Annotated in this window: 50 protein-coding genes and 1 tRNA gene (2 of these 51 cut by a window edge); 24 read left to right on the forward strand and 27 right to left on the reverse strand. The window is 69.0% G+C overall.

Annotation, left to right across the window (positions count from 1 at the left end; translation table 11 throughout):
* The 5 genes in view from glgB to treY are tightly spaced (at most 2 nt apart) and all read left to right on the forward strand, a layout consistent with a single transcriptional unit that may run on beyond the window.
* Positions 1-1,088, forward strand: the 3' portion of a protein-coding gene (gene glgB, locus D5S08_RS11690) for a 1,4-alpha-glucan branching protein GlgB (RefSeq protein ID WP_206610335.1). The gene continues 1,078 nt to the left of window position 1, outside the view; only the last 1,088 of its 2,166 coding nucleotides appear in the window; its start codon lies beyond the left edge, outside the window; it ends in the stop codon at positions 1,086-1,088.
* The gene (gene glgX, locus D5S08_RS11695) at positions 1,085-3,211 is read left to right on the forward strand and encodes a glycogen debranching protein GlgX (RefSeq protein WP_121118746.1); all 2,127 of its coding nucleotides are present in this window, start codon (positions 1,085-1,087) and stop codon (positions 3,209-3,211) included. Before glgB ends, glgX begins: the two co-directional genes overlap by 4 nt.
* Before the next feature lie 2 nt (positions 3,212-3,213).
* Positions 3,214-4,914 carry a malto-oligosyltrehalose trehalohydrolase gene (gene treZ / locus D5S08_RS11700; RefSeq protein WP_121118748.1) on the forward strand — a complete coding sequence of 567 codons (1,701 nt, stop codon included), beginning with the start codon at positions 3,214-3,216 and terminating at the stop codon, positions 4,912-4,914.
* Positions 4,911-6,923 carry a 4-alpha-glucanotransferase gene (malQ, locus tag D5S08_RS11705; protein WP_121118750.1) on the forward strand — a complete coding sequence of 671 codons (2,013 nt, stop codon included), beginning with the start codon at positions 4,911-4,913 and terminating at the stop codon, positions 6,921-6,923. Before treZ ends, malQ begins: the two co-directional genes overlap by 4 nt.
* The gene (gene treY, locus D5S08_RS11710) at positions 6,920-9,334 is read left to right on the forward strand and encodes a malto-oligosyltrehalose synthase (RefSeq protein WP_241557372.1); all 2,415 of its coding nucleotides are present in this window, start codon (positions 6,920-6,922) and stop codon (positions 9,332-9,334) included. The genes malQ and treY overlap by 4 nt, the downstream gene beginning before the upstream one ends.
* 61 nt (positions 9,335-9,395) lie before the next feature.
* Here the strand turns inward: treY and D5S08_RS11715 are convergent, their stop codons facing one another.
* The 7 genes from D5S08_RS11715 to D5S08_RS11745 all read right to left on the reverse strand — a co-directional run bounded on the left by D5S08_RS11715 (position 9,396) and on the right by D5S08_RS11745 (position 20,587).
* Positions 9,396-11,225: a glycoside hydrolase family 15 protein gene (locus D5S08_RS11715; protein WP_121118752.1), complete on the reverse strand. Its 1,830-nt coding sequence runs from the start codon at positions 11,223-11,225 to the stop codon at positions 9,396-9,398.
* Positions 11,222-12,229 carry an SDR family oxidoreductase gene (locus D5S08_RS11720; RefSeq protein ID WP_121118754.1) on the reverse strand — a complete coding sequence of 336 codons (1,008 nt, stop codon included), beginning with the start codon at positions 12,227-12,229 and terminating at the stop codon, positions 11,222-11,224. Before D5S08_RS11720 ends, D5S08_RS11715 begins: the two co-directional genes overlap by 4 nt.
* Positions 12,226-13,119 carry an SDR family oxidoreductase gene (locus tag D5S08_RS11725; protein WP_121118756.1) on the reverse strand — a complete coding sequence of 298 codons (894 nt, stop codon included), beginning with the start codon at positions 13,117-13,119 and terminating at the stop codon, positions 12,226-12,228. The genes D5S08_RS11720 and D5S08_RS11725 overlap by 4 nt, the downstream gene beginning before the upstream one ends.
* Positions 13,120-13,217: 98 nt before the next feature.
* Positions 13,218-13,610, reverse strand: a complete 393-nt coding sequence (locus tag D5S08_RS11730; RefSeq protein WP_121118758.1) for a response regulator — start codon at positions 13,608-13,610, stop codon at positions 13,218-13,220.
* A gap of 64 nt (positions 13,611-13,674) precedes the next feature.
* Positions 13,675-16,095, reverse strand: coding sequence for an ATP-binding protein (locus D5S08_RS11735; protein ID WP_121118760.1), 2,421 nt, complete (start codon positions 16,093-16,095; stop codon positions 13,675-13,677).
* 61 nt (positions 16,096-16,156) lie between these two features.
* Entirely contained in the window at positions 16,157-19,168 is a 3,012-nt protein-coding gene (locus tag D5S08_RS11740; protein ID WP_121118762.1) for a S8 family peptidase, read from the reverse strand.
* Between the two features lie 99 nt (positions 19,169-19,267).
* A complete protein-coding gene (locus D5S08_RS11745) occupies positions 19,268-20,587 on the reverse strand; it encodes an EAL domain-containing protein (protein ID WP_162301970.1) in 1,320 nt (439 codons plus the stop codon).
* 91 nt (positions 20,588-20,678) lie between these two features.
* On the opposite strand from D5S08_RS11745, the gene D5S08_RS11750 reads away from it, so the two are divergent.
* Positions 20,679-21,620: an AEC family transporter gene (locus tag D5S08_RS11750; protein ID WP_121118764.1), complete on the forward strand. Its 942-nt coding sequence runs from the start codon at positions 20,679-20,681 to the stop codon at positions 21,618-21,620.
* A gap of 3 nt (positions 21,621-21,623) precedes the next feature.
* Here the strand turns inward: D5S08_RS11750 and D5S08_RS11755 are convergent, their stop codons facing one another.
* Genes D5S08_RS11755 through D5S08_RS11765 form a run of 3 tightly spaced genes read right to left on the reverse strand, consistent with a single transcriptional unit; the run spans position 21,624 to position 24,550 of the window.
* A complete protein-coding gene (locus D5S08_RS11755; RefSeq protein ID WP_121118766.1) occupies positions 21,624-22,247 on the reverse strand; it encodes an exopolysaccharide biosynthesis protein in 624 nt (207 codons plus the stop codon).
* A gap of 33 nt (positions 22,248-22,280) precedes the next feature.
* Positions 22,281-22,466, reverse strand: coding sequence for a YbdD/YjiX family protein (locus tag D5S08_RS11760; protein WP_121118768.1), 186 nt, complete (start codon positions 22,464-22,466; stop codon positions 22,281-22,283).
* Positions 22,463-24,550 carry a carbon starvation CstA family protein gene (locus tag D5S08_RS11765; RefSeq protein ID WP_121118770.1) on the reverse strand — a complete coding sequence of 696 codons (2,088 nt, stop codon included), beginning with the start codon at positions 24,548-24,550 and terminating at the stop codon, positions 22,463-22,465. Before D5S08_RS11765 ends, D5S08_RS11760 begins: the two co-directional genes overlap by 4 nt.
* A 131-nt stretch (positions 24,551-24,681) precedes the next feature.
* Between D5S08_RS11765 and D5S08_RS11770 the strand changes: the two genes are divergently transcribed.
* From D5S08_RS11770 to D5S08_RS11780, 3 genes are read left to right on the forward strand one after another with little or no spacing between them, the layout of a single operon-like run.
* Positions 24,682-25,728 (forward strand): type III polyketide synthase, encoded by a 1,047-nt coding sequence (locus D5S08_RS11770; protein WP_121118772.1) that lies wholly within the window; start codon positions 24,682-24,684, stop codon positions 25,726-25,728.
* Complete coding sequence (locus tag D5S08_RS11775; RefSeq protein WP_121119018.1) at positions 25,728-26,417, forward strand: methyltransferase domain-containing protein; 690 nt, start codon at positions 25,728-25,730, stop codon at positions 26,415-26,417. Before D5S08_RS11770 ends, D5S08_RS11775 begins: the two co-directional genes overlap by 1 nt.
* Complete coding sequence (locus D5S08_RS11780; protein ID WP_121118774.1) at positions 26,396-27,481, forward strand: NAD(P)/FAD-dependent oxidoreductase; 1,086 nt, start codon at positions 26,396-26,398, stop codon at positions 27,479-27,481. The genes D5S08_RS11775 and D5S08_RS11780 overlap by 22 nt, the downstream gene beginning before the upstream one ends.
* Before the next feature lie 38 nt (positions 27,482-27,519).
* Here D5S08_RS11780 and D5S08_RS11785 read toward each other — a convergent pair.
* Together D5S08_RS11785 and D5S08_RS11790 are read right to left on the reverse strand one after the other, a co-directional pair.
* Positions 27,520-27,606 (reverse strand) — tRNA-Leu (locus tag D5S08_RS11785).
* A 96-nt stretch (positions 27,607-27,702) separates the two neighbouring features.
* On the reverse strand, positions 27,703-28,377 hold the full coding sequence (locus tag D5S08_RS11790) for a zinc-ribbon domain-containing protein (RefSeq protein ID WP_121119020.1): 675 nt from the start codon (positions 28,375-28,377) through the stop codon (positions 27,703-27,705).
* A gap of 115 nt (positions 28,378-28,492) precedes the next feature.
* On the opposite strand from D5S08_RS11790, the gene D5S08_RS11795 reads away from it, so the two are divergent.
* From D5S08_RS11795 to D5S08_RS11810, 4 genes are all read left to right on the forward strand, one after another.
* Positions 28,493-29,065 (forward strand): YdcF family protein, encoded by a 573-nt coding sequence (locus tag D5S08_RS11795; RefSeq protein WP_175578929.1) that lies wholly within the window; start codon positions 28,493-28,495, stop codon positions 29,063-29,065.
* Between the two features lie 4 nt (positions 29,066-29,069).
* Positions 29,070-29,762 carry a lysophospholipid acyltransferase family protein gene (locus D5S08_RS11800; RefSeq protein WP_121118778.1) on the forward strand — a complete coding sequence of 231 codons (693 nt, stop codon included), beginning with the start codon at positions 29,070-29,072 and terminating at the stop codon, positions 29,760-29,762.
* Positions 29,763-29,848: 86 nt separating this feature from the next.
* On the forward strand, positions 29,849-30,424 hold the full coding sequence (locus D5S08_RS11805) for a hypothetical protein (RefSeq protein WP_126665548.1): 576 nt from the start codon (positions 29,849-29,851) through the stop codon (positions 30,422-30,424).
* Between the two features lie 5 nt (positions 30,425-30,429).
* Entirely contained in the window at positions 30,430-31,755 is a 1,326-nt protein-coding gene (locus D5S08_RS11810) for a PepSY-associated TM helix domain-containing protein (protein WP_121118782.1), read from the forward strand.
* Here D5S08_RS11810 and D5S08_RS11815 read toward each other — a convergent pair.
* Positions 31,752-32,672: a prephenate/arogenate dehydrogenase family protein gene (locus tag D5S08_RS11815; RefSeq protein ID WP_121118784.1), complete on the reverse strand. Its 921-nt coding sequence runs from the start codon at positions 32,670-32,672 to the stop codon at positions 31,752-31,754. The two genes, D5S08_RS11810 and D5S08_RS11815, sit on opposite strands and share 4 nt — an antisense overlap.
* Positions 32,669-33,751 (reverse strand): pyridoxal phosphate-dependent aminotransferase, encoded by a 1,083-nt coding sequence (locus tag D5S08_RS11820; RefSeq protein ID WP_121119022.1) that lies wholly within the window; start codon positions 33,749-33,751, stop codon positions 32,669-32,671. Before D5S08_RS11820 ends, D5S08_RS11815 begins: the two co-directional genes overlap by 4 nt.
* 108 nt (positions 33,752-33,859) lie before the next feature.
* Here D5S08_RS11820 and metX point away from each other — a divergent pair, with 108 nt between their 5' ends.
* Genes metX through metW form a run of 3 tightly spaced genes read left to right on the forward strand, consistent with a single transcriptional unit; the run spans position 33,860 to position 35,990 of the window.
* A complete protein-coding gene (gene metX / locus D5S08_RS11825) occupies positions 33,860-34,978 on the forward strand; it encodes a homoserine O-acetyltransferase MetX (RefSeq protein WP_121118786.1) in 1,119 nt (372 codons plus the stop codon).
* The gene (locus tag D5S08_RS11830; RefSeq protein ID WP_121118788.1) at positions 34,975-35,406 is read left to right on the forward strand and encodes a GNAT family N-acetyltransferase; all 432 of its coding nucleotides are present in this window, start codon (positions 34,975-34,977) and stop codon (positions 35,404-35,406) included. The genes metX and D5S08_RS11830 overlap by 4 nt, the downstream gene beginning before the upstream one ends.
* A complete protein-coding gene (gene metW / locus D5S08_RS11835) occupies positions 35,403-35,990 on the forward strand; it encodes a methionine biosynthesis protein MetW (RefSeq protein ID WP_121118790.1) in 588 nt (195 codons plus the stop codon). The genes D5S08_RS11830 and metW overlap by 4 nt, the downstream gene beginning before the upstream one ends.
* A gap of 2 nt (positions 35,991-35,992) precedes the next feature.
* Here the strand turns inward: metW and fdhD are convergent, their stop codons facing one another.
* From fdhD to D5S08_RS11855, 4 genes are all read right to left on the reverse strand, one after another.
* Positions 35,993-36,769, reverse strand: coding sequence for a formate dehydrogenase accessory sulfurtransferase FdhD (gene fdhD, locus D5S08_RS11840; protein ID WP_175578930.1), 777 nt, complete (start codon positions 36,767-36,769; stop codon positions 35,993-35,995).
* A complete protein-coding gene (gene mobA, locus D5S08_RS11845) occupies positions 36,759-37,301 on the reverse strand; it encodes a molybdenum cofactor guanylyltransferase (protein WP_241557373.1) in 543 nt (180 codons plus the stop codon). The genes fdhD and mobA overlap by 11 nt, the downstream gene beginning before the upstream one ends.
* Positions 37,298-38,137 (reverse strand): S-formylglutathione hydrolase, encoded by an 840-nt coding sequence (gene fghA, locus D5S08_RS11850; protein WP_121118792.1) that lies wholly within the window; start codon positions 38,135-38,137, stop codon positions 37,298-37,300. The genes mobA and fghA overlap by 4 nt, the downstream gene beginning before the upstream one ends.
* 82 nt (positions 38,138-38,219) lie before the next feature.
* The gene (locus D5S08_RS11855; protein WP_206610331.1) at positions 38,220-39,692 is read right to left on the reverse strand and encodes an NAD-dependent succinate-semialdehyde dehydrogenase; all 1,473 of its coding nucleotides are present in this window, start codon (positions 39,690-39,692) and stop codon (positions 38,220-38,222) included.
* Between the two features lie 123 nt (positions 39,693-39,815).
* Between D5S08_RS11855 and D5S08_RS11860 the strand changes: the two genes are divergently transcribed.
* Together D5S08_RS11860 and D5S08_RS11865 are read left to right on the forward strand one after the other, a co-directional pair.
* Positions 39,816-40,373 (forward strand): superoxide dismutase family protein, encoded by a 558-nt coding sequence (locus D5S08_RS11860; protein ID WP_121118796.1) that lies wholly within the window; start codon positions 39,816-39,818, stop codon positions 40,371-40,373.
* Between the two features lie 107 nt (positions 40,374-40,480).
* Positions 40,481-40,843, forward strand: coding sequence for a hypothetical protein (locus D5S08_RS11865; RefSeq protein ID WP_121118798.1), 363 nt, complete (start codon positions 40,481-40,483; stop codon positions 40,841-40,843).
* Between the two features lie 12 nt (positions 40,844-40,855).
* On the opposite strand, the gene ctrA is transcribed toward D5S08_RS11865, so the two are convergent.
* The 5 genes from ctrA to D5S08_RS11890 all read right to left on the reverse strand — a co-directional run bounded on the left by ctrA (position 40,856) and on the right by D5S08_RS11890 (position 46,752).
* On the reverse strand, positions 40,856-41,551 hold the full coding sequence (gene ctrA / locus D5S08_RS11870; RefSeq protein ID WP_121118800.1) for a response regulator transcription factor CtrA: 696 nt from the start codon (positions 41,549-41,551) through the stop codon (positions 40,856-40,858).
* Positions 41,552-41,665: 114 nt separating this feature from the next.
* On the reverse strand, positions 41,666-43,138 hold the full coding sequence (rpoN, locus tag D5S08_RS11875) for an RNA polymerase factor sigma-54 (protein ID WP_121118802.1): 1,473 nt from the start codon (positions 43,136-43,138) through the stop codon (positions 41,666-41,668).
* Positions 43,139-43,161: 23 nt separating this feature from the next.
* Positions 43,162-43,923 (reverse strand): LPS export ABC transporter ATP-binding protein, encoded by a 762-nt coding sequence (lptB, locus tag D5S08_RS11880; RefSeq protein WP_421757464.1) that lies wholly within the window; start codon positions 43,921-43,923, stop codon positions 43,162-43,164.
* 143 nt (positions 43,924-44,066) lie between these two features.
* The gene (ppa, locus tag D5S08_RS11885; protein ID WP_121118806.1) at positions 44,067-44,651 is read right to left on the reverse strand and encodes an inorganic diphosphatase; all 585 of its coding nucleotides are present in this window, start codon (positions 44,649-44,651) and stop codon (positions 44,067-44,069) included.
* A gap of 136 nt (positions 44,652-44,787) precedes the next feature.
* A complete protein-coding gene (locus D5S08_RS11890) occupies positions 44,788-46,752 on the reverse strand; it encodes a M61 family metallopeptidase (protein ID WP_175578931.1) in 1,965 nt (654 codons plus the stop codon).
* An 89-nt stretch (positions 46,753-46,841) separates the two neighbouring features.
* Here D5S08_RS11890 and hisS point away from each other — a divergent pair, with 89 nt between their 5' ends.
* The 6 genes from hisS (at position 46,842) to metK (ending at position 54,096) form a co-directional block, all read left to right on the forward strand.
* Positions 46,842-48,071: a histidine--tRNA ligase gene (hisS, locus tag D5S08_RS11895; protein ID WP_121118808.1), complete on the forward strand. Its 1,230-nt coding sequence runs from the start codon at positions 46,842-46,844 to the stop codon at positions 48,069-48,071.
* A gap of 130 nt (positions 48,072-48,201) precedes the next feature.
* Entirely contained in the window at positions 48,202-49,269 is a 1,068-nt protein-coding gene (prfA, locus tag D5S08_RS11900; RefSeq protein ID WP_121119031.1) for a peptide chain release factor 1, read from the forward strand.
* Entirely contained in the window at positions 49,266-50,120 is an 855-nt protein-coding gene (gene prmC, locus D5S08_RS11905) for a peptide chain release factor N(5)-glutamine methyltransferase (RefSeq protein WP_121118810.1), read from the forward strand. Before prfA ends, prmC begins: the two co-directional genes overlap by 4 nt.
* 206 nt (positions 50,121-50,326) lie before the next feature.
* The gene (locus D5S08_RS11910; RefSeq protein ID WP_241557374.1) at positions 50,327-51,247 is read left to right on the forward strand and encodes a DUF4167 domain-containing protein; all 921 of its coding nucleotides are present in this window, start codon (positions 50,327-50,329) and stop codon (positions 51,245-51,247) included.
* A 31-nt stretch (positions 51,248-51,278) separates the two neighbouring features.
* Positions 51,279-52,841, forward strand: a complete 1,563-nt coding sequence (lnt, locus tag D5S08_RS11915) for an apolipoprotein N-acyltransferase (protein ID WP_121118812.1) — start codon at positions 51,279-51,281, stop codon at positions 52,839-52,841.
* 37 nt (positions 52,842-52,878) lie between these two features.
* A complete protein-coding gene (metK, locus tag D5S08_RS11920; RefSeq protein ID WP_121118814.1) occupies positions 52,879-54,096 on the forward strand; it encodes a methionine adenosyltransferase in 1,218 nt (405 codons plus the stop codon).
* A gap of 86 nt (positions 54,097-54,182) precedes the next feature.
* On the opposite strand, the gene D5S08_RS11925 is transcribed toward metK, so the two are convergent.
* From D5S08_RS11925 to D5S08_RS11940, 4 genes are all read right to left on the reverse strand, one after another.
* The gene (locus D5S08_RS11925) at positions 54,183-54,884 is read right to left on the reverse strand and encodes a M23 family metallopeptidase (RefSeq protein WP_121118816.1); all 702 of its coding nucleotides are present in this window, start codon (positions 54,882-54,884) and stop codon (positions 54,183-54,185) included.
* A gap of 168 nt (positions 54,885-55,052) precedes the next feature.
* The gene (locus D5S08_RS11930) at positions 55,053-55,841 is read right to left on the reverse strand and encodes a ferritin-like domain-containing protein (RefSeq protein WP_121118818.1); all 789 of its coding nucleotides are present in this window, start codon (positions 55,839-55,841) and stop codon (positions 55,053-55,055) included.
* On the reverse strand, positions 55,838-56,302 hold the full coding sequence (locus D5S08_RS11935) for a peroxiredoxin (RefSeq protein WP_121118820.1): 465 nt from the start codon (positions 56,300-56,302) through the stop codon (positions 55,838-55,840). The genes D5S08_RS11930 and D5S08_RS11935 overlap by 4 nt, the downstream gene beginning before the upstream one ends.
* 1 nt (position 56,303) lies before the next feature.
* A protein-coding gene (locus D5S08_RS11940) for a [protein-PII] uridylyltransferase family protein (protein WP_121118822.1) crosses the window boundary here: on the reverse strand, positions 56,304-57,056 show its final stretch. Its footprint extends 1,902 nt past the window's final position; the window shows 753 of its 2,655 coding nt (coding positions 1,903-2,655); its start codon lies beyond the right edge, outside the window; its stop codon occupies positions 56,304-56,306.

Raw genomic sequence — 57,056 nt, forward strand, 5'->3', positions numbered from 1 at the left:
GATTTCATCAGGACTGGAACACCCTGATCTACAATCTGGGCCGCAACGAGGTGTCGGGCTTCCTGCTGGCGAGCGCCATCTGGTGGCTGGAAACCTTCCATGTGGACGGGCTGCGCGTCGATGCGGTCGCATCCATGCTGTATCGCGACTACAGCCGCAATCACGGCGAATGGGTGCCCAACGTGCATGGCGGGCGGGAGAACCTGGAATCGGTCGCCTTCCTGAAGACCATGAACACGCTGGTGGCGGAGCGCTGCCCCGGCGCGATCACCGTGGCGGAGGAAAGCACCGCATGGCCGGGCGTGTCGGCGCCGGTTGCCCATGGCGGGCTGGGCTTCAACTACAAGTGGAACATGGGCTGGATGCACGACACGCTCCAGTACATCGAGCGGGATCCCATGTACCGCAAGTGGCATCATGGGGAGCTGAGCTTCCCGATGGTCTATGCCTATGCCGAAAAGTACGTCCTGCCGATCAGCCATGACGAGGTGGTCCACGGCAAGGGCTCGCTGTGGGACAAGATGCCCGGCGATCCATGGCGCAAGAGCGCGAACCTGCGCGCCTATCTTGCCTTCATGTGGATGCATCCGGGCAAGAAGCTGCTGTTCATGGGCTGCGAACTGGGTGCGCCGAAGGAGTGGAACCACGACGCCACGCTGCCTTGGCACCTGCTGGACGAGCCCGATCATGCAGGCATCCAGACCTTGGTGCGCGACCTGAACCGGCTTTATGCAGCCGAGCCGGCTTTGCATAAGTTGGATACGGAACCCGGCGGCTTCTTCTGGCTTGTGCCTGATGATGCACACAACAGCGTGTACGCCTTCGTGAGGGCAGATGGCGGCGGGGCGCAGATGGCGGTGATCGTCAACATGACGCCCCAGCCGCAACAATCCTATCGCGTGGGCCTGCCGCAGGGGGGCCGTTGGATGGAAGTTCTGAACACCGATGCCGCGATCTATGGCGGCAGCAACTGGGGCAATGACGGGCAGGTGGTGGCCGACGAAGGCCATGGCTGCCACGGCCAGCCGCATTCGGCCTGCGTCAACCTGCCCCCACTGGGCGTCGTCATCCTGAAGGCAGGCGCTTGAGCCCGCTGCCGGACCGGCTGCAGCCGGGTTCGCCTTATCCGCTGGGCGCCACCTTCGACGGTCTCGGCGTCAACTTCGCGGTGTTCTCCGCCAATGCGGACGGAATGGACCTGTGCCTGTTCGATCCGCAGGGCGGCAAGGAGATCGCCCGCCTGTCGCTGAACGAGTGCACGGACGAGGTGTGGCACGGCTACCTGCCTTATGCCAAGCCGGGCCTGCTGTACGGCTTCCGCGCGCATGGCCGGTACGAGCCGGAGGCCGGACACCGCTTCAACCCCAACAAGCTGCTGCTCGACCCCTATGCCAAGATGCTGCACGGCGACATCCGTTGGAATGAATCGCTGCACGGCTATCGCCTGCGCTCCCCCCGCAAGGATCTGAGCTTCGACAAGCGCGACAGCGCGTCCGCGATGCCCAAGGCGGTGGTGACCGCCGACGGGTTCGACTGGACGGTCGACACCAGGCCCAATGTGCCCTGGTCCGAAACGGTGATCTACGAAGCGCATGTGAAAGGCATGACCCGCCTGCTGGAGGACGTGCCCCGGCGTGAACGTGGCACCTATGGCGCGCTGGCCCATCCCACCGTGATCGATCACCTGAAGCGGATCGGCGTCACCACGCTGGAACTGCTGCCGATCCATGCCTTCGCGCAGGACCAGCGGCTGCAGGAGGCGGGCCTCGCCAATTACTGGGGCTACAACACGCTGGGCTTCTTCGCGCCGGAGCGCCGCTACATGGCGGGCGGCAGCGGCGACGAGCTGCGCATCGCCATCCGCCGGCTGCATGCCGCCGGGATCGAGGTGATCCTGGACGTGGTGTACAACCACACGGCCGAAGGCAGCGAGCTGGGACCGACCCTGTCCTTCCGCGGGCTGGACAATGCCACCTATTACCGGCTGGTGCAGGATCAGCCGCGGTATTGCGTCAACGATACCGGCACCGGCAACACGCTGGACCTCAGCCACCCGCGCGTGATCCAGATGGTGGCGGATTCGCTGCGCTACTGGGCGCAGAGCTATCATGTGGACGGCTTCCGCTTCGACCTGGGCGTGACGCTGGGGCGCGACGGCAACAATGGCTTCGACCCGCGCAGCGGGTTCTTCGACGTGTTGCGGCAGGATCCGGTGCTGAGCCAGCTGAAGCTGATCAGCGAGCCGTGGGACATCGGGCCGGGCGGCTACCAGCTGGGCAACCACCCGGCAGGGTTCGCTGAATGGAACGACAAGTTCCGCGATGTGACGCGCAGCTACTGGAACGGCGCGCCCGGCACCCGGCCCGAATTCGCCAACCGCATCGCCGGCAGCGCCGACCTGTTCGACCGCCGCGCACGGCGCCCGTGGGCCAGTGTCAACTTCGTGTCCGCGCATGACGGTTTCACGCTGGCCGATCTCGTCAGCTACAACGACAAGCACAACGAGGCGAACAACGAGGACAACCGCGACGGCCATTCCAACAACCATTCTCGCAACTGGGGCGCGGAAGGGCCGACAGACGATCCGGCGATCATCGAACAGCGGGACCGGGTGGCGCGGTCCATGCTGACCACCCTGTTTGCTTCGCTCGGCACGCCCATGCTGCTGGGCGGTGACGAGTTCGGCCGCACGCAGCATGGCAACAACAACGCCTACTGCCAGGATAACGAGCTGAGCTGGTTCGACTGGGACCATCTGCGCAGCGATCGCGGGCAGGCGCTCAGCGATTTCGTCCGCCGGCTGACCGCCGTTCGCCAGCAATATCCTCTGCTGCGCGCCAGCCACTTCCTGCACGGGGAGGAGGAGATCGCCCCCGGCATGCTCGACATCGACTGGTTCGACGAGCGGGGCGAACACCTGACGGAAGAGGACTGGCACAATGCCGAAGGGCGCGCGCTGCTGATGCGGCGGGTGCGCCGGCGCGAGGATGGCGTACTGGAAGTCGTGTCCATGCTGATGAACGGATCGGACGACGCGCTGACCTTCAACCTGCCGGCGCCATCGCGGGAGCGGCGGCTGGTGATCGACAGCGCCGATCCCACCGCACCGGAGCGGGTGATCGAGGACACGGTCGAGGTGCAGGCCCATGCGGTGGTGCTGATCGTAGGCACCGAGAAGCAGGATGGCACCGATCCGGACGGCGGAGAGTGACGATGCGCTGGGGCCCGGAACTGCTGGGCGGCGGACGTGCCCGCTTCAACCTGTGGGCGCCTGACCGCGAGGGGGTGTCGCTGGAACTGGATGGCGGCACCGCATTGGCGATGTCGCCGGCGGGCGAAGGCTGGTTCAGCGTGGAGGCGGATGCTGCCCCCGGTGCGCGATACCGCTTTCGTCTGGACGCCGATCTTGCCGTTCCCGACCCGGCGTCGCGCCAGCAGGCCGACGGTGTCCATGGCTGGAGCGTGCTGACCGACCCGGAGGAGTACCAGTGGCAGGTTGCCGGCTGGCAGGGCCGGCCGTGGGCGGAGACGGTGATCCTGGAGGTGCATGCCGGCGTGCTGGGCGGCTTCGCCGGCGTGGCCGCCACCCTGCCGCAGCTGGCGCAGCAGGGCATCACCGCGGTGCAGCTGATGCCGGTCGCCGCCTTCGCCGGCACGCGCAACTGGGGTTATGACGGCGTGCTGCCCTATGCCATCGCCGGGGCTTACGGCACGCCGGACGAGCTGAAGGCGCTGGTGGATGCCGCGCACGAGCTGGGGCTGATGGTGTTCCTGGACGTGGTGTACAATCACTTCGGGCCGGACGGGAACTACCTGGGCGCCTATGCCGGCGGCTTCTTCGACGAACACGCGCATACCCCCTGGGGCGGCGCGGTGGCGGTCAGCCGGGATCCGGTGCGCGGCTTCTTCATCGACAATGCGCTGATGTGGCTGGGCGAATACCGGATCGATGGGCTGCGTTTCGATGCGGTCCACGCCATTGCCGACAATGGCTTCCTGGACGACATGGCGCGCGAGATCAGGGCGGCGCTGCCGGACCGGCATACCCATCTGGTGCTGGAAAACGAGAACAACGATCCCGACCGCCTCGCCCCCGGCCTGTATGACGCGCAGTGGAATGACGACTTCCACAATGTGCTGCATGTCATCCTGACGGGTGAAAGCGAAGGCTATTACCAGAGCTTCGCCGACATGCCGACGGAGCGGCTGGCACGATGCCTGGCCGAAGGCTTCATCTATCAGGGCGAGGTGTGCGGCGAACATGCGCGCGGGGCGCCCAGCGGCCATCTGCCGGCGGGGCGCTTCGTCACCTTCCTGCAGAACCACGACCAGGTGGGCAATCGCGCACTGGGCGAACGGCTGCTGAGCCTGGCGGACCCGGCCCGCCTGCGCGCCGCGACCGCGCTGCAGCTGCTGTGCCCGCAGGTGCCGCTGCTGTTCATGGGGGAGACGGAGGGCAGCACCACGCCCTTCCTGTTCTTCACCGACTTCCATGACGAACTGGCCGATGCCGTGCGGGATGGGCGCCGCAAGGAATTCGCCCATTTTGCCGCCTTCTCCGACCCGGCGGCGCGCGCAGCCATTCCCGATCCCAACGATCCCGCCACCTTTACCCGCTCCGTGCCCGAACCCGGCCCGGATGCCGCCGAGTGGCGCGGCTTCTATGCCGACCTGCTCGCGCTGCGCGCTGCCTATGTGGTGCCGGGGATCGAAGGCGCGCGTTCGGCCGGTACCGAGGTGCTGGGGGAGGGTGCCATCACCGCCCGCTGGCTGCTGGGCAATGGCTGCACGCTGGGGCTGGCTTTCAATCTGGGTGACGCGACGGTGGCTTTCCCGGAGATGGAGGGCCGCATCCTGTTCGAACTGGGCGAGGCCGGCGCACCCGCCAGCTTTGCCGCATGGATAGCGCTATGACCGGGATTTCCGAACTCGCCAGAGCGGCCGGCCTCCAGCCCGAATGGGATGATGCGCAGGCCAGGCCGCAGGTCACGGCGGAGGAGGATCTTGCCCGCGTGCTGGCGGCGCTCGGCTACCCCGCCGGCAGCGCGGCGGAGATTGCCGCCTCCCATGAAAAGCTGGCGACCGACCGAGCGGCCCGCAATTTCCTGTCGGTCGATCTGGGCGACGACCTGCTGATCAATGATGTCGGCCTGTCCCGCGCGGAGGTGATGCTGGAGGATGGCGGGGAAGTGACCCTGCCCTTGTCGTCGCACGGCAATGGCCAGTTGCGCCTGCCCACCTCGCGGATCGGCACGCCCGGCTACCACCGGCTGCAGGTCGGCGGGCGGGAGTATACGCTGGCGGTGGCGCCACGGCGCTGCTTCAGCTTTGCCGATGCGGCGCCCGGTCGCAAATTGTGGGGCAGCGCGGCGCAGCTTGCCTCGCTGGTCGATGACCGCCCTTCTGCATTTGGCGATTTCGGCACGCTGGCCGGGGCGGCCACGGCGCTGGGGCAGGCGGGGGCGGATGCGCTGGCGATCAGCCCGGCCCATGCGCTGTTCCCGGCCGATCCCTCGCGCTTTTCGCCCTATGCGCCGTCCAGCCGGCTGTTCCTCAACATCCTGTATGCCGATCCCCGGCTGGTTGGCGGCACGTTGCCCGGCGGGGCCGGCGATGATCTGATCGACTGGGAAGCCGCGATCCCGTCGCGCATCGCCGCGTTGCGCGCCGCTTACGATATGCGCAGCGACGCGGTGAAACGGCAGGTTGCCGCCTTTGTGGCGAAGGGCGGGCGGGAACTGCGGCTGCATGCCACCTTCGATGCCCTGCATGCCCACTTCTTCCACACGGGCGCGGGCGGGTGGCAGGGCTGGCCGGCAGAGTTCCACGATGCCGATGGCGCCGCCGTGCGCCGATTCGCGGAAGAGCATGCGGACGAGATCGGCTTCTACCTGTTCGCGCAATGGCTGGCTGAGGGCAGCCTGGCCGCCGCGCAAGGTGCCGCGAAGCAGGCCGGCATGGCGATCGGCCTGATCTCCGACCTGGCGGTCGGCATGGACAGCGGCGGCAGCCATGCGTGGAGCCGGCCGGACGATCTGCTGACCGGCCTCAGCATCGGCGCACCGCCTGATCTGCTGGGGCCGCAAGGGCAGGACTGGGGCATCACCAGCTTCGCCCCGTTGGCCTTGCAGCGCACGGGCTTTGCCGGCTTCATCGGCACGGTCCGGTCCGCCATCACCCATGCGGGCGGCATCCGGATCGATCACATCCTGGGCCTCAACCGCCTGTGGGTGGTGCCGCATGGCCAGCCATCGAAGCAGGGCGCCTATCTCACCTATCCGCTGGACGATTATCTGCGCATCCTGGCGATCGAGAGCCACCGCGCCAGCGCCGTCGTCATTGGCGAGGATCTAGGCACCGTGCCGGAAGGCTTGCGGCCCAAGCTGGCGGAGCGCGCGGTGCATGGCATGAACGTGCTGTGGTTCGAACGCGACGGCGACGGCACGTTCCAGCCACCGGCCGATTACCGCCCGTCCTCCGTCGCCATGACCGGCACGCACGATCTCGCCACGGTGGCCGGCTGGTGGAAGGGGCGCGATGTCGAATGGGCCTGGCGGCTGGGCCGTTCGGGCGCGGACAGCAAGGATGAAGATCTGCAGGGGCGGCAGCGCGACCGCCAGCAGCTGTGGCAGGCGATGCGGCAGACCGGCGCCGCCGAAGGTCCATGCCCGGCGGACTGGGACCGTGACCCGGTGGTGGATGCCGCCGCCGCGCATATCGGCACCGCCTCCGGCGAGCTGGTGATCCTGCCGCTGGAGGATCTGATCGGGCTGGAGGAACAGCCCAACCTGCCCGGCACCACGGACGAACACCCCAACTGGCGCCGCCGCCTGCCCGCATCCGTCCCCGAACTGCTGGCCCGCCCGCAGATCGCCACCCGCGCCCGCCGCATCGGTGAAGCGCGTAAAGGAAACCTCGCTTGACCATCCCGCGCGCCACATACCGCCTGCAACTGCACCGCGACTTCCCGTTCAGCGCGGCGGAGGCGATCGTGCCCTACCTGCACGATCTGGGCATCAGCCACGTCTATGCCAGCCCGATCACCACCGCGGTGTCCGGGTCGAACCATGGCTATGACGTGACCGACCCAACGCGGGTGAACCCGGAACTGGGCGGGGAAGATGGCTTGCGCTCGCTGATCGCCGCCTTGCGTGCGCACGGCATGGGCCTGATCATCGACATCGTGCCCAATCACATGGGGATCGCCGGGGGCGAGAATCCATGGTGGCAGGACGTGCTGCTGAACGGGGAAAGCAGCCGCTATGCCCGCTTCTTCGACATCGACTGGAGCGGCAAGCCGCTGCTGCCGATCCTGGGCGCGCGGCTGGAAGATGTGCTGGTCGACGGGCAGATCACGATCGCCCGCGATGGCGAGACTGCGGAACTGCTGGTCTATGGCGAGCATCGCGTGCCGATCCGGGCGGAGGATCAGGCGAACCTGCCGGCCGATGGCGATATCGAGGGCCTGCGCGCGCTGCTGGAGCGGCAGCATTACCTGCTCGGCTGGTGGCGCACCGCGGATGACGAACTGAACTGGCGCCGCTTCTTCACCGTCAGCGAGCTGGCGGGCCTGCGCGTGGAAGACCCGCAGGTGTTCGAGGAAACGCATGCGCTCTACTTCCGGCTCTACGCCGAAGGGCTGGTGGACGGGTTGCGGGTCGATCACGTGGACGGGCTGACCGATCCCGGCACCTATTGCCGCACCCTGCGCGAACGGTTGGACGCGATCGAGCGCCCGGCCGATGTGCCGGCCGGCCCGGCCTATCTGGTGGTCGAGAAGATCCTGGGTGCGGGCGAGCGCCTGCCGCAGAGCTGGCAGGTGGACGGCACCAGCGGGTATGACTTCATGGAAGAGGTCAGCGCCGTGCTGCACGACCCGGCGGGCGAGGCGCCGTTGACGCAGTTGTGGCACGAATTCAGCGGGCGTGACCTGACCTGGCACCAGGAAGAATTGCTGGCGCGGCAGCAGCTGCTGTCCTGGTCGTTCGACAGCCAGTTCCGCGCCTGCGCCGAAATCTTTGCCGAACTGGCGGCGTCGCGGCCGGAAAGCCGCGGCTGGACGCTGGGCATGATGCGCCGCGCGATCGAGCGGCTGCTGTGGGTGTTCCCGGTCTATCGCACCTACCGCCCGCGCGACAATGCGCCGACGCAGGATGCCATGCTGGAACGCGTGCGGGCGGCGGTGATCCCCTACGCCCCGCCGGGCGAGTCTGGCGTGGTGGAGCAGATCCTGGACTGGCTGGTGGAGCCGGCCGAAGGCGACCGGCTGCTGCAGACGGCGCGCCGCCGCTTCTGGCAATTGTCCGCGCCCATCGCTGCCAAAGCGGTCGAGGATACCGGGTTCTACCGCTATTGCCGGCTGCTCAGCCGCACCGATGTCGGCTTCGACGCCGGTCGCTTCAGCAAGAGCGCGGAAGAGTTCCACGCCGGCAATGCGGAACGTGCTGAGCATTTTCCCGCGGCCATGCTGGCCACCGCCACCCACGACCACAAGCGGGGCGAGGATGTGCGCGCGCGGCTGGCGGTGCTGAGCAGCGTGCCCGATCTGTGGCGGCAGGAGGTCACCGGCTGGGACTGGCTGGCGGGTGGCGAGGCCACCGGGATGCACCCGGCGGACCGCTACGCCCTGTGGCAGACGCTGTTCGGCGCCTGGCCGGCCGGCCTCGCCACCGATGACACCGCAGGCAAGGCCGAGTTCGCGGAGCGGGTGAATGCCTGGCAGCAGAAGGCGCTGCGCGAGGCGAAGCTGCGATCATCGTGGGAGGCGCCGGACGAGACCTACGAACAGCTTTGCGCCGACCTGGTCACCGCGCTGCTGACGGAGGAGCGCCACGCCCCGCTGGTGGGCGCCATCGTCACCTTCGTGGAGAAGGTCGAGCCCGCCTTCCGCGCCGTGGCGCTGGTGCAACTGGGCCTGCGGCTGACAGTGCCGGGCATGCCCGACACCTATCAGGGGACGGAGCAGGAGGATTTCAGCCTGGTCGATCCCGACAATCGCCGCCCGGTCGACTATGCCGCGCGTCAGGCCGGTGGGCACTGGAAGGGCGACGTGATGCGCCGCCTGCTGGCGCTGCGTCGCGATCACGCGGCATTGTTCGCCGGCAGGGGCTACACGCCCGTGGAGGTGACCGGCCCGCGCGCCGCCAATGTGCTGGCCTTCCGGCGGGAAGGTGATGGCGAGGCGCTGACGCTCGCCTTCGCGCTGCATTGTTCGGCCGCGATCATCGAGAGCGAGGGCGCCATGCCCGGCCGTGACTGGTGGGGCGATACGAAGCTGGGCGATGTGCTGGCGGCGGATGCCTTCGCCGCGGCGCCGATCTGGCTTTCGGCGTGATCTCGACCTGACTTTGTCTCTGCGGGTCCGCACAGCGAGTGCCCGCAGAGACAACAGGTGATCAATCGCCCGACAGGTCGATCGCCTCGATCGCCATGATGTGCGCCAGATGCGTCAGGCCCTGCGGAAGGTTGCCCAGGTAGCCTCCGGTGCGCGGGTCGACCATCTCGCTGTAGATGCCGACGCCGCGATCCAGCCCGTCGACCAGCTGGCGCAGATCCGTGCGGGCGCGGTCCTTCTGGCCCAGCAGCGCGCGCGCCTCCACCATCCAGAACGAACAGGCCAGGAAGCATCCTTCCTCCACCTCCACGCCGCTGTAGCGGTAGTGGAACGGGCCGGTGCCAAGTTCGCGGTCGATGGCATCCAGCGTCCGCTCCAGCCTGTCACGCCCGTCGAAGCGGAAGCGGACGGCCAGCGCCATGGCCGCGTCCAGCCGGTCGCTGCCGGGATGCAGCAGGTAGGCGCCTCTCTCCTCCGACCAGCAATTCTCGGCAATCCAGTGGGCGATCCGGTCGCGTTCGCGGCACCAGCGCGGGCGGCAGGTATCGGGCAGCTGGCCTTCGTCCACCAGCTCCACCGCCCGGGCCAGCGCCTGCCAGCAGCTGATCTTGGAGAAGGTGTAATGCTCCTCCTCCGGCAGTTCCCAGATGCCCGAATCCTTGCGCCGCCAATGATCGGCGCAGCGATCGGCGATGTGGACCAGCAGTTCCGCGGTGGAGGAATCGATCAGGTTGCCGCACGACACGAAGCGGGCGACCGTTTCGAAGATGTCGCCATAGATGCCGTGCTGGTGCTGCTTCGTGGCCACATTGCCGACCACAACCGGGCCGCTGCGGCGCCAGCCGGGGACGTCGATCTCCGTCAGATCGGGCGCGGTGCCGCCATCCAGGCGGTACATGACATGCAGGTCTTCCTCTTGCAGGCGCTTCAGCAGCCAGGTCAGCGCGGCCTTCGCCTCCGCCTGTGCGCCTGCCGCCAGGAACGCCTTGATCGTGTAGCCCGCATCCCGCACCCAGGCGTAGCGGTAATCGTAGTTCTTCGGGCCTCCGACCGCCTCGGGCAGGGAGGTCGTGGCCGCCGCGGCGATCGCGCCCGATGGCGAATAGAGCAGCAGCTTCAACGCCAGCGCGCTGCGGATGAAGCCCACACGCCACTCGCCCCGATATTCGACATATTTGGCCCAGTCGCGCCATTCCTGGTCCGACAGGTCGATCCGGCTGTCGATCTTGTCGAGCGGGGGCACCACCAGCGGCTCGTCTTCGCCCGCCACGATCGCGAGCACTTCGCGGCTGCCGGGGGTGACGGTGAAGTGGCCGATCACCGCCTCGTCCGTCCGCTCGCATTCCACCTGGTCGCTGGTCAGGAACAGGCCCAGCACGCGTTCGACATGAAAGACGGCATGCTGGCCGATGCGCGACTGATAGGGACTGGCGCCATCGGCGCGCCGGCCCGGGCGCATCTCCACGCGGAACCGCACGGTCCCGTCCAGCCCTTCCACCCGGCGCCCCAGCTCGGCCCAGGGCAGCCGGCCGGCATTGCCGCTGTTCATCGATTCGGTCAGCTTGGCCCGCCCGCCTTCGGGCGTGGTGAAGATCGTCTCCAGCACGTTGCTTTCGTGGCGGTACTGGCGCTCGACCGTGAACGGTCCCTCCGGCTGGATCACGAAGCGGCCTCCATCCTCCGGGTCCAGCAGCCGGTCGAACAAAGGCTGCGAATCCAGATTGGGCACGCACCACCAGTCGATCGAGCCGTCGGCGCCGGACAGCGCGATCGAGCGCCCTTCGCCCAGCGCGCCGTAATCCTCCAGCGGCAGGTAGCCGTCCTCCCGCTGGCCCGCCTGGTGCGCCACCGGCGTGCGGGCCGGCCGCTGCAGCGCGTCCAGGATCTTCATCGGCGCAGCAGCCTGGCCAGCCCTAGGCCGGCGGCTGCCCCGCTGGCCAGCAGGCCGCCGGCGATGCCTGCCTTCACCAGGTCACGCTGGCGCGAGGTGAAGATCTCCAGCCGGCTGCCGGTCACCCGATCGGTCGAATCGCCGTCGATGCGGGCGGGACCCGAAACAGGCTGTTCCAGATTGCCGGGCTTGTCGCCGCCGGGCGCACCCTGCTGCGCCTCGATGAAGCTGGCCGACTGCCAGTCGGCGAGTGCGGGCGCGAGCGCCTGGCCCAGCGCCATCTTGGCGGTGGAGCGGCCAACCCATGCCTCCCGCTGGGGATCGTCGATCATCTGCACGATCGCCCGGGCACACAGTCGGGGATCGTACAGCGGATCTGGGATCACCTGTTCGTAGCCGCTGTGATTGCGCGCCCAGCCGGGCTGCGGCGTGTTGACCGCGGGCAGGTAGACGACAGACAGGGTGATCGGCAGGTCGTCCGCGATCAGTTCCGCCCGCAGCGCATCGGTGAAGCCGGACACCGCGAACTTGGCCGCGCAATAGGCTGCCTGCATCGGCACCGCGCGGAAGCCGAGGCCGGATGACACCTGCACGATCGCGCCGCTGCCGCGCGGCTTCATGTGGCGGAGCGCCGCCAGCGTGCCGTAGACCTGGCTGAGATAGGTCGTGTCCGTCACCCGCCGATATTCCGCCGGGGTGATCTCGTCCGCGCGGGCAACCACGGTCGACATGGCGTTGTTGACCCACGCGCCGATGGGCCCGAGCTCCTGCTCCACCCGCGCCGCCGCTTCGTCCACCGCATCGGGATCGGCCACATCGGTCGGGATCGCCAGCACGCGCGGGCCGTGCGTGGCCAGCATGGCGCGCGCCTGCTCCAGCCGCGCGGGGTCGCGGGCCAGGATCGCCACCTGCCAGCCATCGCGGACCAGGTGCTCCGCCGTCGCCAGGCCGATGCCGGCGCTGCCGCCGGTCACCACGGCCGTCCGGGTATGCGCCGCCATCATGCGACGCCCGCCCCGCCGGTCACGCCGTACACTTCGCCGGTGATGTAGCTGCCTTCCTGGCTGGCCAGCAGCACATAGACGGGCGCGATCTCCACCGGCTGGCCGGGCCGGCCGAACTCGCTCTGGCTGCCGAACTTCTGCACCGCTTCCTGCGTCTGCCCGCCCGACGGCTGCAGCACGGTCCAGAACGGGCCGGGCGCGACCACATTGGCGCGGATGCCCTTCTCGATCAGCTGCTTGGCCAGCCCTTTGGTATAGGCGACGATGCCGGCCTTGGTGGTGGCATAGTCCAGGAGGTGCGCGGAAGGGTCATAGGCCTGCACCGATGCGGTGGTGATCACCGCGCTGCCGGCGGGCATGTGCGGCACGGCCGCCTGCGCGATCCAGTGCAGGGCATAAAGGTTGGTCTTCATGGTCCGGTCGAAATCCTCGGACGAGACCTCAGACACGTCCGGGCGCGTCTGCTGGCGTCCGGCATTCACCACCAGGATGTCCAGCCCGCCCAGCTTCTCGACCGTCTGCTCCACCAGCGTGCGGCACCAGCCCTCGTCCGTCACGTCGCCCGGCAGGGCCAGGGCGATGCGGCCTTCCGCCTCGATCAGGGCGATCACCTCGGCGGCGTCGGCTTCCTCGTCCGGCAGGTAGGAGATCGCGACGTCGGCCCCTTCGCGGGCATAGGCGATGGCGGCGGCGCGGCCGATCCCGCTGTCACCCCCGGTGATCAGCGCCCGGCGGCCGGCCATCCGGCCCGATCCGGTGTAGCTGGTTTCGCCATGGTCCGGCTGGGGGTCCATCTTGCGGGCGAGCCCCGGGGCCGCTTGCGGCTGCTTGCGGAAGGGGGGCTGCGGGTATTGGGTGCGGGGATCCTGCATCTTCAGGCGCTCGCTCATGCGGCAACTCCTTCAATTTGGTGTTGCAAGCAGAGGTTTCGAGCGCGGCACTTGTTCCGGCGATCCCCGCGGAACTTTTGCCGGGAGGGGTCGTGCTCCTAGTCGATCACGAACTCGTCCGCCGCCTCTTGCGGGGCCAGCCGGGCCATGGCATCCAGCAGCGCGGCCATCGCGACAGGCTTCACGATCACCTCGTCCGCGCCGACCGCCAGGCAGCTTGCGCGCAGGTCGGGCGCCATGTCGGCGGTAACCACGATGACCGGCGTGGACTGGTTCGGTCCGGGCGTCTCTCGCAGCAGGCGGATGGCGGTGATGCCGTCCATGCCGGGCATGCGCAGGTCCATCAGCACCATGTCGTACGGCCGGGCGGCAAGCATCTCCAGCCCGGTTGCGGCCTCCTCGGCCTCCTCCATGACGCTGCCGACGACGCGCAGCATGTCCCGCACGACGCGGCGGTTCATGGGATCGTCTTCGACAAACAGGACCAGCATTATCAGCGCACTCCATCAACCCTGCAGCTGCAATAGGCCGGCAAGGTAAACAGCCTGTTAGCCGTTATGCGACATCGGCCAAATGTTCCGTGAAGAACATTCGCAAGACGGCCAGCAACTGCGCCCCGGTCACCGGCTTGGCCAGCACCGTCAGCGATCCGCCACCGACTCCGGTGGCTCCGGCGGCGACCAGCAGAACGGTGGGACAGGATGACTCGCCGAGCTGTGCCAGGGCGGCGGGATCGCAGCCACCGGCATCCACCACCAGCCCGTCCAGCCCGCCTTCGTTCAGCAGCGCCAGCGCGGCCTCCGCATCCGGCAGCGGCAGCGCCGCGGCGCAATGCGGGCGTAGCAGCCCGGCCAGCTTCAGCCGGCGCGCGGGATCGGCCTCCACGATGCCGATCCGGGCGGTGGCCAGGCTTCGTGGCGGCGGAGCCTGCGGGATCGCGGCCTCCTGCAGCGGCAGCTCCAGCGTGAACCGGCTGCCGACCCCGGGCTCGCTCGTCAGGCTCAGCGTGCCGCCCAGCGCGCCCGCCAGATTGCGGCAGATGGCCAGGCCCAGCCCCGTGCCGCTGAACTGCCGGGTCATGGCGCTGTCCACCTGATGGAATGCCTCGAACACCTGGGGCTGCTGTTCCGGGGCGATGCCGATGCCGGTGTCCTCCACCGCCAGGGTCAGCCGGCCTGTCGCGCGGTCGTGGGTGGCGAAAACCCGGACCTCGCCCGCGGGCGTGAACTTGATGGCGTTGGACAGCAGGTTGAACAGGATCTGGCGCAGCTTGGCGCCGTCGGTCTCGACCGGGGCGCCGCCAAGCTCCAGCTCCGCTACCAGCCGCAGCCCCTTGGCCGCGGCGCGGGCGCGCCACAGCGCCACCGCATCATCCAGGATCGGCTGCAGGCGCGTGGGCGCCAGTTGCACGCTGATCTCGCCCGCCTCCATCTTGGCCAGGTCCAGGATGTCGTCCACCAGCACGCGCATCGTCTCGCCCGCGCCATGCACCAGCTGCACCTGTTCGCGGGTCTCCCCGGCGATCTCCGGCCGGGCCAGCATCACCTGCGTCATGCCCAGGATCCCGTTCAGCGGTGTGCGGATCTCGTGACTGGTCATGGCCAGGAAATCGGTCTTGGCGCGCAGGGCGGCTTCCAGATCGGCATTGACGCGGGTCAGCACCGTGTTGGCGCTGCGGGTCTCGTTGCGGCTACGGCGAATGGACCAGGTGGCCCAGCCCATCAGCGCCAGCAGCACGATCGCCGCCGTCGCCAGCAGCAGGAACACATTGGTGCGATAGCGGCCGCGTTGCCGTTCCATCTGCACGTCGCGTTCCAGCTGGCCCTGCTTCAGCTGCGCGATGTGCAGGTTCTGGTTGGCGAAGTCGAACTGCGCGGCCATCAGCTGCGAACTGGCGGTGGCGGTCAGCGCCCGTGCCTCGCTGTCGATGCGCTGAAAGGCCGCGAGGTGATCATAGGCAAGCTGCAGCTGGCCGAGCCGGCGATACACCTGGGCGGCGGTCTGGTGATATTCGCGGAACGAGCTGTCGGTCCGGTGGAGATCGCGTCCGGCAAAGGTCCGTTCCAGCCATTGCCGGGCCACGTCATCCTGTCCCCGGGCTGCCGCGATGTGCGCCATGACCCCGAAGATGGTCGGGCGCCAGTCCGCCGCCTCCGGTGACCGGCTGAGCGTCAGGGCCCGTGCCGCATTCCGGTCTGCGGCCTGCAGCCTTCCCCGGCTTGCCTGCACCAGCGCCAGATTGCCCAGCACGCGCGCTTCCAGCAGCACGCTGCCCAGTGCGCGCGCATCGCGCAGGGCGGCGGTGAACTGCACCTCCGCCTCCTGCCAGCGGCCCATGGCCCGCAGCGTTTCGCCGGTGTTGTTGTGGGCTGCCAGCATCAGGGCAGGATCGCTCTGATACAGCTCCTGCGCCTGCTGGTAATAGCGCAGGGTGCGCTCCTGATCCCCGGCCTCCCAGTAGATCTGACCGATGTCCTGCAGGGTGATCGCCTGGCTGCGCAGGTCGCCGGCCAGGCGGAAGATGCGGAAAGCCTGCAGCAGATCGGTCAGCGACTGGTGCGGCCGGCCCTGGATCCCTGCGATGGCGCCACGAGCGCGCATCAGGTCGCCATGCAGCTTGGTGCCATTCGCGTGCGCCTCGACGAGCGCCAGCCCCTGTCCGACCTGGACCTGCGCCTCGTCCAGCCGATTGAGCCCGATCAGCGCCTCCGCCCGCAACCACAGGGCGGTGGCCCGCGCCACGGCACCTGTCCGGCCGGCAAAGATGCCGTCCTGCAGCAATGCCCGGTCGACCTCCGCCAGCGCGGTCTGCGGGTCGGCCATCATCGCGTTCTTGGCCCCGGCGATCGCGCGGTCGAACGCGGCCTGTGCTTGTGCCTGTGCCTGTGCCTGGGTCGGTGCCTCGGCCGTCGGCGGAGCCGCGGCCGGCAGCAGCAGCAGTGCCGTGGCGGCGAGAACAAGGCGTGCAGGGTTCACTGCACGCCTTGTAAGGCGGGACGGTTAAGGCTTCGCAAAGCCGCCGCCCCGCCCCTGCAGTTCAGAAGCCCCAGCGCACATTGCCGCCGACGGTCCAGGCCGGCATGTCGGGATCGTGTTCGCGCAGTTCGGCACTGGTGAACAGGCTGGCCGATCCGCGACCATCCGCCATATCCGTGCCGTAGATCGCCTCCGCCAGCATGCGCCGGCCGCCCGGCACGCCGATGCCGACCTCCCGCGTGACAATGCCGATCTCGCCCGTCTCGCGGTCGATCACCGCACGTTCGCTGTAGCGCATGGTGCCCCGTTCCATCGTCAGCGGCTGCGCCAGCGACAGGCGCAGGCGGTCGGCCCCGCCGAGCACCGCCTGCTTGGCGACACCCAGCTGGAACGCACTGCTGACCGTATCGCCCACCTGCAGCGCGGCAGCACCGCGCGACGCACTGGTGGCGAGGGTGCCGCTGGCGAACAGGCTGAGCCCGCTGCCGACGGTGGCATCGCCAGCGATCGTCACGCCATTGCTGGCCGTACCGGCACCGAAATCGCCCCGGTCCAGCGACCGCACGCCCAGGAAGGCGCCCGCTTCCTGCAGCCGGGTGAAGGCAGCGGACAGGGACACCGCCCCGTCCGGTCGCCACGTCACCTTGGCCTGTGTCGCCACCGCACGATAATCGTCCAGCGTCTGCAACAGCGGCGCGTCGGCGGGATTGAAGAAGGCGCCGGCCATGTCCTGCTCGATCGGGCGATCCTGCCGGGTCACGCCCATCTGCAGCTCCAGCTTCGGTGCGACCCGCAGCGTGGTGGCGACATGCGCCCCGCCGCTGGCGAAGCCGAGCAGCGGGTTGGCGCCGCCGGTCTGCGGATTGAAGTCGCCCGTCATCTGCAGCCCGCCGGTGCCGCCCAGCAGGACCGCGCCATCGCCATGGCCGAAGCCGACGGAAAAGGCGTTGTCAGGCGCGGTGACCTCCACGCTGGCGCGCAGCATGGTTCGGTCCATGTGGCCGGCACCTGCCACTTGTTCGGTGCGCCCGCGCATCACCATGCTCCAGCCATCCGCCAGCGGCATTGCCGTGCCGGGCACCAGGTCGGTCAGCGCAGCGATGTGCCGGTTGCTGCCGCCACCGCCGATCCAGCCGATCATGCGGTGGTAGACGAAATCCTGGAAGGATCGGCCGCCCAGGCTGGCATTGAACAGCCGGTCGGACAGGGGGATCAGGAAGTCGCGCTCGGCACTGTCGATCTTCTCGAACGCGGTGAAATAGGCGTCCTGCGCCGACCAGCCGGCGGGCACGCCGCCGCGGCCAAGCGTCTTGGCCGACACCTCCGATACGGAGCCGTTCATCACACGATAATATTTCAGCTTGCCGAAATCGAGCGGCGCCTGCGACGCCTCGATATCCAGCAGACCATGGCCGTAGACCGCATCCACGCCCGGTGCGCCCAGATCCTGCGCGCTTTCCAGGATGATCTTGGCGGTATCGCGCGGATGGTTGCGCAGCCAGGGCCAGCGATCGTGCAACAGCGCGATGGCGCCCGACACCAGCGGCGCCGCGAAGGATGTGCCGGACATGCGGGTAACGCCGCCGGTACCGTCCGCCACCAGGATCAGCTCGCCGGGCGCCACCAGGAAGCGGTTCATCAGCAGCCCGCTTTCCTTCAGGTAGTCGGTTTTTTCGAAACTGCCCTTGGCATTCCATGCCGCGCGGTTCTTGCAGTCGCCGCCATCGGTGATGCAGGCAGTGCCCGGCGTGTTGGAGAAGGAGGAGATGGTGCCGCCCGGATCGACGGAGCCGACGACGAGGAAGGTGGAATCCAGCGCGCCGTTCATCTCGATATTGGCGGTCTGCGCGATCCCGTCATTGCCGGCGGCGATGACGTAGATCAGCCTGTCCTTGTGGCTGTCCACGGCGGAGGCGCGGAACACGCCGCGCCAGTCTGTCGGCAGGGTCTGCCCGCTGACGCCCAGCGACAGGTTGACGACAGAGGCGCCGGCGCGCGCCACCGCGGCGATGCCCGCCCGTACATCATCCCAGCCGGCGGTCATGCTGGCATCGAACGGATTGTAGGCGGCGATGCGCGCCTCGGGCGCGATGCCCATCACGCCGCGCCCGTCATGCGATGCCACCATCAGGCTGCCGACCGCGGTGCCGTGCGGATTGTCTACATCGGCGTAGCCGCCATCGAACACCACCTTGGACGCGACATCGCTGTCGGCGGCGGCGAAGAAGTCGACCAGCCCGATCGTGGTGTTGCGCCCGCCGCCCTGCACCTGCGTCAGCGCAGGACGCCAGTTGACCGCGTTCATCCAGTGATCGGTGTTGTCCATGCCGGAAAAGCCCAGCATCTCGTCATGCCAGTCCAGCATCATCAACTGGCGGTCGACCACGCTCAGCCGCCCCAGCGATGCCGGATCGGCTGGGTCGATGCCCCAGTCGGCGTAGAAGCGGTTGGCGAAGCCTTCCGCGAAGTCCTTGCCCGTGCGCTGCCGCACGGCGTCGCCCCAGATCGCCGCGCCATCATCCGCGATCGACTGCAATTGCGCAGCCAGCGGGCCGTAATCGCCGCTGGCGTCGCCCTGCATCCACAGGTGCAGCGTGTCGTCGATCCGGGGGATGTAACCCTCGCCGAATGCCCGGATGAACCCGGTCTGCGGGCTCAGCTCCCCACCTTCGGGGGTCAGGTTGCCCCAGAATGCCCGGATGAAACCCGTATAGGGATCGATGTCGCCACCAAACGCCCGGATGAAACCGGTGTGGGGAGAGACCTCGCCCTCGAAGGCGCGGATGAACCCGGTGAAGGGCTGCAGACTGCCGCCGAACGCGCGGATAAATCCGGTCTTCGGATCGATCCCGCCCCCGAATGCGCGAATGAACCCGGTCTGCGGATCGACCTCGCCCCCGAATGCCCGGATGAAGCCCGTCATCGGGACGGCGCGGTCGGCTTCGACCGGCTGCGCAGTGGCGGCGGCCGGCGTCAACATCTGTGCAGCCGCCGGGCTGCCCGCCAGCGGCATCACCGGCAGCGTGATCGCGGCCGCCGCCAGCAGGCGTCGCTTGGTCGAGTGTAAGTGCATCGTGCCCTCCCGTTGCGTGGCCGAGAATCGGCCGTCAGGCAGGCGCACGGTGGCAGAGGCGCGGTGTCGGCCAGGCAAAGGATCGGGGTTAAGATCCGGTTACCGCGCCCTTCGGGTGTTTGCCGCATGAACCAGCCGGACCGGCGGCGTGTCCACCGGCGCAGGCGCCGGTGCGGGGCGGGCAGGGGTGTCGCGCAGAAAGGCGAGGAGACCCGGCAGCGGCATGGGGCGGGCGATGTGATAGCCCTGCAGCGCATCGCAGCCCATGACGTGCAGCAGCGACTGGCACATGCCGTCCTCCACCCCTTCGGCGGTCACAGTCATGTCCATCGCATGGGCAAGGTCGATGGAAGCGCGCACGATCAGCGGATCGCGATTGCTGCTGGTCAGCTGGCTGATGAACATCTTGTCGATCTTCAACTCGCTGACCGGCAGCCGCTTCAGATAGGCGAGGCTGGACAGGCCGGAGCCGAAATCGTCGATCGCCACCGGCACGTCGGCGGCGGCAAGGGCCGTCAGCGTCTCGATCGCGGCCTGGGGATCCTCGATCACGCTGGTTTCCGTGATCTCGATCCCCAGCCGGCCTTGCGCGCTGGCGATCATGCCCATGACCTCCGCCATGAAACCCTGGTCGGACAGCAGCGGGCCCGACATGTTGACGAAGATGCACAAATCGTGCCCTGCCGCATGCAGCACCGCCTGGTCGCGCAGCACCTGTCGGATCACCCAGATGGTGATGTCGCGAATGGCGCCGGTGCGTTCGGCCAGCGTGATCATGCGGATGGTGGAGACCGGGCCCAGAGTGGGCGATTCCCATCGCAGCAGCGCCTCTGCCGAAAGATGGCGCCCGGTGCGGCAATCCAGCTTGGGCTGGTAGACGACGTGCAGTTCATCGGCGGCCAGCGCGGCGGGCAGGGCGCGCAGCAGGGCAAGATCGTCCAGCTGGACCGATGATGGCAGCCTTGTATCGATCTGCCGAATGCGCCCCCCGCCGCCGGCCGGCGCACCCTGGCCATCCCCCGACAATGCGGCCAGCACGGCATCGAACAGTTCGTCCGTGACCGCGGTCTGGTCCGCCGGAATGGGCGCGAAGGCGACGGTGCCGGTCAGCTGAAAGGCGACGCCCGCAATCTCCAGCCGGCGTTCCAGCAGGGCCAGGCAATGGCTCAGGTCGTGCCGGGCAGCCGCCACGTCGGCGGCGCGGAAGCTGAACTCGATGGAATTGTGCCCGATGCGCCCCACCGAACCGCCCTGCATCGCGGCCAGGATGCGGTCCGCCGCGCGCACCAGGATGCGGTTGGCGATCTCGAACCCCACCGTCTGCCGGGCCGGGATGAACCGCTCGAACGCGACCACCGCGAAGAAGCGCGCGCGCCGGTCGGCATCATGTTTGATCGGCGGGGCCGGGTGGCTGGTCATGCGGGCGACACTGCGCCCGACAGGTAAAGGAGGCGTTGACGAAGGTACGGGCAGCTTTGCGGGCCTGGCCGACGCCGCTATGCGCCGGGGCATGCTGGCGATCCTGTTCATCATCCTGCCGATCTTCGGTCTGATCCTGGCCGGATGGGCGTTGCGGCGGGCGGGTGTGTTCAGCGCGCAGACCACGGCCGAGCTGAACCGTTTTGTCATCTGGCTGGCGCTGCCTGCGCTGATGTTCGACATCGTGGCCGGCGCGCGCTGGGCGGAGATCTGGCGGCCGGACTTCATTGCGGCGTTCGGTGGCGGGGTGGCGGTGATCTTCACCGGCACGGTGCTGGCCGCGCGGGCGCTGCGCCGGCCGCTGGCCGATGCGGCGGTAGACGGGCTGAATGCGGGCTATGCCAACACCGCCTATGTCGGCTTCCCGCTGGCTGCCGCGGCGCTGGAGCCGGGTTCGCGCACGGGCGTGCTGATCGCCTGCATCCTGACCATCACCATCCTGTTCGCGATCGGGCTGATCCTGGCGGAGCTGGGGCAGCAGCAACGTGGCGCCGGCGGCGGGCTGGGCCGGATCGCGCTGCGCGTGGGCGGGCGGCTGCTGCGCAATCCGCTGGTGGTGGCGCCGGCGGTGGGTGGAATGGTGCTGGCCAGCGGGCTGGGCCTGCCGGCGCCGTTGCACAACTTCGCCACGCTGCTGGGCAATGCCGCATCCCCTTGCGCGCTGGTGGCGCTGGGCCTGTTCCTGGGGGAGAAGCGCGGCGGCGGGGCACGGCACATGCCGGCGGTGGCCGTGCTGACGGGGCTCAAGCTGGTGGGGCAGCCGCTCGTCACCTGGATCCTGGCAGTGCATGTCTTCGCGCTGGATGCCGCCTCCACCACCCTGGCGGTGCTGATCGCCGCCCTGCCGACCGGCACCGGGCCGTGGATGGTCAGCGCGATCTACGCCCGCGATGCGGAGGTGACGGCGCGCGTGCTGCTGGCCAGCACGGTGGGATCGGTGCTGACGCTGACGCTCCTGCTGAGCTGGCTGTGACGGTCAGCCGCCGGCGCCGGACATCAGCATGGAGATGCCGAAGCCGATCGCCGCGATGCTGCCGGCAAAGGCGATCAGCATCAGCAAGCCGTCCCGCACCAGCATGGCCAGGCCGAAGGCGGCGATCGCGGCCATGGGCGCGGTGGTGGCCAGCGGGATCAGCTCCAGCGGCGGGATGGTGAAGGTCAGGCCGATGATCGCCAGCGCGGCCAGCCGCTGGAACCAGGGGCTGGTCAGCGCTGGCAGGCGGCCGTGGAACCAGCGGTCCAGCCAGCCGGCCAATCCGTCCAGCTTGTCGGCCGCCTTCTTCACCTTTTCCGCCTTGGCCCCGCGATGGGTGATGAAGCCGGGCAGCCACAGGTTCTTGCGCCCGAACAGCAATTGTACCGCCGTGATCAGGATCATCACCGCCAGCAGAGTGGGCAAGGTGGGGATGGAGCCGATCGGGCTGATGTCGATCAGCGCGGGGATCAGCAGGAACGGTCCGAAGCTGCGCTGCCCCATGGCCTGCACCACATCGCCGATGGTGACGCGGTCCTGCCGGCCGGCCAGGTCGCGCAGGCGGTCGAGGATGTCGCACACATTGTGGACCTCTCCGCCGCCATCCTGCTGTTTGTTGTCAGCCATACGCGCTTGAAATGGACGGGACGGGCGAAGGTTTCAGCAGCAGCGCCCGCCACCCTTGGCGCCATAGCGGGCCTGCTGCCGGTCGCGGAAGAACGCCAGGCGGTCCATCACCGGCGCGCCCGGGTGGCGCTGCGCCATGTGCTGCAGATAGGTGCCGTAATCGGGCAGGCCGACCATCGCCCGCGCGATGCGGGCGCAGCGATGCCACAGCCGGATCATGCCGCGGCCCCTTCGGCGGCGAGGGCGCGGTCCTCCCGCGTGATGCCGGTGGATGCGCCGCCGATCTCCCGCACCGTGGGCACGGGTGAACGGCGCGCTGCCAGCACGGTGCGGAGCGTGAAGCCGCCCAGCGCCAGCACGATCAGCAGGAAGATCGCCACCAGCGCGGCATCGATCCGGTCGTTGAACACGATGGCACGCATCGCCTCCATGTCCCGCGCCGGGGCCAGCACCTCGCCCCGCCCGATCGCGTCGGAAAAGCGCGTCGCATGCGCCAGGAAGCCGACCGCCGGATCGGCACTGAACAGCTTCAGCCACCCGGCCGACAGGGTGCAGATCAGCAGCCAGACGGTCGGCACCACCGTGACCCAGGCGAAGCGGTCGCGCTTCATCCGGAACAGCACGGCCGTGCCCAGCATCAGCGCAATGGCGGCCAGCATCTGGTTCGATATGCCGAAGATCGGCCACAGCGTGTTTACCCCGCCCAGCGGATCGGTGACGCCCTGATACAGGAAGAACCCCCAGGCACCGACGCACAGCGCCGTGCACAGCAGCCCGGCCAGTTGCGCCCGCCCTTCGATGAAGCGGGGGGCGGCCAGGCCGATCAGGTCCTGCAGCATGAAGCGGCCGGCGCGGGTGCCGGCATCCACCGCGGTCAGGATGAACAGCGCCTCGAACAGTATGGCGAAATGGTACCAGAACGCCTTCATCCCCGGCCCGCCGGCGATGTGGGCGAAGATCTCCGCCATGGCGACCGCCAGCGTGGGCGCGCCGCCCGTGCGGCTGATGATCGTCGACTCCCCCACATCGCGCGCGACATTGGCGATCGTCTCGGCCGCAATGGGGTAGCCCATTGCGGTCACCGCCGCGCTGGCGCTGGCGGCATCGGTACCGATCAGCGCGGCCGGGCTGTTCATGGTGAAGTAGATGCCCGGATCCAGGATGCAGGCCCCGACCAGCGCCATGATCGCCACGAACGCCTCGGCCAGCATCGCGCCATAGCCGATCAGCGGGGCATCGGCCTCCGTCGCGATCAGCTTGGGCGTGGTGCCGCTGGCGATCAGCGCATGGAATCCGCTGACCGCGCCGCAGGCGATGGTGATGAACAGGAACGGGAACAGCGCGCCCGACCAGACCGGCCCGCCTCCGCCAATGAACTGCGTCAGCGGCGGCATGCGCAGCGGCGGCGCCATGATCACGATGCCGATCGCCAGCGCCACGATCGCGCCGATCTTCAGGAAGGTGGACAGGTAGTCGCGCGGCGCCAGCAGCAGCCAGACCGGCAGGACGGAGGCGATCGCGCCATAGGTGATCAGGATGAAGCACAGCGCCTGCGGCGTGAAGGTGAAGGCCGGGCCCCAGACGGGCGATGCGGCGATCTGCTCGCCATAGACGATCGCGGCCAGCAGTCCGACCAGGCCGACCAGCGACACTTCGCCGATCCGCCCCGGCCTGATCCAGCGGGTATAGACGCCCATGAAGATCGCCAGCGGTACGGTTGCCGCCACCGTGAACAGCCCCCACGGGCTCTCCGCCAGCGCGCGCACCACGATCAGCGCCAGCACCGCCAGGATGATGACCATGATCATGAAGGCACCCATCAGCGCGATGGTGCCGGCGGCCTGCCCCATCTCCATCCGCACCAGTTCGCCCAGCGATCGCCCGTCGCGGCGCATGGACAGGAACAGCACGATGAAATCCTGCACCGCGCCCGCGAAGATCACCCCGAAGATGATCCACAGCGTGCCCGGCAGGTAGCCCATCTGCGCCGCCAGCACCGGCCCGACCAGCGGCCCGGCCCCGGCAATGGCGGCAAAGTGGTGGCCGAACAGCACGGTGCGGTCCGTCGCCACATAATCCAACCCGTCCGCCCGGCGCACCGCGGGGGTCGGCCGGGCGGCGTCCAGCCCCATGACATGGCGGGCGATGAACAGGGCATAGTAGCGGTAGGCGACCAGGAAACAGCCGAGCGCGGCGGTGACCACCCACAGGGCGTTCACCGGCTCCCCGCGGGACAGCGCCACATGCGCCAGCGCGGCGAGGCCGCCGGTGCCGATCGCGATCCAGGGCAGGTGGCGCAGCATATCGACTCTCCCGTGCAGCTCCTGCCGGCCATGTTGCAGATGACCGGAAGGCGGCCAACCGCAAAAAACCGATCCGATCCGGGCCATTGTCGCGGCCTGAGCGTTGAACGGGTCTGCAGAAAGGGTCCTGTTTGCCAGCCTATCTCCACGCCATCGGCACCGCGGTGCCCGCGCATGATGTCCACGCCACCTTCATTGGCTGGGCGCGCCAGCAGCTGGATGGCCGGCGGGAGGCGGCAGTGTTCGACCGGATGGCGGGGCGTGCAGGCATCGACCATCGCTGGTCGGTGCTGCCGATATCCTCGTTCCAGGATGACGGGGGCTTCTACCGCAGCGTCGAATGGCCGGGTACCGCCACGCGGATGCAGGTCTATGCGCAGGCCGCACCTGACCTCGCCTGCGCCGCGATCGCGCAGCTGGGCGAGCAGGTGGCGCTGGAGGGCATCACCCATCTGGTGCTGGCCAGCTGCACGGGCTTCGTCGCGCCCGGCATCGACCAGATAATCGCCCGCCGGCTGGGCCTGTCACCCACGGTGGAGCGGCTGCTGGTCGGCTTCATGGGCTGCTACGCCGCGATCGCCGCGCTGCGCTCCGCCCGGCACATCGCGCAGTCCGAACCGGATGCGCGCGTGCTGGTGGTGACGGTGGAGCTCTGCACGCTGCACCTGCAACAGACCGCGGAGCTGGAGCCGATGCTGGCCATGCTGCAGTTCGGCGATGGTGCCGCGGCGGCGCTGGTGACGGCGGAACCCGGCGGTCTGCTGCTGGATCGCCCGTTCTCCTCCACGCTGGAGGAAAGCCACGAACTGATCCGCTGGGACATCACCGATACCGGCTTCGCCATGCATCTTTCCGGCGAAGTGCCCGGCCGCATAGCCCTTGCCATGGCGGAGCCGGCCTTTGCCGCCGCGCTCGGCTGCCATCCGGCGGAGGTGGACAGCTGGGCGGTGCATGCCGGGGGCCGTTCCATCCTGGATGCGGTGGAGCGCTCGCTGGAGCTGGCGCCCGACGCCCTGGACCATTCGCGCGCGGTGCTGACGGACAATGGCAACATGTCCTCCGCCACGCTGATGTTCGTGCTGGCGCGCCTGCTGGCCGGGCCCCCGGTAGAGATGGGCGTGGCGCTGGCCTTCGGTCCCGGTCTTGCCGCCGAAGGGCTGACCTTTCGGGGCGCATGATGGACCTCGCCCGGCGATCGCGTGCCCCTGAGCTGATGGATGCGGACGACCTGCCGGCCGAAACCTATGTCGCAATCATGCGCGATCTGGCGCGCGTCAATGCGGTGACGCTGGCGCCGCGGCCCACCCTGCGCTTCCTGGACCGGGTGGCGCAGCGGCGCAGCGCCCTGCGCATCCTGGATGTGGGCTTCGGCGATGGCGACATGCTGCGCCGGATCGAGCGCTGGGCCACGCGGCGGGGCATCACCGTGGCGCTGACCGGCGTGGACCTCAATCCACGCAGCGAGCAGGCCGCGCGGGCGCATACGCCGGCGGAGTCCAGCATCTGCTGGGTGACCGGGGACTATGCCGATCTGGCGGGGCAGGGCTGGGACGTGATCCTGTCCAGCCTGGTGGCTCATCACATGAATGATGACGAGCTTGTCGCCTTCCTGCGCTTTATGGAGCGGGAGGCCGCGGCCGGGTGGTTCGTGAACGACCTGCTGCGGCATCGGTTTGCCCATGCCGGCTATCCGCTGCTGGCGCGCCTCGCCCGCTGGCACCCGATCGTGCGGCACGACGGCACGCTGTCCATCGCCCGCTCCTTTCGCCCGGCCGAATGGTTGCCGCTGCTGGCTGCGGCCGGTGTTGCCCAGGCGCAGGTGCGCCGCGAATTTCCGTTCCGGCTATGCGTCGAACGCCTGCGCTGATCGTCGGCGGCGGCCCGGCGGGGGCGGCGCTGGCGCTGCGACTGGCGCAGGCGGGGCGGGCGCATCTGCTGGTGGAACGCAGCCGGGAGACCGGCGATGCGCTGTGCGGCGGGTTCCTCAGCTGGCGGACGCTCGCCATGCTGGACCGGCTGGGCATCGCGGCCGAGGCGCTGAACCCGGTGGCGGTGACCGAGGTGCGCGTGTTCGCCGGCGACCGGCAGGCCCGCGCCGCGCTGCCTCGGCCGGCGCTGGCCGTTTCGCGTCGGCATCTCGACACGCTGCTGATGCAGGCGGCGGTGGCTGCCGGAGCGGCCGTGGAGCGCGGCGTGACCGTGCGCGCGATCGACGGACTGACCGCACGGCTGGGCGATGGGGCGGAGATTGCCGGGGAGGCGCTGTTCCTGGCCAGCGGCAAGCATGATGTGCGCGGGCTGGCACGGCCGGCACAGGCGCGCGGCGCGGACCCGACGATCGGCCTGCGCGTGCGGCTGCAGCCGTCGCCCGCGCTGCAATCATGTGTTGGCCCCAGCGTGGAACTGCACCTGTTCGATCGCGGCTATGCCGGGCTGGTGCTGCAGGAGGATGGCGGCGGCAATCTGTGCCTGGCGATTCACCGCTCCCGCCTGACCGAAGCGGGCGGGCCGGAGGCGCTGCTGCACGCCTGGGCCGCCGAAAGCGCGCCGTTGGCGGAGCGGCTGGCGCACTGGACGGGGGAGGCGCCCGATGCCGTGGCGAATGTGCCCTATGGCTGGCGGGCCACGGAGACGGAGCCGGGCCTGTTCCGGCTGGGCGATCAGGCGGCGGTCATTCCGTCGCTGGCGGGCGAGGGCATGGCCATCGCCGTCGCCAGCGCCGGCGCGGCGGCGGGAGCCTATCTGGCGGGCGGTCCGGGTGCGGCGCAGGCCTATCAGCGGCGCTTCGCCAGACAGGCGCGCAGGCCGGTCGGGGTGGCGCGTCTCGTCTGGCAGATGGCGGAACGGCCGGGCGCGGCGCGGCTGGGTGTCGGGATCGCGCAGGCGGTGCCGGGATTGCTGCCCCTGCTGGCGCGCCTGACGCGGATCTGAGCGGGGACCGGCAGAGCCGGTATCTTCACAATGGGGGCTGGTGCGGCCAAGAAGACTCGAACTTCCACGGGCTTTCGCCCACAACGACCTCAACGTTGCGCGTCTACCAATTCCGCCATGGCCGCAAGCCGTGGCACAGGCGCATGGCGCGCCCGGCCGGGTAGGAGCGCGCCCCTAGCAAAAGGGCAGGGCGCCTGCAAGCGATGTGACGGCCGCGAAGGCTAGACCGGCTTCCAGCCGATTTCCGCCACCCGGGCGGATCGCGGCACATCGGTCACCGCCTCGCGCACGGTGATGCTTTCGCCGGGGGCCAGGCGCTTCTTGGGCGGGGCGACTTCCCAGCTGTAGACGATCCGGTCCCGCGCATCGCGCAGCACGATCAGGATGGGCGGCACGTCCGTGCTGCTGCCGGTGCCGTTGGTGATGGTGCCCCGGGCGCCGAAATATTCCGTGCCGTCGGGCAATTGCTGCCATTCCTGCCGGTCGGCGGGAAAATCCAGCACCAGGCCGGGTCGCCCGGCATCAAAGGTCGCGCGCGGGATCGGCGACCATTCGGGCGGCCCCCACCAGCTGACCGCGGCGGCACTGGCGCCGGCCAGCACGGCGAAGATCAACGCCGCCCAGATGCCAAGTCGACGCTGCCCCGCGCGGTCGCGCGGGCGAGCGGGCGGCGCCTCTGCCTCTACGGCGACCGGCTCGGCCGCGTCCTCCGGCATCGCCTCGGGCGGCGTGTCCTCGGCAGCGGCGATGTTAGGTTCCTCGTCCGGCTCGTCCGTCGGGGGCGGCTGGAACCAGCTTTCGCCGCATTTGGCGCAGCGCACGGTGCGTCCGGCCGGCGGTATCGCCGTTTCCGACACCTGATAGCGCGTGGCGCAGGCGGGGCACTCGATCATCATGGTGCTGCTGCCGTAGGGCGGTGAGGCGGCGGCAACAAGCGGCGGGAACACCGCTGGACCCGCAGCCGCCCTTTTTTCCCCAGCGATCCGCCGTTATAGCCGCCGCAGCCATGTCATGCCGCCACATAAACTCGCCCATGCCGTTCCGGATCGTCCGGTGATCCGCCGGCTGCTGTCGCTGGCAGTGCTGCTGTGGCTGCTCGGCTTCCTGTGGTTCGCCGTGGCGCTGCCGCAGCCGGCGCCGGCGGGGCAGACCGATGCCATCGTGGTGCCCACCGGCAGCGGCGGCCGCATCCAGCGCGGACTGGCCCTGCTGCGCGAAGGCGCTGCGCCCCACCTGCTGGTCAGCGGGGTGGCGGAGGAGGTGCGCCCGGCCGAGTTCGCGGAGGAATATGACGTGCCCGCGGCCACCATGCGCTGCTGCGTCACGCTGGGGTTCGCCGCCCTGGATACGCGTGGCAACGCCCTGGAAACGGCCCAATGGGTAGAGGAGCAGAAGGTCCGCTCGCTGCGGCTGGTGACGACGGACTGGCACATGCGCCGCGCCGCGCTGGAACTGGGCGCCACGCTGGCGCCTGGGGTGACGGTTGTGCGCGATGCGGTCCGGTCCGAACCGTCGCTGTTCACGCTGTTCCTGGAATATCACAAGCTGCTGGCCGCCTGGGTCGTGACGCAGGCGCAGGGCTGAGCCGATGAACCTGCTGCGCTCCATCGCCTTCTACGTGGGATTCTACGCCGCCACGGTCTGGCTGGTCAGCCATTCCCTAATTGCCGCGCGATGGGCGCCGCACCGGCTGGACCCGGTGGTGCGCCGGTGGGCGCGGTCACACCGCTGGTGCCTGCGCCACCTCGCCGGCATCCAGGTGCGGGAGGAAGGGCTGCAGGCCGATCACCCGGTGATCTACGCCCTGCGGCATGAATCCTTCTTCGAGGCGATCGACCTGCCCGGGCTGCTGAAGCGGCCGGCGGTCTTCGCCAAGCGTGAACTGTTCGACCTGCCGGGCTGGGGCCGGGTGGCGAGCGCCTATGGCCTGGTGCCGGTCTATCGCGATGCCGGAGCCAGCAGCCTGCGCGACATGCTGGCACAGGCGAAGCGGCGGGTAAAGGATGGGCGGCCGCTGGCGATCTTTCCCGAAGGCACGCGCACGCCGCACGGGGTGATTGCGCCGCTGCGACCCGGCTTCGTCGGCATCTACAAGGTGACCGGCCTCGCCATCATCCCCGTCGCGGTGAATAGCGGTCCGCTCTACCGCCGCTGGATTAAGCGGCCGGGCACCATCACCATCCGCTTCGGCGAACCGATCCCGCCCGGCCTGCCTCGGGACGAGGTCGAGGCGCGGGTGCTGGCGGCGATCAATGTGCTGAACGAAGTGCCGGCAAGCTGAACAGCCAATCGGCTATTGCGAGCCATTACCAAATTGCGTAGGGCCATGCGGATCGGCGGCGGAAAAGCTGTCGCAAGGGGTCCTGCATGTCACCACCGTCCACCTCCGCACTCGCGCTCGCCCTGCCAGTGGCGGCACTGCTGGCCGTTGCCGGGATCGTGGCGCTGCGGCTTGGCTGGGGGGCGCGGCAGCGCACATTGTCCGTCGCGGGCTGGGCCATGCTGGCCGGTGCGGTCTGGGCCGGGGCTGCGGCCGGCGGCGCATGGGGCGTCACGGTGGCGAGCCTGTGGGCGATGGGCACCGCGCTGGGGCTGATCGGCTGGGCCGCATGGCAGGCGCCGGCACCGGTCACCGCCCGCAGCGGCCGCGCGCCGCGCGCCGTCGTACCGCCGGCCCGGGCTCCGCTGCAGATCGGCAGCCGGCTGGCGACCTTTGCCATTGTGGCGATCGGCGGTCTGGCGGCGTCGATGGCGCTGGCACTCGCCGCGCACTGGCTGACCTCCCGCGGCGGCGCGGGGGAGGCCAATGCCAATGTGATGCTCCTGTTCACCCTGCCGGTCGCCTGGGCGGTGCTGGCCCACCTGCTGATGACCGCGTCCCGCCGCACCCAGGGTGTGACCATCGCCGCCTGCCTCGTCACCGCCGTGCCGGCGCTGCTGTAAGGGCCATGGCGACCGCAACCCCTTCCTCGCCCCTGCGCACGGCACTGTCCGCCCATTCGGCCGTGGGGCTGATCGTCGGGGCGCTGCTGTACATCGTCTGCGTCACCGGCACGCTGGTCGTGTTCTATCCGGAGATGCAGCGGCTGGAGCAGTTGAACGCCCCCGAGATGGCGACCATCGCGCCCGCCGCCGTGCAGCGGGGGGTGGCCGAGGTGCTGGCGCGGGAGCAGGCGGAGGGAGTGGCGCCGACGACGCACATGTATGTCCACCTGCCCGTGCCCGACCTGCCGCGGGCCACCATCACCACCGACACGCAGGCCTTCCACCTGGCGGCCGATGGCCGGGTCGCCATGCCGGAACAGATCGGCTGGTCCGACTGGGCGGTGAAGCTGCATTACGGACTCAGCCTACCGGGCCTGTGGGGCTTCGTGCTGGTGGGGGTGCTGGGCGTGATGATGCTGTCGCTGTCGCTGTCGGGCGTGCTGGCGCTGCCGCGCATCCTGCGCGATGCTTTCCGCCTGAAGGCGCGCAGCCCCGGCGGCGTGGCGCTGGCGGACTGGCACAACCGGCTGGGCACCTGGACGCTGCCTTTCGCCGTCGCCATCGCCTTCACCGGCGCGGCGATCGGCGTGGGATCGCTGGGCACCTTCACCCTGGCGCAAACGGAATATGATGGGGACGTGCTGGCGGTCTATGCCCCGATCTTCGGCGGGGAGGAGCCCGGCGATCCGCGTGATCTTGCCGTGCCGGACGTCGCCGCGGCGCTGCGCCACATGCAGGCCCGCCACCCGGAGGTCACGCTGACCTACGCCATCCTGCACGATCCGCTGCAGGCCGGGCAGCATATCCAGATCGCCGCCGCGCATGACAGGCGGCTGATCTTCGGCGAGTATTACGACTTCGATGCGCGCGGCACCTTCCGGGGTACGGCCGGGCTGGCGGATGGTGCGGCCGGGCAGCAGGCGGCCGCATCCATCTACAATCTGCATTTCGGCAATTTCGGCGGACTGGCGGTGAAGATGGCCTACTTCGTCGGTGGGCTGGCGGTCAGCGTGATCGCCGCGACCGGCACCTTCATCTGGCTGGGCAAGCGGCGCCGGCGCGGCATGCGTGAGCCCCGTCTTCATGCCGCATGGCATGGGGTGGTGTGGGGCACCCCGGCGATGCTGGCGTTGACCTTTGCCGCCCGGGCGGCGGGCGGCAATGATGCGCCGTTCGATCTGATCTTCTGGGGCGGGCTGCTGCTGTGCGTGGGCGGGGCCGCGATGCGTGCAGGGCGCGAACAGGGCCGCGCCGCCTCGCTGCCCGAAGCGGGCGTGCCGGCGACCTAGTCCTTGCGCGTGCCGTGATCGCCGCGTCCGAAGTCCGGCCGGGCATCGTCCTGCCCGAAGGCCACGATGGAGCGGCGGATCGAGCGGGTGCGGCTGAACAGGTCGAACATGGTCGGCCCGTCACCGGCGCGGATCGCTTCGCGCATCATGCCCAGATCGGTCAGGAACCGGTCCAGCATTTCCAGCACCGCGTCCCGGTTGTTCAGGAACACGTCGCGCCACATGGTCGGATCGGACGCGGCGATGCGGGTGAAATCGCGGAAGCCGCCGGCAGAGAACTTGATGACTTCGCTGCGGGTCACCTGCTCCAGGTCGGAGGCGGTGCCCACGATGGTGTAGGCGATCAGATGCGGGATATGGCTGGTGACGGCCAGCACCATGTCATGATGCGCGGCGTCCATGCATTCGACCATGGCGCCGAGATCTTCCCACAGGCTGACCACCGCCGCCACCTTGTCGGCCGGGGCGTCGGCCGGCGGAGTGATGATGCACCAGCGCTGCCGGAACAGGGTGGCAAAGCCTGCCTCCGGCCCGCTGTTCTCCGTGCCGGCGACCGGATGCGCCGGGATGATGCAGCGGCCGGGCAGCGCAGCCTGCAGCGCCTGCGTGACCGCGACCTTGGACCCGCCCACATCGCTGATCACGACATCGGCGCGCAGGCCCGGCGCCATGTCGCGCGCGGCGGCGCCCATCGCGCCGACGGGCACGCACAGGATTACCAGATCGGCCCCTGCCACCGCGTCTGCCGCACTGTCATGCATCTGCTGCACCAGCCCCAGCTCGCCGGCGCGGCGGCGCACATCGGGGTCGCCGTCATAGCCGCTGGTCAGGACATCGGGCAGGTGCCGCTGGATGGCCAGGCCGACCGATCCGCCGATCAGCCCCAGGCCGATCACCGCCACATGCGAAAAGCTCATCGAGCGGCTTCCGCCATCTGGCGCAGGCCGTCGGCGATGGCGGCCATGTCGGCCGCGCTGCCGATCGTGATGCGCAGCGCATCGGGCAGGCCCTGCCCCGGCAGGTGCCGCACGGCGTAGCCGCGCTCCGCCAGGCCGGCCAGGGCAGCGGCGGTCGTGAGCGCGCCGGTGAAGCGCACCAGCACGAAATTGGCCTCGCTCGGCACGGCCAGCAGGCCGTGATTGCCCAGCGCGCCGATCGCCGCCACGAACCGCGACCGCTCCGCCCGGTTATGTTCGCGCGAATGGCGTACGAAATCCTGGTCGGCCAGCGCGGCGACCGCCGCCGCCTGTCCCGTGCCGGTCACGTTGAACGGCCCACGGATGCGGTTCAGTGCGTCGACCAGCGCCGGCGCACCGGTCGCCCAGCCGATCCGCTCCCCCGCCAGGCCGTAGATCTTGGAAAAGGTGCGCGTGACCAGGACGTTGGCGTGTGTCGCGGCCAGCGCCAGCGCACCATCGTCGTCAGCGGGCGAGAGATATTCGGCATAGGCCTGGTCCAGCACCAGCAGGATGTCGGGGCGCAAGGCCGCATGCAGCCGCGCAATCTCTCCGCCGGGCAGGAAGGTGCCGGTGGGATTGTTCGGGTTGGCCACGAAGATCACCCGCGTGGCCGGCGTCACGCAGGCGAGCAGCGCATCGACATCGGTGCCGAAATCGCGATCGGGCGCGACCACCACCTCGGCCCCGCAGCGGCGGCCGGCAATCTCGTACACCGCGAAACCATAACGGACATGCACCACCTCGTCCCCCGGCCCAGCAAAGGCCTGTGCGGCAAGGTTCAGCAGCTCGTCGGAGCCAGTGCCGCAGACGATCCGCGCCGGGTCGATCCCGTGCAGGGCGCCGATGGCGGTGCGCAGCTGCACCGAGTCGGGATCGGGATAGCGGTCGGGCGCCTTGCCCGTGGCACGCGCCACCAGCGCGGCCGGGCTGGTGCCAAGCGGGTTCTCGTTGGCGGACAGCTTGATCAGCTCGCGCCCGTCCGCGCCCGTGCTGCGGCCGGGGACATAGGCATGGATGGCCGCGATCCACGGCTTCATCTGCGGGGCGGGTGCGGGCGGGGAGGTCTGGTCGGTCACGGCCCCGGCGCATAGTGCCTGTGCGCACCAATTGACAGCCCGCCTGCCAGCGCCCAAGTCCGCCGCCCTATGGCGACCGCACGCCCCCTGCCCACGACCAGCCTGCAGCTGCCCGATCCCCTGCCGCTCGACAGCGGGCAGGTGCTGGACGGCGTCACGATCGCATACGAAACCTATGGCGCGCTGGCGCCCGACTGCCGCAACGCCATCCTGGTGCCGCATGCGCTGACCGGCGACCAGCATCTCGCCAGCCCGCACCCGATCACCGGCAAGCCCGGCTGGTGGGTGCGCATGGTGGGTCCGGGCAAGCCGATCGACACGGACCGGTTCTTCGTGATCTGCGCCAATGTGATCGGCAGCTGCATGGGATCGAGCGGTCCGGCCGCGACCCATGCCGATGGCCGGCCCTTCGCCATGCGCTTCCCCGTGATCACCATTCGCGACATGGTGCGCGCCAATGTGGCGTTGCTGGATGTGTTGGGGATCGATCGGCTGCACGCGGTGGTCGGCGGGTCGATGGGCGGGATGCAGGCGCTGAGCCTGGCGGCCAATTTCCCGGACCGGGCCGACAGGGTGCTGGCAATCGCTACCACCGCGCGCCATTCGGCGCAGAACATTGCCTTTCACGAGGTCGGCCGGCAGGCGATCATGGCCGATCCGGACTGGCAGGGCGGCAATTATTACGGCACCGGCCGCTCGCCCGACAAGGGGCTGTCGGTCGCGCGCATGGCGGCGCACATCACCTACCTTTCGGAAGCAGGCCTCACCGGCAAGTTCGGCCGCCGGTTCCAGGAACGGCCCGACGGCACAGCGGGCGGGCGGTCCTTCGGCTTCGACGCCGACTTCCAGGTGGAAAGCTACCTCCGCTACCAGGGGTTGGCCTTCACCGACCGGTTCGATGCCAATTCCTACCTCTACATCACCCGCGCGATGGATTATTTCGATCTGGCGGAGGAGCATGGCGGGCGGCTGGCCGATGCCTTCGCCGGCACGCCCGCACGGTTCTGCGTGGTCAGCTTCGACACGGACTGGCTGTACCCGACCAGCGAATCGCGCAGCCTGGTGCAGGCGCTGAACGCCGCCGCCGCGCCGGTCAGCTTCGTGGAACTGAGCGCGCCCCATGGCCATGACAGCTTCCTGCTGGACGTGCCCGCGCTGGACCGCGTGGTGAAGGGGTTCCTGGAATGAGCGTGCTGCCTGATGGGTACGAACTGGTGGGCGATCAGGCGCGGATCGACCCGGTGGCGGCGCATGCCTGTCTGTCGCGCAGCTACTGGTCGCCCGGCATCGCGCCGGAGGTGGTGGCGAAGGGGATCGCCAACAGCCTGTGCGTGGCGGTGTTCTTCCAAGGCGCGCAGGTCGCGCTGGCGCGGGTGGTCAGCGATTATACCACGATGGCCTATCTGGCGGACGTCTATGTGCTGGAGGAGCATCGGGGGCGCGGCCTGAGCCATGCCATGCTGGACTGGCTGCACGCGCACCCTGATCTGCAGGGCCTGCGCCGCTGGATCCTGTTTACCGCCGATGCCCACGAACTGTATGCCGCGCATGGCTGGACGCCGCATCCGCACCCTGAGCGGCTGATGGTGCGGGTCGATCCGGGGGCCTTTGCATGACCCTGCGGCCCGATCTCGCCGTCATCGCCCGGCATGTCGCGCCGCGCACCCGCGTGCTGGATGTCGGCTGCGGCGAAGGCGAGCTGATGGCGGAGCTGCAGGCCAGCCGGCAGGTGGATGCCCGCGGGCTGGAGATCGATCCGGTCGCGGTGGAACGCTGCGTGGCGCGTGGCCTGTCCGCGGTGCAGGGCAATGCCGATCGTGACCTGGCGGATTACCCGGACAAGGCGTTCGACTACGCCATCCTCTCCCAGACGCTGCAGATCGCCCGCCGGCCCGACCTGCTGCTGGACGAGCTGCTGCGCATCGGCACCAGCACCTTCGTCAGCTTCCCCAACTTCGCCCACTGGCGCAACCGGCTGGCGCTGCTGTGGCGCGGGCGCATGCCGGTGACGCGGCATCTGCCGGTGACCTGGTACGAGACGGAGAACATCCATCACCTGACGGTGCGCGACTTCGACGAATTGCTGCTGCAGCTGCAGGTGACGACCGAACGGCGCTGGTTCTTCGCCAATGACCGGGAGATCGCCCCGGCCGGCGCCAACTGGCGCGCGGAATATGCGGTGTACCTGCTGCGGCGCTGAGCTCAGGCGGGCAGCAGCGATCCTTCCACCACCTGCAGCACGCTGTCCGGCCGGGCCAGGCTCCACAGGCTGAGACCGGCGGTATGGGCGCGATCGACTGCCAGGCTGGTGGGCAGGGAGATCGTCACCAGCGTGGTGGCACCGGCGCGGACCGCCTTCTCGACAATCTCGTAGGAGCAGCGCGCGGTCGAGAGCACGAAGCCTGCACTCGCCGGGTGGCCGCCATTCGCCAATGCACCGACCAGCTTGTCCAGCGCATTGTGCCGGCCGACATCCTCCCGAACCGTCAGGACGGCGCCGGCGGTGTCGCACAGCGCGGCGGCATGCGCGGCCCCGGTCGCGCGGCTCAACGGCTGGTGATCGCGCAGGGCGGCAAGGGCCGCAAAGATGGCGGCAGGCGTGATCGCGGCGTGCGGTGCGACGGGCGGCAGGGGGCGGGCGACCGCCTCCAGATTCTCGATCCCGCACAATCCGCAGGAGCTTTCCGCCACCCGCGCCCGCACCCGGTCGGTCAGCTGCGCCACGCCCAGCCCCGCCAGCTGTGCGCGCACGATCCAGCCGGCGGGCACCTCGGCCACGGCCAGGCCGGTCAAGTCGGACGGGCTGCCGGCCAGCCCTTCGGTCAGCGCAAAGCCCAGCGCGAAGTCCGGCAGGTCGGCCGGGGTTGCCATCATCACGGCGTAGGACAGGCCGTTGAACTCCAGCGCGACGGGCGCCTCGGGCACCCAGGCGCGCTCCCGCGGCGCGCTGGTACCGTCGGCGCGGTGTTCAGCCGCCACCCCGCTGCTCCAGCTTCGACAGATCGGCGGGCGTGTTGATGTTGGCGGGGGAGGTCGGCAGCGCCACGGCGCGCGCGCCACAGGCTTGCGCAAAGGCCATCATCGCATGGCTGCCCGCGCCGGCCAGGATTGCCTCCAGCAGCGCCGCATCCGCCGGCCGCCAGTGGCCCACCACCGGCTGGGTGGCGAGATAGGCCGGCGCCGGGCCGAGCAGGCCGGGCAGGTCGGCGGGCAGGTCCAGCGTGTCCACGCCCATGGTCAGCACGCCGTCATAGCCTTCGTCCGCCGCATGGCGCAGGCCCGCCAGCACGCCGCCCAGCGGCCCCATGCCCTCGCGCGGATGATCGGGCACGGTCGGCGTGGGCGCGGTGGCGCGGCCGGCGACGATCACATGCTCGCACCAGCCGCTCAGCAGGTCGACCGCATGGGCCAGCAGGGTGTGCCCCTTGTACTCGGCCAGCGCCTTGTCGCTGCCGAAGCGGGTGGACTGCCCGCCGGCCAGCACCACGCCCAGGGTCATCGGTGGCATCATGCGTAAAGCCTTTCCGCGTGCCAGCGCACATGGTCGGCCATGAAGCTGGAGATGAACAGGTAGGAATGATCGTAACCCGGCTGCATGCGGATGGTTGCCGGAATGCCGGCCTGTTCGCAGGCCTGCAGCAGCAGTTCGGGCTTCAGCTGTTCGTGGAGGAAGCTGTCGGCGGTGCCCTGGTCCACCAGCAGGTCCGGCAGGCGCGCGCCATCCTTGATCAGGGCGCAGGCGTCGTAAGGGCGCCAGCTTGCCCGGTCGGAGCCGAGATAGCCGCCGAGCGCCTTGTCGCCCCACGGGCACTGCAGCGGGCTGCAGATCGGCGCAAAGGCGCTGGTGGAACGGAACCGGCCGGGATTGCGCAGGGCGATCGTCAGCGCGCCGTGCCCGCCCATGGAATGGCCGAGGATGCCCTGCCGCGCCATGTCCGCCGGGAAGTGTCCGGCGATGATCGCGGGCAGCTCGTCCTCGATATAGGACCGCATGTTGAAGTGCCCGGCCCATGGTTCTTCCGTGGCATCGACGTAGAAGCCGGCGCCCTGGCCCATGTCCCAGGCCGGATCGTCCGCCACGTCCTCCCCGCGCGGCGAAGTGTCGGGCGCGACCAGGATTACGCCATGTTCGACGCAAGCCGCCCGGTATTCGCCCTTGTCGGTGACATTGGCGTGCGTGCAGGTCAGGCCCGACAGGTAGAACAGCACCGGCAGCTTCGTGCCGGCCTCATGCGGCGGCACGAACACGGCGAAGGTCATCGCCGTGCCGGTGGTGCTGCTGGCGTGGCGATAGACGCCCTGTACGCCGCCATGGCTGAGGGTGGTGCTGACGGTTTCCAGGCTCATGCGCGGCTCCTTGAATGGTCTGGCGCCCGGTCGTAGCGTCCCGATCGGGATCGGCCAATGGCCGCAGGCCCGAGGCGAAATATCAGCCGCCGGTCTGCAGCCCGGCCCAATGCACGGCCTTGGTTTCCAGATATTCCTCAAGCCCCTCGGCCCCGCCCTCGCGGCCCAGGCCCGACTGCTTGACCCCGCCGAACGGCGCCATCGCCAGGCTGATCGCGCCGGTGTTGAGGCCGACCATGCCGGCCTCCAGCGCCTCGCCGACGCGCCAGGCGCGGTGCATGTCGCCCGTGCAGCAATAGGCGGCGAGGCCGTAGGGGGTGGCATTGGCCAGCGCGATCCCGTCCGCCTCCGTATCGAAGCGGTAGATGGCCGCGACAGGCCCGAAGATCTCCTCCTGCGCGGCGCGCATGTCTTCCGTCATTCCGGTCAGCAGCATGGGCGCGGTGAAGCGACCGGAGGCAGGGGCCTGCGCCACCAGCGTGGCGCCCTTTGCCAGCGCGTCCTGCACATGGTCGGCGACCTTGGCGCGGGCGGCATCGTCGATCAGCGGCCCCACCTGCATGCCGTCCTCGGTCCCCGCCCCGACCTTGAGCGCACGAACCCTGACAGCCAGCTTGTCCACGAAGGCGTCGTGAATGCCGGACTGCACCAGGATGCGGTTGACGGCGACGCAGCTCTGCCCGGCATTGCGGAACTTGGCCGCCATCGTGGCCTCCACCGCTTCGTCCAGATCGGCGTCGTCGAACACGATCAGCGGCGCATTGCCGCCCAGCTCCAGCGCCAGTTTCTTGATGGTGGGGGCGCATTGTTCCATCAGGCGCGATCCCACCGGGGTGGAACCGGTGAAGGACAGCAGCCGCACGACCGGGCTGGCCGTCAGCACCCCGCCGATCACCTTCGCCTCCCCCGTCACGATGCCCAGCACGCCCGCGGGCACGCCGGCGCGCAACGCCAGCTCGCCCAGGGCCAATGCGGTGAACGGCGTCTGCTGCGCGGGCTTCAGCACCATGGTGCAGCCTGCCGCCAGAGCGGGCGCCAGCTTGCGGGTGATCATCGCCGCCGGGAAGTTCCATGGGGTGATCGCAGCGCACACGCCCACCGCTTCGCGCCGCACCAGGATGCGGCGATCGGCTGTGGGCGCGGGCACCTCGTGGCCACGGCTGCGCTGGCCTTCCTGCGCGAACCAGCTGACGAAGCTGGCGGCATAGGCGATCTCCGCCTCCGCCTCGACCAGCGGCTTGCCCTGTTCGGCGGTCAGTATCCGCGCCAGATCCTTCGCTGCGGCCATGATCAGGTCGTGCCAGCGCCGCAGGATGGCGCACCGTTCGGGCGCGGGGCGCGCGCGCCAGGCGGGCAGGGCGCGTCCGGCGGCGGCGAGGGCGGCCTCCGTCTCGGCCGTACCGCAATCGGGCACGGTGCCGATCACCTCGCCGGTGGCGGGATCGTCCACCGCGATGGTCCGGCCGTCGGCCGCGCCGATCCACTCCCCGTCCACCAGCGCCTCCTGCCGCCACAATCCGCTATCTGCCAATGCGAGGGGTGCCGTGTTCGCCATGTCCGATCCTTCTGCTGCCGGAGCGTTCATGTGGGGGCGCGCGCGCCTGCGGCAACGCCGGGGGTGGAACCGATCGCGTCCTTGCGCTCTATGTTAAGGACAGCTTCAGGAGTTTATAGACCTATGCGCAGCTTCCTGCCCCTTATCGCCGCCGCCCCCCTGGCCCTGATGGCCTGCAGCGAATCGGCCGAACAGCCTGCCGCCCCGGAAATGGAGGAAAGCAGCGCCGGCGCCACGGGCGAGCAGGCGGTCGCCGCGCTGCAGACCGCCGAAGGGCAGCCGGCGGGCACCGCCACGGCCACCGTGTCGGACGACGCCATCAAGCTGGTGCTGGCAGTCCAGAACCTGCCGGCGGGCGAACATGGCGTGCATGTCCACATGGTCGGCGCCTGCGACGCGCCCGATTTCACCACGGCCGGCAGCCACTGGAATCCGACCGAACAGACTCACGGCCTGGAAGGCAGCGGCGGCCAGCATGCCGGCGACATGCCCAACCTGCAGGTGAACGAACAGGGCACCGGCACGCTGGAATATACGCTGCAGGGCGGCGCGACGTTCGCCGGGCTGATGGACAGTGACGGTTCGGCCTTCGTGGTGCATGCCAATGCCGACGACCAGCGGACCGATCCTTCGGGCGAGAGCGGCGGACGCATCGCCTGCGGCGTGTTTACCGCCGGCTAGTCAACCAAGTCTCGGCCGACGTTCCGCTACGCACTGCGCCTGCGTAGCGGACATCCGCCATGATACTGGATGCTGGCCGTTCAGACTGGTGGCGGTAAGGAAACGGGATGAACCGCCTGACCGCCCCCTTCATCGCGATCGCCATGCTGGCGCTGCCAGCCCATGCACAGGTTGCGCCTTCAGCGCCCGCGCTCAACCTGGAACAGAACATGCTGCTGCGCTGCTCCGCCGCGTTCGCGCTGGGCGGGCATCTGCAGCAGGCGGGATCGCCGCAGGCGGCAGGCTGGCCGCCACTGGCGGTCGGGGGGCGGGAGTTCTTCGTCCGCTCCTCCGCACGGCTGATGACGGAAGCGCAACTGTCGCGCGAGCAGATTGCCGCGCTGATGATGGATGCGGCGCAGGACCTCGGCCAGGGCGATCAGCTGGCCAAGATCATGCCGGTCTGCCTGCAGGTCGCCGGCCTCAGATAATACAGGCCGCCGTCACGCCGCCAGCGCGTCGTCCTGATGGTCGCGCAGCACGTAGCCGCGGCCCCACACGGTCTCGATATAGTTCTCGCCCCCGCAGGCGCTCGACAGCTTCTTGCGCAGCTTGCAGATGAACACATCGATGATCTTCAGTTCGGGCTCGTCGATGCCGCCATACAGGTGGTTGAGGAACATTTCCTTGGTCAGCGTGGTGCCCTTGCGCAGGGACAGCAGCTCCAGCATCGCATATTCCTTGCCGGTCAGGTGCACGCGGGCGCCATCGACCTCCACCGTCTTGCCATCCAGGTTCACCGCCAGCTTGCCGGTGCGGATGACCGACTGGCTGTGTCCCTTGGACCGGCGGACCACCGCATGGATGCGGGCGATCAGCTCGTCGCGGTGGAACGGCTTGGTCACGTAATCGTCCGCGCCGAAGCCGAAGGAGCGGACCTTGCTGTCCAGTTCCGAAATGCCCGACAGGATCAGCACCGGCGTCTGCACCTTGGCGACGCGCAGCTTCTTCAGCACGTCATAACCGTGCATGTCCGGCAGGTTCAGATCCAGCAGGATGATGTCGTAATCATACAGCTTGCCCAGATCGAGGCCTTCCTCGCCCAGATCGGTCGAATAGACATTGAAACTTTCAGTGGTCAGCATCAGTTCGATCGCCTTGGCGGTCGTCGGCTCGTCCTCGATCAGCAATACACGCATTGATCAGCCCCGTTTCCCTCTGGTGTCCGTGGGCCAGATGTCGCGTTAACCAACCCCATCCTCAACGAAAAAGGTAAATCATCCGTAGTGCTACATAGGCCGCGCGCGGGCCGTTTAGGCAACGCGGGCGATCTTCTTCTGGCGGCGGCGCTGCACGGAAGAACCGATGCCGATCGCCTCTCGGTACTTGGCCACGGTGCGGCGGGCGAGGTCGAAGCCCTTCTCCTTCAGCAGGTCGACCAGCGTGTCGTCCGACAGGATCGCATCGGGCGATTCGGCATCGCACAGGCTGCGGATCGCCGCCTTCACCGCCGAGGCGGACGCGGTGCCCTCGCCATCGGCGGAGGCTACGCCGCTGGTGAAGAAGAATTTCAGCTCGAACAGGCCGCGATGACATTGCAGGTACTTGGCGGAAGTGACGCGACTGACGGTCGATTCGTGCATGCCGATGGCGTCCGCCACCTGCCGCAGGGTCAGCGGCTTCAGCAGCGACACGCCCTTGCGGAAGAAACCTTCCTGCTGGCGCACGATCTCCGCCGTGACCTTCAGGATCGTCTTCTGCCTCTGGTCCAGGGCCTTGATCAGCCAGTTGGCATCGGCCAGCTTCTCGGACAGCCAGGACTTCACCGCCTTGTCGCGGCACGACCGGAGCTCCAGCGCATAGGGGCGGTTGACCACCAGCCGCGGCAAGCTGGCCGGGTTCAGCGCGATGTCCCATCCATCAGCCGCAGGCGCGATCAGGATGTCGGGCACCACCGCCATCGCCTCCGCCCGGCCGAAGCGCAGGCCGGGCTTGGGATCGTAGCGGCGCAGTTCGCGGAGCATGTCGGCGAAGTCCTCCTCGTCCACCCGGCACAGGCGCATCAGCTGCGGAAAGGCGCCGCGCGCGACCAGATCCAGATTGGCGAGCAGTGCGGCCATGCACGGGTCGTGGCGATCCGCCTCCTTCGCCTGCAACGTCAGGCATTCGGCCAGGTTGCGGGCGCCCACGCCCGTGGGATCGAGCGATTGCACCGCCGCCAGAGCCTGCTCCACCCGGATGCGCGGCACGCCCAGATCGGTCGCGACCTCCTCCAGCGGGGTGGCGAGGTACCCGGCTTCGTCCAGCAGGCCGATCAGGTGGCGCGCCAAGAACAGCAGCTGCGGATCGCCCTTAACCGCACCGAGCTGCGCTTCCAGATGCTGCACCAGCGTGGGCGCTCCGGCATCGCGGTCGGCATAGTCGGACGGCAGATCGTCGCCCAGCGGGCCGGAGCCGCTGGCGGCCGACCAGTCACCGGTGTCGCGGTCCCGGTCCAGCGCCGTGGGGTCGATGTCCAGCGGGGCATCCGCCTCCCCCTGGCCGCGGCCGATCAGTTCGTCGGCGGTGGGCGGATCCGGCGGTGTCTCGCCATCGGGGGTGGCAGGCGCCTCGGCCCCGGCGCGCAGCTCGCCCGCTTCCAGCAGCGGGTTGCTGTCCAGCGCATCGGCGACAAAGGTTTCGATCTCCAGATTGGACAGCGCCAGCAGCTTGATCGCCTGCTGCAGCTGCGGCGTCATCACCAACGACTGCGACTGCCGCAGATCGAGCCGCGGGGAGAGCGCCATCGCCGGTTACCTGCGAGACCGGATCACAGGGTGAAGCTTTCGCCCAGATAGAGCCGGCGAACATTCTCGTCCGCCACCAGGTCCTCGGGCGATCCGGCGAACAGCACCTGCCCGCCATAGATGATGCAGGCACGGTCCACGATGTCGAGCGTCTCGCGCACATTGTGGTCGGTGATCAGCACGCCGATCCCGCGCCGCTTCAGGTCGCGCACCAGCTCGCGGATGTCGGCGATGGACAGCGGATCGATACCGGCGAAGGGTTCGTCCAGCAGCATGATGGAAGGCTTGGCCGCCAGCGCACGGGCGATCTCGCATCGGCGCCGCTCGCCGCCCGACAGCGCCATGGCCGGGCTGGCGCGCAGGCGGGTGAGGCCGAACTCGCCCAGCAGCCGCTCAAGCTCGCTGGCGCGGGTGGCCTTGTCCGGCTCCACCAGTTCCAGCACGGCGGCGATGTTCTGTTCCACGGTCATGCCGCGGAAGATGCTGGTTTCCTGCGGCAGGTAGCCCAGGCCCAGGATCGCGCGGCGGTACATCGGCAGACGGGTGACATCGACGCCATCCATCAGGATGCGGCCGGTATCAGGCCGGACCAGGCCCATGATGGAATAGAAGCAGGTCGTTTTGCCCGCGCCGTTCGGGCCGAGCAAGCCGAGCACCTCGCCCTTGCCGACGCTGAGCGAGATGTCGGTCAGCACGGGCCGCTTGTCGTAGCTCTTGGCGATGGAGATCACCTCCAGCCCGCCCTGCGGGATGGGCGGCGCGGCATTGGCCGGGGCCTCCGCCATGCTCTGCGCCAGTGCGTCCGTATCGATCAGTTGGTCTGCCATCGCGCGCCCTATCTAGCATGCAAGCGGGGCGAGTGAACCCCGGTTGGCACGGGTCGCGCATGGCAGGCGGGGCGATGATGTCACCGCCCCGCCCGGCATTGTCACTCGGTCGGGGCCGAAGGAGCCGTGGTACCGTCGCCCGCAGGTGCCTCAGGACCGGCTTCCTTGGCGCGCTCGATCGCTTCCAGCACGATCTGGCGCGCTTCGGCCGCGGTGCCCCAGGTGCCGACACGGACCCACTTTTCCTTCTCCAGATCCTTGTAGTGGGTGAAGAAGTGCTCGATCTGCGCGAACAGGATCTCGGGCAGGTCGGACTTCTCGAACACGTCGCTGTAATAGGGGAAGGTCGAATCGATCGGCACGCAGATCAGCTTCTCGTCGCCGCCATGCTCGTCTTCCAGATTCAGCACCGCGATCGGCCGGGCGCGCACGACGCAGCCGGGGACGAAGGGGGAACGGGCCACGACCAGCGCATCCAGCGGATCGCCATCGGGCGACAGCGTGTGCGGCACGAAGCCGTAATTGGTGGGATACCGCATCGGCGTGTGCAGGATGCGGTCCACGAACAGCGCGCCCGATGCCTTGTCGAATTCGTACTTCACCGGTTCGCCGCCGACCGGCACTTCGATGACCACGTTCAGGTTTTCCGGCGGATTGTCGCCGGTGGGGATGTGTTCAATACGCATGGTGTCTCCCTGACGCGCGTGACGGCATCATCTTGCCTGTAATGGCCGCGCAATTAGCGCTGTGATATTGGCTTGGCGAGGGGGATCGTCTTGCCTTGCACCAAAGTGCGACACCCCCTTCACGGACAGCCATGTCTCAGTTCGTCGCCGCCCCGGCCGTGGCGCGTGGCGCCAGCAGGCGATCAAGCGCCTGCTCGCCCTCGGCCGCAGGCTCCAGCCAGGGATATTGCAGCCCGCCATCATAGGCGATCTCCAGCGGGGTGATCGTCTCGCCCCGCTGCACGATCAGGCGGATCGGCTGCTTCGACGTCTTGGCCGCGGTGATCGCCGCCTTCATCGCGTCGCCGCTATATTCCTGACCATCGACGGAGATCACGGACATGCCGTCCACCAGCCCGGCCCGGAAGGCGGGGCCATCCCACAGCGTCTGCGTCACCTCGCCGGAGGAGCTGAGGTTCACGCCCAGAGAATAGAGCAGATCCAGGAAGCTGGTCGACGCCATCTGCCCGGCGCGGGCGGGGTTTGGCTCCTCCTTCCACACCAGCCGGTAACCGGCCGCCTCGATCCCCTCCACCGGCGCGGGCAGGCCGGCAGTGCGCATGTTCAGCGTCAGGAAAGAGCGCCAGTCATGCGGGAAGACCTGGTTCAGCGTGTCGGCGATCTCGTCGAAATCATAGGTCCGCTGGCCGTAATCGCCCTCATTGGCGGCAAAGAAGATCTTGGCGAAATCGTCCAGGCCCTTGGCTCCATTGGTGCCGTTGCGGATGATCCCATCCGCCTCCAGCCACATCAGCGCGCCTTCGTTGTAGTAATCCTCGTCGCGGTGAAGCGAGGTGAACGGGCGGGAGCGGCGGCTGTTGATGATGGGATCGAAGGTGGTGTCCTCCACCGAACGCCAGGCCCGGCCGGGCTGCTTCGAATAATAGCCGGCGCTGGTCGCCATCGCGCCCAGCACCACGTCCTTGGGCTGGATGCCCGAACGTGCCGCCAGCACCAGGCCCCAGAACTGCGTCTGGCCTTCATACATCCACAGCAGATTGTCGCGCATCGGCTCCCGGTAATCGGGTGTCCACAGGCCGGCGGGGCGGCGGTACTTGCCGTTCCAGCTGTGCACCAGCTCGTGCGCGATCACGTTGCGGTCCCACGCCATCTTGTCCCACTCGATGAAGGTGGTCGGCTCGTAGGTGTTCTCGCTGGAACGGTGATGCTCCAGCCCGATGCCGCCCAGCTTGTCCGTCAGGCCCAGCAGGAACTCGTAATGATCGAACGGCCGCGAACCGAACAGGGTGACGGCCTCGTCCATCAGCCGGTTGTAGGTCTGCATGTTCTCCGGCGCGATCGCCAGCAGTCGCGCCTCGTCCGCAATGACGTTCATTTCCATGGCGCGGCCGATCTGCCAGCTTTCGGCATGCGCGCCGGCGAAGACGGGCGAATCGACCAGCACTTCGTAGTCGGTCGGATCCCAGGTCACCCGGTTGCCGCGCCCGGCGGCGTCGGTCTGCCCGTCCAGTGCCGTATAGACGGTCCAGCCTTCCGGGAAGGTGACGGTCGGCTTGACCAGGATCTGCCGCACATAATGGCCGGCCGGATACAGGCTCATCTTCTCCCACTGCAGGTTCAGCATCTCGGGCGTCATGCTGACGCGGCCCTGCCCGCTGATGGGGGAGGTGTGGACGAAGCTGGCGGTCACTTCACGCGCATTGGCGGGCAGCGGGATGCGGAAGGCGTAGACTTCCACCGGATCACGCGTCCAGTTGACGGGCTTGCCATCCACGCTGAAGCTGATCTGCGCGATCTGGTTCAGCGGCCCCTTCGGCCCGTGATTGCCGGGCAGCCATTCGGGCAGCTGCAGGATCAGCTCGTTCGTGCCGCGCTGCACGGGGAAGGTCTGCGTCACCCGGTACAGATTGCGCACGATGTCCGTCGCGTCGATGTCCAGCGTGATCGTGCCGGGATAGCGCACGTCCTGCGCATCGGGCACCGGCGTGGGCAGCGCGGCGGCCACGGGGGCGGAGCGGGCGGTGCCTTGCGCCAGGGCTGGCTGGCTGGCGGTGGCGAGGAGCAGGGCGGCGAGCGCGACGCGCGAGAGGGTTTGAATCATTGCAGCAACAATGCCGCACCCGCTTGGGTCACGCAAGCCACGCGCACCCTCTTTGCCGCGCCCGTCTCAGGGTCTAGGGCGCCGGGACGATGAGCATCAAGACCCCCCAGCCCGTGCGCGGCACACAGGACATCTTCGGGCCGGAGGCGGACGCCTTCGCCCATGTGGTCGAAACCTTTGAGCGGGTGCGGCGCCTGTACCGGTTCCGCCGGGTGGAAATGCCGGTGTTCGAACGCACCGAAGTGTTCAGCCGCTCGCTGGGCGAGACGACCGATGTTGTCTCCAAAGAGATGTATTCCTTCGAGGATCGTGGCGGCGAATCGCTGACCCTGCGCCCCGAATTCACCGCCGGCATCGCGCGGGCGTTCCTGACCGATGGCTGGAAGCAGTATGCCCCGCTGAAGGTGGCGACCCACGGGCCGCTGTTCCGGTATGAACGGCCGCAAAAGGGCCGCTATCGCCAGTTCCACCAGATCGATGCCGAGGTGATCGGCGCGGCCGAGCCGCAGGCGGATGTGGAACTGCTGGCCATGGCCGACCAGCTGCTGTGCGAACTGGGGATTGCCGATGGCGTGACGCTGAACCTCAACACGCTGGGCGATGCCGACAGCCGCGATGCCTGGCGCGCCGCGCTGGTGGAGCATTTCCGCGGCGTGAAGGACGAGCTGAGCGAGGATTCGCAGGAGCGGCTGGAGAAGAACCCGCTGCGCATCCTGGACAGCAAGGATGAGCGCGACCGGCGCTTCGTGGCGGATGCGCCGCAGATCGACCGGTTCCTGTCGAGCGAGGCGCAGGACTTCTTCGCTTCTGTTACAGGCGGGCTGGATGCGGCGGGGGTGGCCTGGACGCGCAATGCGGCGCTGGTGCGCGGGCTGGATTACTACCGCCACACCGCCTTCGAATTCGTGACCGACCGGCTGGGTGCGCAGGGCACGGTGCTGGGCGGCGGCCGCTATGACGGGCTGATGGAAAGCCTTGGCGGACCGGCCACCCCTGCAGTGGGCTGGGCGGCTGGGATCGAGCGATTGGCGATGCTGGTGGGCGCACAGGCAGAGGCGCCGTCGGATGCGTGCGTCGTGGTGGAGGATGATGCCCTGCTGACGCGCGGCACCGCCATGGTCACGGCCATTCGCCGCGCCGGCTTCACCGCGGAACTGGTCGCCACCGGCAGCCCCCGCAAGCGGTTCGACAAGGCGGTAAAGGGCGGCGCCCTGACCCTGTTCGCCCTCTCGCAAGGCGAGGATGGCGCTACCGTCCGGACCAAGGGCGATGCCGACCTGCTGGCGCGGATCGGACAGGCGATCGGGCACCCGGCATGATCGATCGGCCTACCCTCCCTCGTCACCCTGAACTTGTTTCAGGGTCCATTGCGCAACCCGCGCCGACATCGCGGGCGGAGGGATGGATGCTGAGACAAGCTCAGCCTGACGGTTGGAATGGGAGGCGCGCATGAGCATTCCCGAGGACCGCCTGGCGCAGATCGCCAACCGCTTTGCCGAGCTGGAGGCGCGGCTCGCCTCCGGCCAGCTGGAGGGTGAGGCCTTCGTCGCCGCCAGCCGCGACTATGCGGAGCTGGAGCCGGTCGCCCGCACGGTGAGCGAGGTGCGCCGGATGCGCGCCGAGATCGCCGAACTGTCCGCCCTGACGCAGGATCCCGAAATGGCCGCGCTGGCCGGCGAGGAACTCGCCACGGTGCGCACCGCCTTGCCGGAGGCCGAGCGCCGGCTCGCCGTCGCCCTGCTGCCGCGCGACTCCGCCGATGAACGCCCGGCCATGCTGGAAATCCGTGCCGGCACCGGCGGGGACGAGGCGGCTTTGTTCGCAGGTGACCTGTACCGGATGTACGAACGCTTCGCTGCCGAGCAGGGCTGGCGGGTGGAGCCGGTCAGCATGAACGCCGCCGAAGTGGGCGGGTTCAAGGAGATCGTCGCCAACATCGCCGGCACCGGCGTGTTCGCGAAGCTGAAATACGAATCCGGTGTCCACCGCGTGCAGCGCGTGCCGGTGACCGAAAGCGGCGGGCGCATCCACACCAGCGCCGCGACCGTCGCCGTATTGCCCGAACCGACCGAGGTGGATGTGCAGATCGAGGACAAGGACCTCAAGATCGACATCTATCGCGCCAGCGGCGCAGGCGGGCAGCACGTCAACACCACCGACTCGGCGGTGCGCATCACCCACCTGCCCAGCGGCATCGTGGTGACGCAGCAGGACGAGCGCAGTCAGCACAAGAACCGCGCCAAGGCGATGCAGGTGCTGCGCGCCCGCGTGTACGAAAAGACCCGCGACGAGGCGCAAGGGGCAGAGGCGGAGGCGCGCAAGGCCATGGTCGGCAGTGGCGACCGCTCCGAACGTATTCGCACCTACAATTTCCCGCAGGGGCGCGTCACCGACCATCGCATCGGCCTGACCCTGCACCGGCTGACCGAGGTGCTGGAGGGCCCGGCCCTGGGCGAGCTGGTCGATGCGCTGGCGTCGGAGGATCAGGCCAAGCGGCTGGCGGCGCTGGACGGGTGAGCGGATCGACGGTCGCGCAGGCCCTGCGCGAGGCCGCCACCCGCCTGGCGGCCACATCCGACACCGCCCGGCTCGATGCCGAGCTGCTGATGGCGCATGCGCTGCACACGACCCGCTCTGCCGTGTTGCTGCGGCACATGGCGGACCCGGTGCCCGCCGCCTTTGCCACGCTGGTCGATCGCCGGGCCGCGCACGAGCCCGTGGCCTATATCCTGAGCCAGCAGGAATTCTATGGCCGCGTCTTCGCCGTCAGCCCTGCCGTGCTGATCCCGCGCGCCGACAGCGAGACGATCGTGGAAGCCGCGCTGGCCGCATGCCCGGCGCCGCACCGAGTGCTGGATCTGGGCACCGGGTCAGGCGCGCTGCTGCTGACGGTGCTGGCAGAGACCGGCGCGGAAGAGGGCGTGGGCCTGGAACGCTCGGCCGAGGCGCGGCGGATCGCGGCCGCCAATGCCGCGGTGATTGCCCCGCAGGCGCGCATCGTCGCGGGCGACTGGCATGAAGCCGGCTGGGCAGATGCGCTCGGCCAATTCGACCTGATCCTCGCCAATCCGCCCTATGTGGAGGACGCCGCCGAGCTTTCGCCCGACGTGCGCGGATGGGAGCCCGCCGCCGCGCTGTTCGCCGGTGCGGAAGGGCTGGACGATTACCGGGTGCTGGTGCCGCAATTGCCGGCGTTGCTGGCCCCCGGCGGCGTGGCGGTGCTGGAGATCGGCGCCGCGCAGGGCCCCGCCGTGACCGCCCTTGCAGAACAGGCGGGCTTTAATGTCTCGCTGCAGCGCGATCTTGCCGGGAGGCCCCGGGCGCTGGTGCTGCAATTAGTGCTTGGCAAAGGCGGGGCGAGTTACTAACTGCCGAGACGTAGGCCGTGCGGTGCGGAAACGGGTTCCGGCATCCAGGCGACACATCCAGCATTTGCCACTGTTTGTTCGGCGTGAGGCCGGACACGGAAATGCAGATGAGGATCGCGCCGGCGGGCGCCCGCAAGGCGGGGCGTCGGCGTGAACGGGGGCGATGCGACCGGCGCGGCCGGTCCCCAACGAGGAAGCGAATTCCCTTGAACACCAATCGCAATAATAACCGTCGGCGTGGCCGCAACAATAGTGGTCGTGGCCAAAGCGGCGGTGGCAATGGCGGGGGCAACCGGATCGACAGCCGGGCGCGGGGCAATGCGCCGCAACTGCTTGAAAAGTACCGCAAGCTGGCGCACGACGCGTCGCTGAACGACGACCGCGTGCAGACCGAATATTACCTGCAATTCGCCGACCACTATTTCCGCGTGCTCGCCGATTCCAAGCAGAAGGACGACACGCGTCCTCGCAACCAGAACGATCGGGGCCAATCGTTCGACGATTACGAGGATGACGAGGACGAGTTCGACGGCGGCGCTCGCGCCACGCCGCGCGGCCGGTCCGAGCAGGGCCGGGACTCGGCGGGTCGTGAGATGAACCGCGATGCGGGCCGTCGCAACGATACCGATCAGAATGACGGTCAGGCGGGCGACCAGACCGCGATGGAACATCAGCGCGGCAGCGAGGGTGACGCGATCGACCCCAGTGCCGAGGAAAATCCCTTTACCCGCGACAACGGACGGCGTGGCCGCAAGCCCCGCGCCGCAGCCGACGGCGATGGCGCATCGGCCGGCGAAGGCCGTGGTCGTGGCCGGCCCGCTGCAAGTGATGGCGATGGCGCAGCACCCGGCGAACCCCGCGGTCGCGGCCGCTCCACCGCCCGGCGCGCCGAGGTGGCGGAGACGCAAGGCGAGGCTGGCTTTGATGCCATGGTCCTGCCTCCCTCCATTTCGCGCAGCGACGATGCCGGCAGCGGCATGCCCGATGGCGACAGCGATACGGCGGCCGATGCGCCGCCCGCTCGCGCTGCCCGCAAGGCACCGGCCCGTCCGCGCCGCCGTGCTCCCCGCGCGGACGACACCGGGCCCGAGGACGGCTCTGGCGAAACACTCGAAGTGGTCGGCTGAACGCACGACCTGCTGATCTGAGCCGGCACGCATGACGCAGCACCGCCTGGACGGCAGGGCCGGTTCGGCCGCGTCGCTCGCGCTGGGCGTGCTGGCGGCCACCGGCTTCGAACCGCTGCACTGGTGGCCGGTGGCGCTGGTCGCCATGGGCCTGTTCGCCACGCTGGTGGCGAGAACCGCCAGCGTAGGCCGCGCCGGCTGGCTCGGCTGGCTGTTCGGGTTGGGTTACTTCACCTTCGGCAACAACTGGATCGCCACCGCCTTCACCCATCAGGCACAGATGCCGGCGGTGTTGGGCTGGGCGGCGGTGCCGCTGCTGGCAGTATACCTGGCGGTTTATCCCGCCATGGCTGCCTTGGGCGGGCGAGCGATTGCCGGCGCCGGACGGCACCGCACCGTCCCGCTTGCCTTTGCCGGCTGCTGGATCGGGTCGGAACTGCTGCGCGCCAGCGTCTTCACCGGATATTCCTGGAACCCGTTCGCCATGGTCTTGCTGGGACCGTGGGACCGGCCCGGCCTGGCCATGCTCTCGCCCTGGATGGGCACCTATGCCCTGTCCGGGCTGGCGGTGCTGCTGTCCGTCATGGCTGCGGAATGGGCCTTGCGCCGCCGCTTCGTGCCCGCCGCCGGAGTGGCGCTGGTGGTGGCCGCGGGCATGCTGCTGCCGGGACACGCCGGGCCGGACGGTGCCTTGCCGGTGACGGTGGTGCAGCCCAACCTGCCCCAGGCGCGACTGGGCGATCCGCGGTTCTTCGAAGCCAATTACCTGCAGCTGGCCAGCCTCTCGCCCGCCGCCCGGCCCGGCCCGCCGCGGCTGGTGCTGTGGCCGGAAAGCGGCCTCGCCGATTATCTGCGGCCCGGCTACCCGCAGCGATTCTACGATTCCACCACCGCTCTCGGCAGCCCGGACTTTGCCCGCCGGCGGATCGGCCGCACGATCGGCGCGGGATCGCTGCTGCTGACCGGGGCGGTCGATCTGGAGGTGCAGGACGGCCGCGCCGTTGGCGCCTACAATTCGGTCACCGCGCTGGATGCGGACGGCACCATCCGCGGCAGCTACGCCAAGGCGCATCTGGTGCCCTATGGCGAATATCTGCCCATGCGCGAAGTGCTGGAGCCGCTGGGCCTGAGCCGCCTGGTACCCGGTGCGATCGATTTTCTCTCCGGCCCTGGTCCGCGCACCCTGGCGCTAGGCGAGTACGGCCGGGCCGGCGTGCAGATCTGCTACGAGATCGTGTTCTCTGGCGAGGTGGCGGACCGGCGCGACCGGCCGGACTACATCTTCAACCCGTCTAATGATGGCTGGTTCGGCGCCTTCGGCCCGCCGCAGCATCTGGCGCAGGCGCGGATGCGGGCGATCGAGGAAGGGCTGCCGGTCCTGCGCTCCACCACCACCGGCATCAGCGCGGTGATCGATGCGCGCGGCATCGTGCGGCAGCATCTGGCCACCGGCGTCGCCGGCCGGATGGACATGGCCGTGCCCGCCGCATTGCCGCCGACACTGTTCGCGCGGGTGGGCAACATGCTCGCCTTTGCCTGGGCCCTGATTTTTCTTGGCCTTGCGCTGGTTGCAGTGAGGCGGACCCGCCCTTAACACCGGCGGCTTGTTGCGAAACGATTGAAAGCCACCGATGCGCCATAATTACCTGTTCACGTCCGAAAGCGTGTCCGAAGGTCACCCGGACAAGGTCGCGGACCAGATCTCCGATGCGATTGTCGACCTGTTCCTGTCCAAGGATCCGGAAGCGCGCATCGCCTGCGAGACCATGACCACCACGCAGCTTGTCGCGCTGGCGGGGGAGATCCGCTGCAAGGGTGTGTACGAGAACGGCGAGTGGGCCCCCGGCGCGCTGGAGGAGATCGAGCGCACGGTGCGCGCCACCGTGCGCGACATCGGCTATGAGCAGGACGGCTTCCATTGGGAGACCTTCACCTTTCAGAACAACCTGCACGGCCAGTCCAAGGAAATCGCGCAAGGCGTCGATGCCAGCGGCAACAAGGACGAGGGCGCCGGCGACCAGGGCATCATGTTCGGCTTCGCCTGCAGCGAGACGCCCGACCTGATGCCGGCCACGCTGTATTACAGCCACAAGATCCTGGAGCGGATGGCCGCCGACCGGAAGAGCGGCGCGGCCCCCTTCCTGCAGCCTGACGCCAAGAGCCAGGTGACGCTGCGCTTCGAAGATGGCGTGCCGGTTGCCTGCCCGGCGATCGTCGTCAGCACGCAGCATGCCGCCGGCTATCACGAAGGCGACAAGGAAGCCGAACTGAAGGCCTATGTGAAGGGCGTCATCGCCGACATCCTGCCGGCCGGGCTGCTGTCGGATGCCACCAAGTATCACATCAACCCGACCGGCGCGTTCGAGATCGGCGGCCCCGATGGCGATGCCGGCCTGACCGGGCGCAAGATCATCGTCGACACCTATGGCGGCGCCGCGCCGCATGGGGGCGGGGCGTTCAGCGGCAAGGACCCGACCAAGGTCGATCGCTCGGCCGCCTATATCACCCGCTATCTGGCCAAGAACGTGGTCGCCGCGGGTCTGGCCACGCGCTGCACGATACAGATCGCCTATGCGATCGGCGTGTCGGAGCCGCTGTCGCTGTACGTCGATACGCATGGCACCTGTGCCGATGGCGTGACCGATGCCGGGCTCGAAGAGGCCATTCAGTCGATCGAGTCGCTGGGCGGCCTGACCCCGCGCGCGATCCGCACCACCCTGGGCCTGAACCGGCCGATCTATCGCCAGACTGCCGCCTATGGTCATTTCGGCCGCGAGCCGCAGGGCGATACCTTCCCGTGGGAACGCACGGACCTGGTCGACGAGCTGAAGGCAGCGCTTGGTCGCTGACCTTCGGAAATCACCGCCTCAACGAGAAAGGGCGCCCCGCGGGGCGCCCTTCTTGTATCGTGGTCAGTAGACGAACGGGAAGAGGATCAGTCCCCGCCGCCCATGCCGCCCTGGCCAGCGACCAGCGCCACGCGCGTATCGTTGCCGGCGTCCAGCATGTAGGGGCGCGGATCGACCGGCTCGCCAGCGACGCGCACTTCATAATGCAGGTGCGGACCGGTGGAGCGGCCGGTGGAGCCGACATAGCCGATCAGCTGACCCTTGGACACGCGCTCCCCGGCGGAAACCGCGAAGCCGGACAGGTGGCCAAAGCGGGTCTGCAGGTCGCCGCCATGTTCCAGCGCGATGTAGTTGCCATACGAGCCCCAGGCATCCGCGCGGCTGACCAGCCCATCGGCCGGGGCATAGACCGGCGTACCGGTGGGCGCTGCGAGATCGACGCCATTATGCTGGCGCCGGCGGCCCAGCACGGGGTGCGCCCGCATCCCATAGTTGCTGCTCATCCGCGCAGCGTCGAGCGGCATGCGCGAAGGAACCGCGACGCGCTGCACCGGAGCGGTGACGAAGCCGGTGGCTGCGCTGACGCGCCCGGCATCGGCCTGCTGCCAGCTGGCGAACAGCTCGCTGAACTCGGCATCACCGGTACCGCTGGCGACGGGCGCCTCGATCACGCCGGTGATCTGCGCACTGGTCAGCTGAGTGGCGGCGGCGCTGTTGTCCTGCGCCTGCACGGGGGCCACGATGGTGGCGGCGATCCCGGCGGCGGCAATGGCGAGCTTGATGATCATATGACCGACGATCCGTCCTTCTTAGTTCCCGCCAGCCCAGATGGGTAAGCGGTGTGTCGAAGTGCCACGCGGCAGCCGCGCGGCACGTTTCGGGCGTTTTGTGTCTTTAGAGAAGGTCGGAACCCCCCGCCGTCTCGTTGATTGGAGGGGTAACCGGGCGCACGTTGCCTAGGCAAGCGCGGTGTAGACGCTGCGCGGCAGACCGGCTGCTTGCCGCGCTGAGTCGTTGAATGGCGGCTTCAAGGTGCCGTGACAGTACTGTCGAACCAGTATTTCCCAGTAGTTCTCGTAAGATTCGCCGCGGCTTGCCGCCACTTGTGCAAAGTGCTTGGCACCAGCCGCCACGTGGCGGATCTCGTCGTCAAGCAGCCGGCGCAGGATGCGGGCACCATGCTGGTCGCCACTGGTGAGGACGCGGTCATGCATCGCCGGGTTCACGTCCAGCCCGCGCGCTTCCAGCACCATCGGCACCACTGCCAGCCGCGCGGCCACGTCGCGTCTGGTTGCTTCCGCCGCTTCCCACAGTCCGTCATGCGCGGGCAGCGCGCCATAATGGCTGCCCGCCGTGCGCAACTTGCGGGCGATCAGCGCCCAATGCATCGCCTCGTCCGCCGCGACCGACAGGAAATCGTCGACGAATTCCGGCCCTTGCGCCTCCCCGAAGCGGCCGGCGGCATCCAGCGCCAGGTCGATGGCGACGAATTCGATATGTGCCAGCGAGTGCCACAGGGCTATGCGTGACGCTTCAGATCCGCCCCGCCGGCGCGGCATCTGCGCAGGGGACAGCAGCTGCAATCCGGGGGGCAGCGCCGGACGGTCAGGCATCGGCGTCGCCCAGTCCCACGCCAGCGCGCCTGTTCGCCAGGCCCGCACCAGCGCGCGCACCCTCATGGCCTTGGCCTGCGGCTCGCCTGTCAGCAATGCGCCGGCGATGGCGGCAGACAGGGAGCCGGTCACAGCGCCTGCGCCGCCTCCAGCACCTCCGCCGCGTGGCCCTTGACCTTCACCTTGCGCCAGACCCGTGCGATCCGCCCGTCGGTATCCAGCAGGTAGGTGGTGCGCTCCATGCCCATATAGGTGCGGCCATACATGCTCTTCTGCACCCAGATGCCCAGCGCATCGGCCAGCCCGTCCTCCACCGGGTCGGAGGCGAGCGGCACGGTCAGGCCATGTTTGGCGGCGAACTTTGCATGCTTCGCGGGCGGATCCTTGCTGATCCCCAGCAGCGCCACGCCGGCGGCGGCGAAGTCGTCTGCCATGGCGGTGAAGTCGAGGTTTTCCGTGGTGCAGCCCGGCGTGTCATCCTTGGGGTAGAAGAACAGCACCGCCTTGCGCCCGGCGAAGTCGCCCGGGCGGATCACCGCCCCGTCCGCTCCCTGCATTGCCACATCGGGCATCACCTCGCCCACATCCACCATCTCAGATCTCCAGTTCCTGTCCCAGCACGGCTCGCCAGGCCTGTGCCACGCAACCCCGCGCCTCCGCCACGGACTGCAGCAGCGCCGGGTAGCCGGCAAGACCGCAGGCGGCGGCAAAGGCGTCCTGCGCCACAGGCGGCGGGATGTCGCCGGCGGGAGCGAACAGCCGTTGCGCCACCAGCACGCGGGTCAACATGCCATGATGATGGGCAACGGCGGCCGGCAGTTGGTCGCGCGCCGCCAGTGTGGCGATCGCCTGCGGCAGATGCGGCTGCAACGCCGCGCGGTCGCGCAGTTGCAGGTAGTGGACCAGGAACTCCAGATCGACCAGGCCGCCGCGCAGCAGCTTCACGTCGAGCTCGCTCACCGGCGCCTTGTGCGCCGCCATCTCCGCCCGCATCGCCAGCACATCGGCGCGCAGGCGGTCGGGATCGCGGGGCAGGTGCAGGATGTCCTGCAGCAACGCCGTCAGCGCGGCGCGATCCTCCTCCGCGCCGAACATCGGCCGGGCGCGGGTCAGGGCCATGTGCTCCCAGGTCCATGCCTCCTCGCGCTGGTAGCGGCCGAAGCTGTCCAGGCTGACGGCCAGCGGCCCTTGTGCGCCTTGCGGGCGAAGGCGGGTGTCGACCTCGTACAAGGCCCCTTCGGAAGTCGGCACGCTGAGCGCGGCGGTCACCCGCTGCGCCAGACGGTTGAAGTAGAGCGAAGCGGTCAGCGGGCGCGGCCCATCGGATTCCACGCCGATCTCGCCGGT

Source organism: Croceibacterium ferulae (assembly GCF_003660445.1).
In the GTDB taxonomy this organism is placed as follows: Bacteria; Pseudomonadota; Alphaproteobacteria; order Sphingomonadales; family Sphingomonadaceae; genus Croceibacterium; species Croceibacterium ferulae.

Bases quoted from the DNA above. Each gene is read 5' to 3' on its own strand.
- D5S08_RS11725 (WP_121118756.1), bottom strand. From the start codon at position 13,119: ATGAGCGAGCGCCTGAAGATGCAGGATCCCCGCACCCAATACCCGCAG.
- metX (WP_121118786.1), top strand. From the start codon at position 33,860: ATGGCGACCGCACGCCCCCTGCCCACGACCAGCCTGCAGCTGCCCGAT.
- D5S08_RS11805 (WP_126665548.1), top strand. From the start codon at position 29,849: ATGTCACCACCGTCCACCTCCGCACTCGCGCTCGCCCTGCCAGTGGCG.
- D5S08_RS11755 (WP_121118766.1), bottom strand. From the start codon at position 22,247: ATGGCTGACAACAAACAGCAGGATGGCGGCGGAGAGGTCCACAATGTG.
- D5S08_RS11800 (WP_121118778.1), top strand. From the start codon at position 29,070: ATGAACCTGCTGCGCTCCATCGCCTTCTACGTGGGATTCTACGCCGCC.
- D5S08_RS11765 (WP_121118770.1), bottom strand. From the start codon at position 24,550: ATGCTGCGCCACCTGCCCTGGATCGCGATCGGCACCGGCGGCCTCGCC.
- D5S08_RS11745 (WP_162301970.1), bottom strand. From the start codon at position 20,587: ATGACCAGCCACCCGGCCCCGCCGATCAAACATGATGCCGACCGGCGC.
- ctrA (WP_121118800.1), bottom strand. From the start codon at position 41,551: ATGCGTGTATTGCTGATCGAGGACGAGCCGACGACCGCCAAGGCGATC.
- metK (WP_121118814.1), top strand. From the start codon at position 52,879: ATGCGCCATAATTACCTGTTCACGTCCGAAAGCGTGTCCGAAGGTCAC.
- D5S08_RS11775 (WP_121119018.1), top strand. From the start codon at position 25,728: ATGGACCTCGCCCGGCGATCGCGTGCCCCTGAGCTGATGGATGCGGAC.
- metW (WP_121118790.1), top strand. From the start codon at position 35,403: ATGACCCTGCGGCCCGATCTCGCCGTCATCGCCCGGCATGTCGCGCCG.
- prfA (WP_121119031.1), top strand. From the start codon at position 48,202: ATGAGCATTCCCGAGGACCGCCTGGCGCAGATCGCCAACCGCTTTGCC.
- D5S08_RS11865 (WP_121118798.1), top strand. From the start codon at position 40,481: ATGAACCGCCTGACCGCCCCCTTCATCGCGATCGCCATGCTGGCGCTG.
- D5S08_RS11795 (WP_175578929.1), top strand. From the start codon at position 28,493: ATGCCGCCACATAAACTCGCCCATGCCGTTCCGGATCGTCCGGTGATC.
- treZ (WP_121118748.1), top strand. From the start codon at position 3,214: ATGCGCTGGGGCCCGGAACTGCTGGGCGGCGGACGTGCCCGCTTCAAC.
- mobA (WP_241557373.1), bottom strand. From the start codon at position 37,301: ATGATGCCACCGATGACCCTGGGCGTGGTGCTGGCCGGCGGGCAGTCC.
- D5S08_RS11820 (WP_121119022.1), bottom strand. From the start codon at position 33,751: ATGAAGCCGTGGATCGCGGCCATCCATGCCTATGTCCCCGGCCGCAGC.
- hisS (WP_121118808.1), top strand. From the start codon at position 46,842: ATGAGCATCAAGACCCCCCAGCCCGTGCGCGGCACACAGGACATCTTC.
- D5S08_RS11720 (WP_121118754.1), bottom strand. From the start codon at position 12,229: ATGATGGCGGCGCATACCCGGACGGCCGTGGTGACCGGCGGCAGCGCC.
- D5S08_RS11830 (WP_121118788.1), top strand. From the start codon at position 34,975: ATGAGCGTGCTGCCTGATGGGTACGAACTGGTGGGCGATCAGGCGCGG.
- ppa (WP_121118806.1), bottom strand. From the start codon at position 44,651: ATGCGTATTGAACACATCCCCACCGGCGACAATCCGCCGGAAAACCTG.
- lptB (WP_421757464.1), bottom strand. From the start codon at position 43,923: ATGGCGGAGGCCCCGGCCAATGCCGCGCCGCCCATCCCGCAGGGCGGG.
- D5S08_RS11760 (WP_121118768.1), bottom strand. From the start codon at position 22,466: ATGATCCGGCTGTGGCATCGCTGCGCCCGCATCGCGCGGGCGATGGTC.
- D5S08_RS11855 (WP_206610331.1), bottom strand. From the start codon at position 39,692: ATGGCGAACACGGCACCCCTCGCATTGGCAGATAGCGGATTGTGGCGG.
- D5S08_RS11730 (WP_121118758.1), bottom strand. From the start codon at position 13,610: ATGCTGGTCCTGTTTGTCGAAGACGATCCCATGAACCGCCGCGTCGTG.
- D5S08_RS11890 (WP_175578931.1), bottom strand. From the start codon at position 46,752: ATGATTCAAACCCTCTCGCGCGTCGCGCTCGCCGCCCTGCTCCTCGCC.
- D5S08_RS11780 (WP_121118774.1), top strand. From the start codon at position 26,396: ATGCGTCGAACGCCTGCGCTGATCGTCGGCGGCGGCCCGGCGGGGGCG.
- D5S08_RS11815 (WP_121118784.1), bottom strand. From the start codon at position 32,672: ATGAGCTTTTCGCATGTGGCGGTGATCGGCCTGGGGCTGATCGGCGGA.
- rpoN (WP_121118802.1), bottom strand. From the start codon at position 43,138: ATGGCGCTCTCCCCGCGGCTCGATCTGCGGCAGTCGCAGTCGTTGGTG.
- D5S08_RS11935 (WP_121118820.1), bottom strand. From the start codon at position 56,302: ATGGTGGATGTGGGCGAGGTGATGCCCGATGTGGCAATGCAGGGAGCG.
- fghA (WP_121118792.1), bottom strand. From the start codon at position 38,137: ATGAGCCTGGAAACCGTCAGCACCACCCTCAGCCATGGCGGCGTACAG.
- D5S08_RS11750 (WP_121118764.1), top strand. From the start codon at position 20,679: ATGCTGGCGATCCTGTTCATCATCCTGCCGATCTTCGGTCTGATCCTG.
- D5S08_RS11790 (WP_121119020.1), bottom strand. From the start codon at position 28,377: ATGATGATCGAGTGCCCCGCCTGCGCCACGCGCTATCAGGTGTCGGAA.
- D5S08_RS11925 (WP_121118816.1), bottom strand. From the start codon at position 54,884: ATGATCATCAAGCTCGCCATTGCCGCCGCCGGGATCGCCGCCACCATC.
- D5S08_RS11810 (WP_121118782.1), top strand. From the start codon at position 30,430: ATGGCGACCGCAACCCCTTCCTCGCCCCTGCGCACGGCACTGTCCGCC.
- malQ (WP_121118750.1), top strand. From the start codon at position 4,911: ATGACCGGGATTTCCGAACTCGCCAGAGCGGCCGGCCTCCAGCCCGAA.
- D5S08_RS11715 (WP_121118752.1), bottom strand. From the start codon at position 11,225: ATGAAGATCCTGGACGCGCTGCAGCGGCCGGCCCGCACGCCGGTGGCG.
- D5S08_RS11740 (WP_121118762.1), bottom strand. From the start codon at position 19,168: ATGCACTTACACTCGACCAAGCGACGCCTGCTGGCGGCGGCCGCGATC.
- D5S08_RS11860 (WP_121118796.1), top strand. From the start codon at position 39,816: ATGCGCAGCTTCCTGCCCCTTATCGCCGCCGCCCCCCTGGCCCTGATG.
- lnt (WP_121118812.1), top strand. From the start codon at position 51,279: ATGACGCAGCACCGCCTGGACGGCAGGGCCGGTTCGGCCGCGTCGCTC.